The sequence below is a fragment of the Pseudoalteromonas sp. NZS127_1 genome (assembly GCF_015864295.1).
Taxonomy (GTDB): domain Bacteria; phylum Pseudomonadota; class Gammaproteobacteria; order Enterobacterales; family Alteromonadaceae; genus Pseudoalteromonas; species Pseudoalteromonas arctica.
In genome coordinates, this window is the sequence record NZ_JADYXO010000025.1 from 1 (window position 1) to 54,927 (window position 54,927).

Sequence of the window (54,927 nt, forward strand, 5' to 3'; positions counted from 1 at the left end):
TGGTGGGTGATACTGGACTTGAACCAGTGACCCTCGCCTTGTAAGGGCGATGCTCTCCCAACTGAGCTAATCACCCACATCTAAACAACATTGCATTGCTGCGTTGTTGTGGGGCGCTATTATAGATAGAGTTGGAAATGTGTCAACACTTGAATGATAAAAATGTACTGAATGAAGGTTTTATAAACAATAGGATATGGTTGAAGTCTATTTTATCATCAAATTTGATATTGCAGTTCAATTAAGCACCTAATAAGCTCCTAAAAGTGAGTAGGGAATTGTATTTTATTAATCTTAAATTTAGCTTCACGATACTTATTGTTTTTTTTACTGGAGTCGTTTTTATGATTATGAGCAAGATGGATTAATATTAGGGCGAGTTATTTAGTAAATAGAGCAGGCCTTTAAAAATGAATTTAATTTAAACTTCCCAACACAAATGATATTTCCAGCATTCTAAACTCTATTTTTGTACTTACTTTATTTTTATAAGCCAACCTAGCCAACTCGTAAAGACGCACTCTTTAGTCAGAGCTCTTTGGATTAAGACTTAAATAGATGACATATAGTTGTACATAGAATTACGAAGCTACAATGCTCTTTAAAAAATGTTCTTCAAACAACAATCGAGTTTTTTAGTACGAGTTATGCTGGTTATCAAGCGAGTGAAGGCTGCGGGCACTCTCAAACTCACATTTGAGCTTTGGTTATTATAAGTAATTGTAACTTTTAAAGGATTAAGACGATTGGCGAGGCCTAACTCGGTAGTTTTTTAAATAAGTTCAATTTGCATATAAATGTATACCTTTTCTTTGATACAACTTTGTTGCATCAATTATGGGGAGTAGGGCGTGATTGAGTATTCGCTGCAAAATAGTGATGTAATTATAAGCAGTAGGGCTAGAATCTTATTCAAATTGTATTTATTAGCACGCTTGATAGCCAGTTTGTTGAAAATTAAACCATTTAAATAAAGCTAGGTAAAAAACTGTTGACTTTATTTTGGGTGGTGCATAGAATGCGCCCCGCACTAAGCAATACACGATGTGTTTATCACGACGGGTATTGATTAAGTTGGGGCCATAGCTCAGCTGGGAGAGCGCTTCGCTGGCAGTGAAGAGGTCTGCGGTTCGATCCCGCATGGCTCCACCAAAAATTAGTGTTTTGTCCTAGGGTAGCAGTTTTCTGTGTCCCCATCGTCTAGAGGCCTAGGACACCGCCCTTTCACGGCGGTAACAGGGGTTCGAATCCCCTTGGGGACGCCACTTACTATTTTAAGTATTGTATAAAGCAGTGTGACACCGCACTCTCTATGCACGACGTTATCAAGAGTACTAATCTCTTGGGGACGCCACTTACTTATTTTTAATAGGGAAGTGAAGTGTTATTAAGAAAGCTCGTCTGAAACGAGTCTAAAAATTCAGTTGTCCTAGTGACACATTTATGTGTCCCCATCGTCTAGAGGCCTAGGACACCGCCCTTTCACGGCGGTAACAGGGGTTCGAATCCCCTTGGGGACGCCACTTACTATTTTAAGTATTGTATAAGCAGTGTTACATAACACTCTATATGCACGATGTTATTAAGAGTATCAATCTCTTAGCTATGACATTTACTACTTAGATAGGGAAGTGCAGTGTTATTAGAATAAAACCACAAATTAATACCCTCATTTTACACTTCATTTTTATATCAATCTATTTACACTTTATTACAAAACCAAACCCATAATCGCTCCATATTCCTTGTTGTACTTTTAATTAGTCTTTAAACTCATTGAGTTAATTTAAATATGGACTAAAAAATGAAACTCACAAAAATTGCACTTGCTGTTTTACTTGCATCAGGGTTGGCTGCATGTAATAGCTCAACTCAAGCTGTTGATAAAAATATTGTTACAGAAACATCAATTCCTGGCGTTACACTTATTGAATCAGTGAAATCTAATGCAGGTGAAATCAACATACCGTATAAAAAATATAAACTAGATAACGGTTTAACTGTAATTGTGCATGAGGATCATTCAGATCCCTTAGTACACGTTGATGTAACATACCACGTTGGTTCTGCTCGCGAAGAGCTGGGTAAGTCAGGCTTTGCTCACTTTTTTGAGCATATGATGTTTCAAGGTTCAGAGAATGTTGCTGATGAGGAACATTTTAAAATAATATCTGAAGCAGGCGGTACTTTAAATGGTACAACTAACTCAGATAGAACAAATTATTTTGAAACAGTACCTGTAAATCAATTAGAAAAAATGTTGTGGCTAGAAGCTGATCGAATGGGCTTTTTACTCGATGCTGTAACCCAAGAAAAATTTGAAGTACAACGCGAAACAGTAAAAAATGAGCGCGGCCAACGTGTTGATAATCGCCCTTATGGTCGTTTAGGTGAACGTGTTGCTCAAGCGATGTATCCAGATGGTCATCCATATTCATGGCCAGTAATTGGTTTTATGGACGATCTTAATCGCGTAAATGTAAATGATTTAAAAGCATTCTTTTTAAAGTGGTATGGTCCTAATAATGCAACGCTTACTATTGGTGGCGATATCAACGCTAATGAAATACTGCCATTAGTTACTAAATACTTTGCACCAATTCCAAAAGGCCCTGAAATCCCTACAGTAGAAAAAACAGCTGTAACACTCAATGCTGATAGATATATTTCAATGGAAGATAAGGTACATTTGCCTTTATTAAGTATGAGTTTCCCAACGACTTACGCTCGCTCTGAAGATGAAGCACCTCTTGATATACTTGCTGAAATATTGGGTGGTGGTAATAATTCACTACTATACAAAAACTTAGTTAAAACTCAACTTGCTGTTCAAGCAAGTGCAAATCATCCATGCCAAGAGTTAGCGTGTTCAATTAGTCTTTATGCTTTACCAAATCCTACAGCAGGGAAAACGTTAGCTGATATGGAAAAAATCATTCGTGATTCATTTGTTGAATTTGAAGAGCGTGGCGTTACACAAGATGATTTAGATAAAGTAAAAGCTAAAATAGAATCTGGTGCAATTTTTGGTCTGCAAAGCGTATCAGGAAAAGTCTCTCAACTAGCCGCGTCAGAAACGTTTACAGGTAACCCAAATTCAGCTAAAGATGAGATTGCACGTTATAACAAAGTTACAAAAGCTGATGTTATGCGTGTTTTTAATCAATATATCAAAGGTAAATCTGCCGTTATTATGAGTGTTGTACCAGAAGGGCAAACTCAACTTATAGCTGCTCCAGACAACTTTACGCCTAAATCGCATGATTTTGGAGGTCCATCTACAACTTCAGCTGATGATTTAGTGGCACGAAGAGCTGTTGATACATTTGATCGAAGTGCTCATCCAGAGGCCGGCGCAAATCCTGCTGTTGATGTTCCTACTCTTTGGCAAACTAAGACCGAAAACGGTATTAAAATATTAGGTACTCAAAGTACAGAAACGCCAACTACCGCTATTTTCATTAAAGTTCCGGGTGGCCTGTACAGTGAGCAAGCTAGTAAAGTGGGTTTATCATCAATAACTGCATCGTTAATGAGCGAGTCAACGCAAAACTACACTACAGAGCAGATGAGTAACGCGCTTGAAAAACTAGGTAGCCAGGTAAGTATCTACTCAGATAAAACACATACAAATGTGTATGTTTCTAGCTTAACCAAAAATGTAGATGCAACGCTAAAGCTTGTAGAAGAAAAGTTATTTAAACCAGCATTTAATGCAGATGACTTTGAGCGTAATAAAAAGCAAATCATTCAAAATATTCAACATTCAATGAAGGATGCTGGGTATTTAGCATCTAATACATATAGTAAATTACTATATGGCAACAATATAGCTGCACTTCCAAGTACTGGAACGCTTAATAGTATAGAGGCTATTACACTTGCTGACGTTAAAGCTTTTTATAACGCAAACTTTAAACCGCAGGGCGCTCAAGTAATTATTGTTTCTGATTTAAAAGAGTCAACAATTGAACCAAAAGTTAAAGCTACACTTACAAATTGGAAAGGTAAATCGAGCTTAGTAGCGGTTGATTTCAGTGAACCTAAAGTAGAAACTAATGTAATTTATTTGGTCGATAAACCAGACGCTCCTCAATCAGAAATTCGTATAGGTAAACGCGATATGGTTGAAGATATTACAGGTGAGTTTTTTAAAGCTAACTTGATGAACTTTGCACTTGGTGGCACGTTTAATAGCCGTATCAATCTAAATTTACGAGAAGATAAAGGCTACACTTACGGTGCTCGCTCTCGTTTCTGGGGTGATAAAACATCAGGTGGCTTTACCGCTTCTGCAGCGGTGAGAGCCGACTCTACTGCAGCGTCTATTACAGAGTTTACTAATGAGCTTAATAACTATGCTCAAAACGGTGTCACTGATGAAGAGCTTATGTTTATGCGTAAGGCTATCAATCAAAAAGATGCGCTTAAATACGAAACGCCTAATGCAAAACTTGGCTTTTTAGCACAAATATTAGAATTCGATTTAAAACCTAGCTTTGTAAAAGAAAGGAATGAGATTGTTAGCAATATCAGCAAAGAAGAAGTTAACGCCTTAGCTAAAAAACACTTAAATACTAAAGACATGATTTATTTAGTAGTGGGTGATGCTAAAACACTTCGTCCAGAGCTCGAAAAATTAGGTATGAAGGTTGTTGACTACAGTCTTTAATATTTAAATAAATCATTGGAATTATAAAGCAGCTTTTTTAGCTGCTTTTTTTTGCCTAATTGTAGAGTGTTGAATTTTTTGTGAAAAATAGATTACAAGGAGCAACTACAGCATCTTTCTTTAGATATAAAATATAGTTTTATAGCTTAAACCTTCAAAGAACATCACATTCCTAGCTTTTTTATTCAGTACTTATAAAGATTCGATTTGGTAGCATAAATTTAAACATCCAACTTTATTAGGAGGATTTATGGCAAGTGGATGGGCACGAGACGGTGCAATTCAAGATCAAATTGATGCGAGTGTTAATGACGCCGTACAGTATGCAAGAAGCAATTTAATATCTGGCGCAAGTGCAGAGTTATGTGATGAGTGCGATGAGGAAATCCCACAAGCACGAAGGCTCGCGTTACCAGGAGTGCGCTATTGTGTTGCATGCCAAGCTGCAATAGAAGGTAATGGTGCTAGCGCTAAATCGTTTAATAGACGTGGCAGTAAAGACAGTCAGTTGCGTTAAAAGGTGCTAAAAAGCACCTTTTTTAATTTAAACTAGCACCCATAACTTACATAACTTAAAAGTTACTCATGTCATCTTTTTTCTGAATAAGTTCTATTGAATAACCGTCAGGGTCTTTTACAAAAGCAATTTCAGTAGTACCGCCTTTTACAGGCCCAGGTTCACGACTAACATTACCACCGGCTGCCTTAATATCAGCACAGGCTTTGTAAATATTATCAAATTCGATGGCTATATGGCCATAAGCATTACCAAGGTCGTAGCTATCCTCATCCCAGTTATATGTCAATTCTAGGACTGTCGTGTCCTTCTCATCTCCATACCCAATAAAAGCCAATGTATATCGATACTCGTCATTGTCTGCGCGTCGTAACTCTTTCATACCTAATACTTCAGTATAAAAAGCAATTGATTTGTCTAAATCCGCTACACGCAGCATAGTATGTAATAAACGCATTATTCAGTTCCTTTAGTGATTTTTCAAAGTTCAGTATATTTTTAACTAAGCGCTATTATTAAGCGCATTTTGTGGTTTTTATATGTATTAGCCATATATGTAGGCGTTACGTACAAATCACAACCTCAATACCATTTAGAGTCGGAAGCTGTTCACGTATGGTCTTTATAATTTCACCAATAACATCAATTGTAAATTACCAATTAATGAACCATTTTATTGAATTTTGCATATTTAAATAAAGAACACTCAATTATTGGTCAACCTATTAGTATAAAAAAGTTACTGATTGTTCAACAAAATTTAACCTATGTCTGATTGGGTTTTTCATATCTAACTCTTTGTTTTTGATTGGTATTAAATTTATTTGTATGTAATTTGTAAAAATATGGGATTTACTTGGTTAACTTATTGGTTGACAAAAAAGGTGTATGGTAATACAGTTTTTGCATACCAATTGGTAAGTTGCTTGGTTTGAGTGAATACAATGTATTGGTAATTAATCAGAGTTACGTTTTGCACAGGTTAATTTATAAATAACTCAAGCTTAAAGTTACTCTACAAATTGAAACAAAGACACAGCGTATTTTAGAGTAGATTTTACTTGTTCTTATAAAAGTATGCGCCACATATTTAGGAGTTATTCATGTCAAAACCAGTCATCGGTTTCATCGGCTTAGGCTTAATGGGCGGCAACATGGCCGAAAATTTACAAAACAAAGGCTATGAGCTAATTGTTATGGACCTTAGCAAAGATGCGGTTGCAGCATGTGTTGCTAGAGGCGCAAAAACAGCAAGCACTGCTAAAGAGCTAGCTGAAGGTTCAGATATTGTTATGTTTTGTCTTACAACTTCTGCCGTTGTAGAAAAAATCATTTATGCAGAAGACGGTATCCTAGCGGGTATTAAAGAAGGTGCAGTATTAGTTGATTTTGGTACTTCTATCCCATCATCTACTAAAAAAATTGGTGCTGATTTAGCAGCTAAAGGCGCAGGCATGATTGATGCTCCTCTTGGTCGTACACCAGCACATGCTAAAGATGGCCTTTTAAACATCATGGCTGCAGGCGATATTGCTACATTCAATAAAGTTAAACCAGTACTGGAAGATCAAGGTGAAAACGTTTTCCATCTTGGCGAGCTAGGTGCAGGTCATACAACTAAGCTCATCAACAATTTCATGGGCATGACTACAGTATGTGCTATGTCACAAGCATTTGCAGTTGCAGAGCTTGCTGGTGTTGACCGTCAACAACTTTTTGACATCATGTCGACTGGTCCATCTAACTCACCGTTTATGCAATTTTGTAAAAACTATGCAGTTGATAATGTTAGTGACCTTGGTTTCTCGATTGCTAATGCAAACAAAGATTTAGGCTACTTCCTACAAATGGTAGAAGACCTAGGTACTGAATCAAAAATCGCTGAAGGTTCATCAGCTAACCTACAAGCAGCGTTTGACGCTGGTATGGGGCAAGGTAACGTTCCTGAAATTTTTGATTACTTCAAAAAGTTAGAAAAGTAATACTTCTCGACCTTATTGAGCGCTTTAGGCTTTTAGCTTAAGGCGCTTTAACACACATGACACCAATTGACTAAAGTCTTTGTGCAATGTCAGCTTTTTAAAATTCTGATGAAGCACTACTTTCAGTCACAACGAAAAAGAGTTAACTATGCGTTTGATTAACACAATAAAGCTTAGTCTAGTTCTCATCGGTTGCATATCCACACAAATAGCGGCCAAAGATTATTTTGTAGAAAGTAAACAAGCTTTTAATGATATCGCAGCTAATCTAGTTGCTGGCGACAAAGTAGTACTTAAAAATGGTACTTGGTCTGACTTCGAAATCCTACTTGAAGGCCAAGGTACAAAAAACTCTCCTATTTTATTGACCGCTGAAACTAACGGCAAAGTAATTTTATCGGGTCAATCTAACCTAAGACTTGCAGGTAAATACCTTGAGGCTTCTGGCTTAGTATTTAAAGACGGCTACACACCGAGCTCAGCTGTAATAGAATTTCGTAAAAACAAAAATGAATTAGCCTACAACTCACGAGTAACAGAAATTGTAATTGATAATTACAGTAATCCAGACAAACGAGAGTCTGATTATTGGGTTGCATTATATGGACAACATAACCGCTTTGATCATAGTCATTTAGTTGGCAAACGAAATAAAGGCGTGACAGTTGCTGTTCGTTTAAACACTCAAGCAAGCCAAGAAAACTATCACCGTATAGATAATAACTATTTTGGCTACCGTCCAACTTTTGGTTCAAACGGTGGTGAAACACTTCGTATTGGTACTAGTCATTACTCATTAACTGATTCACATACATTGGTAGAAAATAACTACTTTGAACGCACCAATGGTGAAGTAGAAATTGTGTCGGTTAAGTCAGGTAAAAACATCCTTCGTAATAACGTATTTTATGAAGCGCGCGGTACATTAACGCTGCGCCATGGTAACGGTAACCTAATAGAAGAAAATATATTTATTGGTAATGGTGTTGACCACACCGGTGGTATCCGCGTTATCAATAAAGACCAAATTGTAAGAAATAACTACCTACAAGGTCTAACAGGGTATCGTTTTGGCAGTGGTTTTACTGTGATGAACGGCGTACCAAATTCATCTATAAATCGTTATCACCAAGTTGAAAATGCGACAATTGAAAACAACACATTTATAAATGTGCGTCATATTCAACTTGCCGCAGGTAGCGATGCTGAGCGTAGCGCTGCACCTAAAGATAGCGTAATGAAAAATAACTTAATCATAAATCAAGATGGTGAACAGCCATTTACAACATTTGATGATGTAAGCGGGCTGGTACTAAGTAACAACATTGCTGATACAAAAGTACTTTCTGAGCTAACGTACGGTGTAAAAAAAGAAAAAATCACGCTTAAAAAAGCAAGTAATGGTCTACTTTACCCAACATCTAAAAGTTTAAATGTAGGTGCAAAGCGCGATTTAAAAGTACTTAAAAAAGAAGATACCGGTGTTAGCTGGTATGCAAAAGTACCTGCTTTAGTTGATTTTGATTCTGGTAAGACACATTCTGTTAAAGCTGATGTAAGTGCATTACTAGATGCTATTGATAATGCACAGTCGGGCGATGTTCTAGAACTAGCGCCTGGCCAGTATGATGTTTCTAAACTGGTTAAAATTGATAAAACGTTGACAATTAAAGCGAAGCAGAACACAAAGTCTAAACTTACTTTTCAACGTTCTACCTTGTTTGAAATACATGATGGCGGCAGCTTAAAACTAGATGGTTTATCTATTTCAGGTGAAAACGCGCCAGATGCAATAGGTAACAGCATTGTTCGTACGCAAAAGTGGGGTATGGTTGATAATTACCGCTTTGTAATGACCAACTCAGAGTTAAATGCTTTAGATATTAATCATTCATTCCATTTCTTTATCACTGGTAAAGGTGCAATGGCTGATGAAATTATTCTTACAGGTAATACCTTTAATACAGTAACCGGTGACATTTTACGTCTAAATACTGAAATTGAAGACTTAGGTGTTTATAACGCGGAATACGTTATTGTAAATAATAATACATTTAATGATGTGCAAGGTGGTGTACTTAAGCTTTACCGTGGTGGTACTGATGAAAGTACATTTGGCCCTCATTTTGAAATGACAAATAACACGCTTAATAACGTTGGCCTTGGTAAGCGTAACAAAGAGCAAGCGAGCATTTATGTTCACGGTGTTCAGGTTACTAATATCAAAGATAATAAATTTGTTAAATCTGCTCCTATTGTTGTAGAGCACACAGTAGGCGAGCCTAAAACTGAAATCTCAGACAATACATTTGATGCAACTAAAGCACCAAGTGTTAAAGAACTAAGAGTTAAAGGCCCACATACAGCAGTATTAAAAAATAACAACATTTTAAATAAGGCAGGGTAAATACTATGTACTTATTAAAATGCCAAACAGGTTTTAAAATAGCGGCTGTAGCAGCACTTACATTACTTACATCATTGGGTGCGCATGCAGCGCACCCAAACTTAGTAATTACTACTGATGACGTAAGTCATATGCGTCAAGCAATAGGCAGCGAAGGTAAATTTTCTACTGCGTTTGAGCTATTAAAAGCGCAAGTAGACGAACAAATAGCTCAACCAATTGCGGTACCTGTACCAAAAGATGGTGGTGGTGGTTATACACATGAACGCCACAAGAAAAATTACCAACTTATGTACAACGCGGGCATTATTTATCAATTAAGCCAAGATGATAAATACGCAAACTATGTACGTGATATGTTGCTTGAGTATGCAAAATTATATCCAACACTTGGTCTGCATCCAAAACGTAAAATGGACTCGCAAAATCCAGGTAAGTTTTTTTGGCAAAGCCTAAATGAAGCAATGTGGCTTGTGTACACAATACAAGCTTATGATCTAATTCATGACTCGTTAAATGCCGATAACATTAAAACAATCGAGGATGACTTACTACGTCCTGTTTCGTTGTTCACATCAGTAGGCCAACCCTCTACATTTAATAAAGTACATAACCATGGAACATGGGCAACAGCGGGTGTTGGCATGGCAGGGTATGTATTAGGTGAACCTGAGTGGGTAGAAAAATCATTATACGATTTAGAAAAGTCGGGTAAAGGTGGCTTTATTAAGCAGCTAGAAATGCTGTTTTCACCACAAGGTTACTATAACGAAGGTCCTTACTATCAACGCTTTGCACTATTACCCTTTGTAACGTTTGCTAAAGCGATTGAAAACAACGAACCACAACGAAAAATCTTTGAATATCGCGATGGCATATTATTAAAAGCGATTGATACGACGATTCAACTTAGCTACAACGGTTTGTTTTTCCCAATTAACGATGCAATAAAAAGTAAAGGTATCGATACTATTGAGTTAGTTAATGGTGTAACGGCAGCATATGGCTTAACCAACGATGCGGGTTATTTAGATATTGCTAAGCAACAAGACCAAATAATTCTCTCTGGTGATGGACTAAAAGTAGCTCAAGCACTTGATAACAACATGGCAAAACCTTATTCGTTTAAATCTGTTGCCTTCGGCGATGGTAATGACGGTAAACAAGGTGCTCTAGTTGTAATGAGAACGCAGGTAGGTTGCGATCAAGCTCTACTATTTAAACCTGCTGCACAAGGCTTAGGTCACGGTCATTTTGATAAACTAACATGGCAATTTTACGACCACGGTAATGAAATTGTATCTGATTATGGCGCAGCACGTTTTTTAAATGTAGAAGCTAAATACGGCGGTCGTTATTTACCTGAAAACGAAACTTACGCTAAACACACTGTTGCGCACAATACGGTAGTGGTTGACGAAACAACGCATTTTAATGCAAATGTTGAAGTAGGAAATAGTAATTACCCTACACTTAACTTTTTCGAAACGAATGAATACGGCACGGTTTCAAGCGGCGAAATAAGCACAGCTTATAAAGGCGTTGATCTTGAGCGTACGCTTGCACTTATTAACTTACCTGAACTACAAAGCACAGTTGCACTTGATATATTTGATGTTGCAGCAAATAAAGCGCATCAGCTTGATTTGCCTTTGCATTATAAAGGTCAGCTTATAGATACCAGCTTTGAGCTAAAAGCGAATGCAACACAACTGTCTGCATTAGGTACTAAAAATGGCTACCAGCATCTATGGCTTAAAGCTCAAGCGCAACCTCAAAGTGGTTTAGCTAAAGTAACGTGGTTAAACGAAAATGGTCGCTTTTATACGCAAACGAGTTTGGTTAAAGGTGATGAGTCTTTCTTGTTTACTCAAATAGGCGCAAACGACCCTGATTTTAACTTACGCAACGAAAACGGTTTTATTCGTCGTGTTGAGGGGCAAAAGCATCATAAATTTATATCTGTATTAGAGCCTCACGGTGAATACAATCCAAGTAAAGAATATACGTTAGAAGCTGTTAGTAGAGTTACAAAGCTTGAATATAGTCAGCAGGGCGATTTAACACTTGTTGAACTTGATATTAAAGGCAAGTCATATTTAGTGGCTATTAATAAAGCACCAACCTCAGCTAAAAATACATTCAATTATCAAAATAAAGAGTTCACTTTAAATGGCCGATTAGGCGTTTATATGATGAACAATAATCAGGAGTAAATAGGATGCAAAAGCAAAGCGCAAACTTTTCATTTGGCAACGAGACCGAAATTGAAGATTTAGGAAATGGTCTAAAACGTCAAATGCTAGGTTATAACGAAGAGCTAATGGCTGTTAAAATTTGGTTTGAGAAAGGGGCTATTGGTTATAACCATGCTCACAGACATTCTCAAGTAACGTATGTTGTTGAAGGTGAGTTCCACTTTAACATTGATGGCGTAACTAAAATCTTAAAACCGGGTGATAGCTGCTTAATCCCACCATTTGCTGATCATGGAGCTACCTGCCCAACAGGCGGAATCCTGATTGATACTTTTAGCCCAGCGCGTGAAGACTTTCTTGAGGATTAATTATGCAACTTAAAGGCTTACGTTGGTGGGTTATAGCGCTAATTGCGCTAGCTACCATTATTAACTATATCGACCGTCAAGCACTTAGTGTGCTTTGGCCGGACATCGTTGAAGATTTATTTCCTGATGAATCAGCGCTAGAACGCAAACAAATATACGCTAATATTTCAATTGTGTTTGTATTTGCTTATGCATTTGGTCAAGCCATATTTGGTAAAATATTTGACTGGGTAGGCACACGCTTCGGTTTTGTTTTATCGATAGGTGTTTGGTCTATTGCAACCGTTGCACATGCATTTGCACAAGGTGTGCTTAGCCTTAGTATTTTTCGCGCAATCTTAGGTGTAGCAGAAGCTGGTAACTGGCCGGGCGCAGCTAAAGGTAATGCTGAATGGTTTCCTACTAAAGAGCGTGCCTTAGCACAGGGTATTTTTAACTCTGGCGCTGCTATTGGCGGTATTATTGCTATTCCTTTAATTGCTTATTTAACTATCTACTTTAGCTGGCAAATGGTGTTTGTTTTTGTGGGCGTATTAGGTTTTCTTTGGTTAGTGCCTTGGTTAATTTTGGTTAAAGCGCCGCCTAGCTCTCATCCTTGGCTTACTGCCGAAGAGCGTGAATATATCTTAACAGGTCAAAGACGTGTTGATGATAATGGCGATGTAACAGGTGAAGACGAAGAAGAATATAACCCTTCAACTGCTGAGTTACTTTCTCGTAAGCAAAGCTGGGGTGTAATTATTGCCTCTGCTGCGATTGACCCTATTTGGTGGTTATTTGTTTTTTGGATACCTATTTACCTAAACGAAGTATACGGCATGGATGTTAAGTCTATTGGTATATATGGTTGGGTACCTTATGTTGGCGCTATGTTTGGTGCTTGGTTTGGTGGCTTATTAGCTCAAAACCGACTCAAAGCCGGTTGGAATACAGATAAAACACGTAAGCTAACTATAACGCTGGGCTGTTTAATTATGTTACCTGCGTTACTTGCAATGGCAAATCCAGGCGGACCAACGACAGCGGTACTAATTATGGCTGTTATATTATTTGGTTTTCAAACTGCAATTGGTAACGTGCAAACACTACCAAGTGATTTGTTAGGCAAAAAAGCTGTAGGTACATTATCAGGTTTCTCTGGTATGGCGGCAAAACTTGGTGCTGTAGGCCTTACATCGCTTGTGCCTATTCTTACTGCTGATGGTAATTATACGCCAGCATTTGTTATTGGTGCTTCTTTAGCCATTATAGCAATGGCAGCTGTTTGGATTTTAATTCCAAAAATAGAACCTCTTAAAAAGCCTCAATAATCTAGATAATAACTGCTATGCCAACATGTTTTGTATAAGCGCATAGCAGTTAACTACATAGGGTAACTTCCAAGATGAAAAATATTTACTTTATCGGTGAATGCATGGTCGAGCTTAGAGCTATGAGCGCAGCCACACTACACCAATCATTTGCAGGCGATGTTTATAATTCTGCAGTGTATTTAAAACGTTGCTTCCCGCAGGTTACTACTTCGGTTGTTACGGCTTTAGGTCAAGATAATTTAAGTAAAAAAATGCTAGAACGCTTTGAAAGTGAACAAATAAATACACAACTCGTATTTGCTCACGATACCAAAGTACCTGGCATGTATTACATAGAAACCGATGAGCATGGTGAGCGTAGCTTTATTTATTGGCGTAATGATTCTGCAGCTAAAAAGGTTGTTGATTTTTTAGATGCTGATGCACTCGAGCAGCTTAGCCAAGGTGATATGTTTTTCTTTTCAGGAATTTCATTAGCAATAATTGAAAAAAGTGCACGTGAGCATTTTTGGAAAGTTGTAAAGCAGCTCAAAGATGCTGGGGTTAAAATAGTTTTTGATCCTAACTACAGAGCGCGTTTGTGGAATAGTGTAGAGGAAACTAAAGAGCAATATCATTTAGCTTTTACGCTTGCAGATATTACCCTACCTGGCGTTGAAGATTTAACAACACTTTATGACGTTCATAGCGTAGAAGCGGTTGTTGAATATTTAAAACCTTACCAAATTGAAGAAATTGTTGTTAAAAATGGCCCTGAATCGGTAGTGACAAAAGAGGGCAATACTCTTCAAAGCCACACTATAATACCGGTAACAAATGTTGTAGATACGACATCCGCAGGCGATGCTTTTAACGGTGTTTACTTAGGTGCTCGTTTATCTGATAAACCAATTTCGAGTGCTGTACAACTTGCTGCAAAAGCCGCCGGTGCGGTTATACAACAGCCAGGCGCTATTGCTCCAAAAGATATATTTCAGCTAGCAATGGTTGAAGCTGGTATCTGATACCAATTTTATTAAAAACATGATCACCTTAGCGTATTAAATAACTCACTAACTACGTTAAAAATTATTTATATAGAACAACTATGTATCATAATTTTAGCCTTGTTATTGAGCTATTTTCTTGTCGCTATAATAGCTCATTAATTTAATGCAATTGGTATAACAAAATAATTAACCTGAACTCTGGTTAAGAGATTTACTAACATATTGAATCATGGTGATATTTAAAATTATTTTCTCTAGCTAGAGATTTTCAGTGAAAACAAGGCGAATTTACGCGTCAATAGCGGGCCTATTGCAAGTAAATTCAACGCAGTTAGCGCTGAAAATAGCTGCTTGAGATAGATTTATTATCTAGAGTTCAGGTTAATCAAACATTAAAGGCCGCCATACCTCGGCCGCATTACTTTTTATAAAGGAACAACGTTATGACTCGCTTTTCTGAACTTATGTCAGGACAAACACTGCTACCTATAATTCAAGCTGATACGCCAGAGCAAGGTGTTCAAATAGCGAAAGCTATGGCTAACGCTGGCCTTACTTTAGTTGAAGTAGTACTAAGAACAGAGGCTTCTTTAGAAGCATTAAAAGCTATTAAGGCACAAGTGCCAGAGCTAAAAGTCGGTGCGGGTACAGTCATAAATACTGACATTTTAGAGCAAGCACTTGAAGCGGGTTCTGACTTTATTGTAACGCCAGCGGTTTCTCCTGCATTACTTACAGCACTTGCTAAATGTAATGTGCCGGTACTTCCTGGTGTATCAAACACCGGTGATATTTTAATGGCACTTGAATATGGCTTTGAAGAGCAAAAATTATTCCCGGCTTCGCTTGCCGGAGGAGCACCTTTTGTATCAGCTGTGTCGTCAGTATTTAGAGCAGTCAGCTTTTGCCCTACAGGCGGCGTTAGCGAAAGTAACAAAATGGACTATCTTTCTTTAAATAATGTATTCGCCGTTGGCGGTACTTGGATAGCGAAAAAAGAGTGGGTTGAACAAGAAAATTGGCAAGCAATTACTGATTCTTGTATCCAGGCTTTAAAATAGAAAGGATTTCATAAATGAATTATTTAGCCCCAACAATACTGCCAGGCGTAATCGTTGGCGATGAAGTAAGTGCTGTGTATGAACATGCGCGTACTAATCAATATGCGTTGCCAGCGGTAAATGTTGTTAGTACAACATCTATAAATGCAACGCTAGAAGCTGCTAAAAAGAAAAACTCGCCCGTTATTATTCAGCTTTCTAATGGTGGAGCTCAATTTTTTTGTGGTAAAAGCTTATCTTTACCAGAGCAACAATCAGCAGTGCTTGGGGCGGTAAGTGCTGCAAGATATGTACATTCAGTGGCAGCACATTATGAAGTAGCAGTGATGCTTCATACTGATCACGCAGCTAAAAAGCTACTACCTTGGATTGATGGTTTGCTTGATGAAGGTGAAAGACACTTTGAACTGACTGGCAAACCACTGTTTAGCTCGCATATGATTGATTTGTCAGAAGAGCCTTTAGAAGAAAATATCGAAATTTGTGAACGTTACTTAACGCGTATGGCAAAAATAGGTATGACGCTTGAAATTGAGCTTGGCTGCACGGGCGGCGAAGAAGACGGTGTTGATAACTCACACCTAGACAGCTCTTCTTTATACACTCAGCCTGAAGATGTTGCATTTGCTTACGAACGTTTAAGTCGTATTAGCCCTAATTTTATAATTGCAGCGTCTTTTGGCAATGTTCACGGTGTATATAAGCCGGGTAACGTTGTTCTTACACCAACTATTTTAAAAGATTCACAAGCTTACGTATCAGAAAAATTTAATCTACCAAGCAACTCAATTAACTTTGTATTTCATGGTGGTAGTGGTTCTGAGTACGATAAAATTGCAGAGTCTTTAACCTATGGTGTAGTTAAAATGAATATTGATACCGATACGCAATGGGCGTGTTGGACAGGTATTTTAGACTACTACAAAGATAACCAAGCATACCTACAAGAGCAAATTGGTAACCCTGATGGGGATGATAAGCCAAACAAAAAATACTATGACCCTCGCGTATGGTTGCGTCATTCAGAGCAAAGTATGGTTGCAAGACTAGAGCAATGCTTTGACGATCTAAATTGTGTAAATAGGTATAGCGCATGAAAAGACTAAATACAGTATTAAAAGAAGACGGTGTAGATACCGATCTTATTTTACTTATTCGCACAATTTTAGCGACCAGTAAAGAAATTGCTTTTCGAGTAAGCCAAGGTGAATTAGCCGGTGTTTTAGGTTCAACATTGAATGAAAACATCCAAGGTGAAGTTCAAAAAAAGCTAGATGTAATTGCAAACCAACTACTTAAAGACATACTACTTGACGACAGCAGCGTTCGATCAGTTGCATCAGAGGAAGAAGATCATGCGGTAGGTGGCCATCCTGAAGGTAAGTTTATTGTTGCTTTTGACCCACTAGATGGCTCTTCTAATATTGATGTTAATGGGCAAATAGGCACTATATTTACTATTTACTTAGCCCGTGATGATGTTGCCTTCGACAGCGACGAGCAATTTAGTCAGCCTGGTGTAAATCAAGTATGTGCAGGCTATGTGTTATACGGCCCTTCATCATTACTTGTAATGAGCACTGGCGGTCCAACGCGTTGTTATACATTAGATTCAACGCATGGCGGTTATCTACTGACAAATAAGCAGTTAAGTGTGCCAGAGCAGAGTCGTGAATTTGCCGTTAATATGGCTAACTACCGTTATTGGGACGAACCGACACAAGTGTATTTTGATAAATTGCTTTACACCTGTGAAAGCTTTGAAAAAAGCTCAATGCGTTGGAATGCAGCGATGGTAGGCGACGTTCATCGTATTTTATGCCGAGGCGGGTTATTTTTGTATCCGCAAGATAAACGCAGTGGTAACGATAACGGAAAAATAAGACTGCTTTATGAAGCAAACCCGTTAGCGCTTTTAGTTGAAAACGCAGGTGGTAAAGCAACCTCTAGAGGAACGCGTATTTTAGATATTGCGCCAACTAGCTTGCATCAACGTGTGCCTGTTGCTTTGGGCTCAAATGAGCCTGTAGAGTTTTATAATAACGCTATTTTATAAACCAGTACTTAATAAAAAAGGGGCAAGAAAATAGCCCCTTTTTTACCCTTATTTTTCATTCTCTCTGTAAATAATCCTTTTTATACAAACTCACTTCATTTCTTAATTTTCTTATAGTCTTCAAATAAGAATACTTCATATATATTAAATAAATCTGATTTACTTAACCCCATGTAAAACCAATTTTTTACTCTAAGGTTATGTATTTTCGCAGTAATTGTGCATGATTGAATTCAATTTTTGACCTGCGATAACAGTGCAGGGTTAACTTTATGTTTATTTGTTGTTATTTAATTGGGTGGATGTAGTGGAAAAAGTTATTTTATTATGGTTATATTACCAAGTTGGTTAACAATTTATTTGCAATTTAAATGAATTTGGTAATAAACGCATGATTTATTTGGTAACACACACAATAGATAACTAAATATTAAAACCATAAATTTGGAGAATAGAGCCACCATGAAATTAAAACATTTTGCGCTATGCGCTATTGCAGCTGCAATAGTTGGTTGTGACACAAACTCAAACAACAATGACAACAACTTGGGCTCTATTGCTCTTAGTGGAACGGTTACAAGCGGACAAACATTAACAGCTGAAGTTAGTGACCCTGATGGTATCTCAGGTGACGTGACTTACTATTGGTATGCAGATGGTGAGGCAATTACAGGTGCAAATAGCGCTTCGTTTACACTGACTGACGATCAGATAGGGTTACCAATTACAGTTCAAGGGCTTTATACCGATGATGGCGGTATTAATGAATCGCATATTACAGATCCAACCGCAGATGTTGCCGCAATCGCATTCCCTGCAAGTTTAACTATTACGGGCGACGCTCTAGTTGGTTCGCAACTAACAGCCAATGTAGCTGACGAAAATGGCTTTGATGGCGATACAGTAACTTATAAATGGTTTGCTGATGACATAGAGATTGCAGATGAAGCACTTTCAACGCTCACGTTAACAGACGCACAGTTTGGTACAGTTATAACAGTTAGTGCATCTTTTGAAGATAGCCGTGGGTTTAACGAGTCTGTGACTTCAACGGGTACAGAGGTTGTAGCACGAACAAACTCAGAAGGCGAAGTTACAATTAGTGGCACGCCAACCGTTGGTAATATATTAACAGCAGAAGTTGCTGATACCGACGGGGCAACAGGAGATATTACTTACCAATGGCTTGCTGACGCACAAGAGATAGATGGCGCAACACAAAGCACCTTTACAGTTGATGCATCACTTTTAGGTCAAAAGATAAGTGTTCAAGTTGCTTACACAGATGATAATGGATTTATCGAGGATAATACATCAGAGGAAACAATTGCTGTTTCTGCTGTTGCGGTTGACGAAGCCGGTAGCGTCGCCATTATGGGCGTAGCGCCTTATTTGACAAGTGGCGAGTTAACCGCTGAGATAACTGATAACAACGGTGTTGAAGAGGCAAACGTTACTTATACTTGGTCTGCTGATGGCGTTGAAGTAGCCGACAGTAATAGTAAAACATTTACACCTTCTGCTTACGCTGGCTCAATAATGTCGGTAAAAGCTACGTATACAGATAACGATGGTTTTGCGAGTGAGGTTACAAACTCACTTGATACATTAGTTTACACACAATTAGTTAGTAACCCTGAAGCACTCCTTGGTGCTATAAGTGGTGGTTTAGCTGATGGTGATGTTATTGGCTTAAACACCGGTGTTTATGCTGATATGGACGCAGTTTTATTAACCAGTGCAGTAACGCTTCGCGCTGTAGAAGGTCAAACTCCTGTACTTAGCGGTGAAGTATGTGTGCATGTAGCTGCTGGAGTAGATGGCGCTGGATTAACAGGGCTTACCTTTAAGAATATAGATACTAAAGCGGGTGCATTTTGTGAAACCGAAGAAGGTGCTGTTATTTACTCAGAAGGGGATAACTTTACTTTTTCGCAAAACACGATGGATGGAGAAGAAGCTACACTCAATAACTCTGAATACCATTGGCTGATGATAAAAGGTCAAAGCGCGTTGGTTGAGCGAAATACATTCTCTAATCGAAATGTAGCAGAAAAAGGGTCTGTGATAAAAATATCATCATCAAGCTCTGATCACGTTATTCAATATAATTTATTTAGTGACAGTGATAATCCAAACTTTGGTCAATCAAGTTTATATTTAATCAATGCAGGTAGCACAACGGGTAGCGGTGCAGCTGATAACGCAAACTTTACTATTCAGTATAACCGCGTAGAAAACTTTGTAACAGGTCGTCGTTTAATGCGTGTACAAACTTCTGGTGCAACCATCAAAGGCAATACAATCGTAAATCCTAATGGGGGTATTTCACTAGAAGATGGTGGCTTCAACAGTGTTACAGATAACGTTATTATTCGAACTACCGATATTGCAAGCTCTGATGATCGCCCAGCGGGTATATTAATTACACCACTTGGTCACACCGTAAGTAACAACTACATTGCAGGTATTCGTTCTGGTAATAAAGAAGCGGGCGGTATTGTATTTACAGCTAACCCATTTTCGCAAGATGATGGTGGTGTACCAAATTCAGGTAATCAGGCAGTGCTTGATAGTGCCGGAGACTTTACACTAAATGTAACAAACAATACGGTTTTGAACTCGCAGCAACCTATTGTATTTAGTACAGAAATAGGCTCTAAAGCACCAACAAGTGATTGTGATGAGTTAACCGCAGCGAATGCGCCGGTGCTATACGGCCTAACCAAAAATGCGTTTGTTATCAACTTTAATGGAAATTTAATTGCAAACGGTTTAGGCGATCAAACAGACGAAGATACAATAAACAGCAGTGCTACAACTCAAGGCCTATTTTATCCAAATACACTTGATAGTGACCATGCTTTTGAATATGACTGTGACTTAATTAATCATGATAGCTCGCTGCTAAGTAACAACTTTGGTTATATGGATAGTCGAGTATCAGGCGATGCAAGCGGTGACTGGGTTGAAATTAGAAAACTAAATGGTAATGGCGCATTCGATACTGATGGTGCAATTGACCAAGACCCAGCAACTAATGGCAAAGAAGTACTTGAGTACGTTACAGCAACAAGTACGTTATTAGAAACTGACCCTGCAGGCCTTCAGGCAGAGGCGGGTGCTAAAGGTCTTCATTATATTCAATCATCTGAAGTCGGTGTTGGATCTATATGGAAAATACAAAACGATTAAATAACCAATTAATCAGTTAACTTTTAAAAGCCCCAAATTTGGGGCTTTTTTATTATTTATTAATAATCACCACACTTTTCTCAACCTACATTACCCATTTATAAACTAGTTTAGAGCGGTTTATATTCTAGTAAAAAACCTGCCTGACCTACTGGTAATGCCGCTAAGTTAAAATTGGTATACCTTATGGTAATATTAAAGCGTCAAATTGGTTGATCATCGTGCTGCGTTTAAGTATATTAACGTCAAAGGTCACATAAAATATACATAAGCATAACAAGCTAACACACTAAAATCACACAACAACAACCAGCGGAGAATTCAAATGTCGTTGAAGTCACGAGATAACAATAATTCTACAACAGGGCAGTTTGCAATGCGCCCAGTTGCAAAATGGGTAAGAACAGCGGTCATCGCAGGTATGGCAAGTTCTTGCGTATTTACAGCAAGCGCACAGGAAGATCAGGGAAAAGCGACAGAAGTTGAAGAAGACGTTGAAATAATTAGTGTTACAGGTACACGTAGAACGATTCAAGACCAAATAGCAATTAAACGTGAAGCAACAACGGTAGTTGATGGCCTGTCATCTGAAGATATTGGTGATTTACCAGCACTGTCTATCGGTGAAGCACTGGAATCAATTACAGGTGCTGCATCTCACCGTGAAAACGGTGGTGCAACAGAAATCACTATTCGTGGTCTTGGTCCATTTTTAAGTGCAACGCATATCAATGGTCGTGAAGCGACTAATGGTAGTGGTGACCGCTCAGTTAACTTTTCGCAGTTTCCGTCTGAACTTGTAAAAAAAGTAGCAATTTATAAAACGCAAGATGCGTCAATGATTGAAGGTGGTGTTGCAGGTGTTATTGCACTTGAAACTATAACTCCACTTGATTTTGGCAAGCAACGTGTATCAGCTGAAGTTAAATTAAACTACAACCCTGATGAAGGTAATGTAGATAACTCACTTCAAAGTGACGCGGGTTACCGTGGCACGTTTAGTTATGTAGACCAGTTTGAATTTGATAACGGCCAAGCCGTTGGTGTGTCTTTTGGTGTACAGCGCCAAGATATCAGCCAACCAGAAGCTGAATACAGAAGCTCTAGCCCATCAGGTTCTTCATTGTGGGCGTGTTTAAACGATCCTAATAATACCAACGAAGGTTTTTATCGCAGCAGCGCAGGTGACTGTGAAGATCAAGTAAGCGGCAGTAAAAATCAAGGTTACGATACAAAAATTGATCCTGATACAGGTAAAGCAGTAAGTGATGGGACTCCTTATGCTTGGACTGGCAGTAGCCGTAGTTACCGCCAAAACGAGACATCAGATGAACGTGATGCAATGTTTTTTGCACTGCAATATCAACCTTCAGCTGATTGGGATGTTAACTTTGATGCACAAATTTCAGATAGAACACAAAAAGAAGCACGCCACGATTTAATCTTTTTACAAAAACGTGCAACACCAGGCGTAACCGGTCCAACACTTGTTACTAATGATGTTGGCGGTATCCTTCATTGGGAAGGCGAAGAGCGAATTGAATCTGCAGGTGAGCAATTTTCTCGTGAAGAAAACTACCAAGGTTACGGCATAAATATAGAACATACAGTTACCGATAGATTAACTGTTGACTTAGATTTAGCGTATTCAAAAACAGAACGCGAAGAACTTCAAATATCTAACCGTGGTAGAACATCAGGTCGTAATTTCTTTTCTTGGGATATGGGCGATGAGATCCCTCATTTCACACTGACAGACTTTGACGTAACAGATATTTCAAACTTTACAGATAGCCTAAGAACACGACTTGACCGTGAAAATGTTCGTGAAAACGAAGTTATCTCAGCGCGACTAGATTTTGACTATACCTTAGATGGCAATGTTTTCACCAGTATTCAAGGTGGTATTAGAACATCTGAAATGACCTTCCTACAGTATGGTGGTAGCCAAGGTAACGGTTCACGAAATGAATACACACTAGACTCTGGTACTGAAGCGCTTGACGTATTACAAGGTTGTCAAATCGATTTCCCTGAATCAGGCTTTTTATCAAGTGTATCTGATGGCGATATCGTAACAAATGTTGATAGTGACGGTAACGTTGTAGATAGCGGTACAGGTTCATCATGGGCTACATACGACAACGTATGTTTCTCACAAGCTGTAGCTGGTTCTAACGCTGATGGTGTGTTTGCTTACCCAGAAGTTGAATATGAAAATGCAGGTACAATCGATGTAACAGAAAAAACAACATCAGTGTACTTAATGGCTAACTACGATACTGAAATGTTTGGTAAATTCATTCGCGGTAACTTTGGTCTTCGTATTGTAGACACAGAAGTAACTTCGATTGGCTTTAGAAATAGCTTTGACGTAGTAACAAGCGACACCGGTGTACTTTCTCTGGTTGAATCTGATAATGGTTCATTGGATAAAATAAAAAGCGGTGGTGACTACACGAAGTATTTACCAAGTTTTAACCTAGTTATTGACTACAGTGAAGATATTTTATTCCGTGCAGGTATATACCGTGGTATGTCACGCGCAGATCCATCTGATTTAGGTTACAGCCGTACATTCCAAGAAGATACAGAAGGTACAGCAACATCAATCAGCGATTTATTAGTGGGTGTAAATGGTTCTGGTAACCCGGACACTCAACCGCTTATGTCGTGGAACTACGATGCTGCGTTTGAATGGTACCCTAACGAAGATTCAATCTTAGCGTTAAGCTTATACTACAAACAGTTCAACGGTGGTTTTCAACAACAAACAGTAATTGAAGATTTTACTGTTGCCGGTGAAACTGTTTCATTACCAATTACTAACTCTGTTACATCAGATGAAGACAGTGAAATATTAGGTCTTGAAGCTTCATTTTCTTACCGCTGGGATAATGGCATCGGTATGAAATTTGGTTACAACTATGCAGACACTGATTTTGAGTTCCAAGATAGCTTATACGGCGATACGTTTGAGACTGACGTAGATGGTAATACTACACAGTTAACTGACGGTATTATTGAGTCGGCTTCAGTACCTGGTTTCTCAAAGCATGTATTTAGCAGTCAGCTATACTACCAAATTGGTGGATTTGATACTGCTGTTATTTACAAATATCGTAGTGAGTATTTCCAACCATATACTACAAATGGTACTCGACTTCGTTATGTTGATGGCGTAGGCGTATGGGAAATGCGCGCATCATACAAAATTGATGAGCACTTTAGAGTTAAAGCAGAAGCAATTAACTTGTTCAGTGCACCTAAATCACAAGACTTCTTTGTTGAAGGTAACCTAGGTGAAGTGAATGACTACGGCCCACGTTTATTCTTAGGCTTAAGCTACAAGCTGTAATAATAGTTAAACATTAGATCACATCAAAAAGGCGGTTTTACCGCCTTTTTTGATCCTCAAATTCTTCAATTTTATATTTTCGATAACATCAACAAACAGTACTTAAAAAACTCACTCCTAAATTACGCTACTTGACTAAAAACAATTAAATTGGTTAACCAATAATGCTGTTTATTCAGCACGCCCAACATCATCGGTTTCTCCTGCCTAAATTATTTCATTTTTAAAACGATAACTATTCTAACCTTTGTTATTGACAGCCCTATTTCTAATAGAATTTAAAAACTATAAATAACATCAACTTAAAATGTAAGTTTTGCTTTTAACTTGAAATTTAGTTAGGTTTTTCTATTTTGGTAATAACATATTGCATAATATTTGATCTAAATTCATTACCAAAAGGTTGACCTTTGTAGGTGTGGGTGTAAATATAAAGTTAAGACTTTGTAATAAGAAAGGGCTTTTAATAAAAACAATAAAGTAGCTGGTTAAACATAGCATTTCACACACACAGGAAAAAAACTATGAGTCACAAGTTATCTAAAATTACACTGGCAGTTATATCGGCAACCGCACTTGGTATGTCTTTGTCTACACAGGCGCAAGAAGCTCCAAAAAAAGCTGCGGACGATCTTGAGGTTATCGAGGTTTCAGGTATTCGACAATCGCTTACAAATGCGCTTGCACAAAAGCGTTCAGCAGATAGCCTTGTTGAAATTATCGAGGCTGTAGATATTGGTAAGCTACCAGATCAAAACCTCGCAGAAGTACTTGAAAACGTAACAGGGATTCAAATTACCCGTGAAGCAGGGGTAGGTACGGGCGTTCAAATTCGTGGTACCAATGCCAATCGTACAGAAGTGAACGGCGTATCAACAGTTGGCTCAGGGTCTGGGCGAAGTGGCATTAGTTTTGAAGATGTATCAGCTGCAATTATCTCTGGTGTAGAAGTAATTAAGTCACCAGAAGCAAAAACAATCGAAGGCTCTGTGGGCGCAACAATAAACCTTAAAACAATTCGCCCGTTACAGTTAAATGAAACTCTAGGCTCAATTAGAGTCCAAGGTGAAGATAGTAGCTTATCAACAGATGGCGTGACCCCTAGGGTATCAGGTGCTTGGGGTGATAACTGGGAGCTTGATTCGGGCGGTAAGTTTGGTGTTGTATTTAGTGGTAGTTACAGTGAGCAAGACGTAACCGCATTTCGTCCTCGCGCAGATAGAGATAATTCGGTAGCCGCTGATAGTGGTGCTGCAAGTGCACAATCGTTTGATTTTCTACCAGTACAATTTTTAATTCAAGATTACGATAATTACGAATACGAGACAAAAAACTTCGCAGGTACATTTGAATATGCACCAAACGATAATATGAAATTCTTTTTTGATGCAGTTGTTAATGATCAAGAGCGCCGCCAAGAAAGCTCAAGAGTACAAGCATCTGGTCTAAGTGATCTTAGAAATGTATCAATACCGAGTGAATTTGAAACAGTTAATTTTGGTTCACTGGACGAACAAAACCTAGGCAGTATACAAGCGGCCGTAAGAGGCGTAATTCCGGTTGAAGACGGTGGTGGCGATCCTAACTTGCGTTTTTCTAGCGATACTAATTCACGCATCACAAAGAGCAAAATATTTAGAATAGGGGGCGAATGGCAAGGCGATAGATTATTTGCAAGTGTTGAAGCCTCAACCTCTCGTTCTGATTCAACTACACCAAGCTTTAATACAACGCTTAATTTTATAAATCCAAATGTTGCTACTAATTCGTCAAATGAAAACGGGACTCCTTTTGAGTATGATCTTACAGGTGATGCACTTACGTTTGGGATTGCAACGGGAGAGGCAAACGCGCCAACAATGGCTCAATTGCTCGCCCCTGCAAATGTTGTTCTACGTGACGTAAACCAAGGGCAAGATGAGTCAGAAAATACAGAAGATGCGTTTCGTACAGATTTTACATATTACTTAGATGATGTAATAACGTCAGTCGATTTTGGTTACCGCTACAGTAAAACGAGTAGTGTGTCGGATCAAGTTCGCTCTAACGTTGGTTTAAGAAATATGGCTGATAGCCCAACGGGTGATTTATTTGCACAATTATTAACAGCGGGCCCAGATAACTTTAACGATGGTGATGGGCGAGCACTTTATATTCGTGATTTCTTACTTATTAACCCAGAGCTTGCATCCTCTGATCCACAAGCCGTATTAGCAGCGCTAAACCAAGCGATTGAAGCTAATAATGCAATAACGGGTTCTGATCGTGGTCCAATAAGTTCACCAACGTCTCAAGTAAATGCGTTTTTTGATATTGAAGAAGAAACACATGCCTTATATGCACAAGCAAATTTTGAGTACGGCATGTTTCGCGGTAACTTTGGCCTACGTTATTTAGAGACTGAAGTTACATCGCTAGGTAACTCTGTTACTCAAGATGGAAGTGGCAACGAACTGGTTACTCAGCTAACGTCTAAAGGTGATTACGATTTCTTTTTACCTCGATTCAATTTAGCCGCGAATGTAAGTGAAGATGTGATTGTTCGTTTAGGTTGGTCAAAAGATATTAGACGCCCAGATTTTGATGACCTATCTACATCTGTTACGTTTGGCACCAGCCCTAATAGTGCCGTTTCAATTGGTAATTCAGGCTTAGCACCAGAAGAAGTAACCTCTTTCGATATATCCACAGATTGGTATTTTGCACCCGCTGCTTTGTTAAGTGTGGGGTACTTTCATAAAACACGTAGCGATTTGCACGTTACACAGCAAGTTGACCCATTTGAAGACCCAAGCACAGGCTTTCGCGATACAAATGGTCCAGAGTGTGAAGGAGGCGGCATATTTAATCCAATTGCAGACATAAACGTGTTTGGCCCAGATGCTGGCGTAGGGTTATGTGTACCAACACAAACTACTATTAATGATTCTGGTGAAACAACACAGCAAGGTATTGAGCTTGCAGCTCAATACGACTTATCAAGTTTTGAAAAAGAGCTAGGTTGGGCATCAGGTTTTGGTGTGGTTGCTAACTATACCTATCAAGAATTTTCTGGTGGTGAATCATTTGACACTGCAACGAGTCGTGCAAATGCTGTTTTTGCATTAACAACCGGTAACCCGGATGCAGACATAAGTGCTAAGCAATCACTCATTGATCTGTCAGAAAACGCATATAATATTACATTTTACTATGAGAAATACGGTCTATCTGCTCGAGCGCGTTACACGTGGCGCGAAGGGTACCGTTCAACTGACTTTGGTAGCACCTCAAGCTTCCCATGGGGTTTCCCTGTTGTTCAAGAAGACAGAGGGCAGCTTAATGCCAGCATAAGTTATGATGTGAACGATCAGCTAAATATCGGTATTGAAGCTGTAAACTTAACTGAATCAGAAGTTAGCCAGTCTTGTGTTAACGAAGGTGCTTTACTTTGTTTCCAAGGTATTACAGACCGCCGTATTACATTTGGCGCAAGCTATAGATTTTAAACGTTATAGTTAAATCGAGTCTATAAGTGTGTGTATTTAAAGACGCTAAAAGCAAGCCACCTGGCTTGCTTTTTTTTAACTAAAATTAGTTAATATTTATAAGGATGATTTATCCCACTTTGTATTTACTTTTAAATACTGTTACTGCGGCAATGTCTTGCGACACTGCCACCAGCAATTATTATTGAGATAGTATTTAACCAATACCTTTATTTTTTAACCTTACCCTTAAGAACATAAATTTCACCATCGAAACTGCCTTGTATCGTCAGTCCTTGGCTTGCCAACTCTTGTAAATATTCGATATGGTCATTAGTGATATGCTGGCCTGGGACTAAAAGCGGAATGCCCGGTGGATATGGAGTAACTAAACCTGCACAAATGCGGTTGTTACTTTTGCTAATAGGCACAGATTCGCGGTCGCCATAAAAAGCATCGCTTGGAATACACGCCAAGTCGATGGCAGGTAAGTTTTCGGGTAAGCGAGCTCTGCGCGTCGATTTCGATAGTTTTACCTTACCGCTGTCTAGCTTTTTCAACGCATTGTACAAACGAATTATTTTTGAGCGCGTGCCGCCAAGCGTGAGTAAAACCAAGATGGTGCTGTGTGTGTATTTTTCTATCTCTAGCCCAATTTCATCCAGTAGATATTTATGAATATCTTTTAATGAATAAGGTAGTTCACTAATATCAATAAGGATTTTTAGCGGATCGTGACCCATGTTATCGCCACTAAAGTGCGGGAATATTTTCATAAAATCTTCCTTACCGAGCACTTTAATTTGCTTGAGCGACGCCATTTGTTGTTTAAACTCTTCAACATGATTTAGCAGCGCATTGAGTAATTTATAACCTTCCATCTCTAATTGCTTTTGGCATACGTCGAGAGACGCAATAAGCTGATATTTAGGCGATGTGCTCGCGTAGATACTGTAAATATCGCGGAAGAAATCTGCATCAAAATCGGGGTCGTTAATATGAATATAAGACGCCTGAGAAAATGCCGATACCACTTTATGGGCAGAATGGGTAATGTAGTCAGCCCCAGCATGTATGGCTGAATAATGACGAAAGCTAGGATGAAACAAAGAATATGCAAACCAGGCTTCATCTATAAACACTTTAATACCATGTTGATGAGCGTAATCTACCACTTGTTTCAGATCGCTAAGTAGGCCATCGTAAGTACAACCAGTAAGCACCAATAATTTAGCATCTGTATTGTTTTCAATTGCCAACTTAATATCGGCCAACGACGGTGGCGCGAAAATACCGTATTTTGGATTTAGTATACTCGCCAAATAAATGGGGTAACTAGCTGATTGCAAAATGCCATAGTGCACAGATTTATGGCAATTACGGTCGACAATTACTTTATCTCCCTTGCGAAGTAGTGTCTGCAAGATGATTTTGTTTGAGGTAGACGAACCGTTTGTAACAAAGTAGGTGTGCTTAACTTCAAACGTTGCTGCTGCTGACTCTTGAGCACGGCCAATGGTATTAGTGCTGTCTGACAATGAGCCTAGTGAGTCTACCGAAACTGACAGATCGCCAACAAATACATTGCGACCGTAAAACTGATAAAAATCGTTTATATAAGGAGAGTTTCTAAAGCTAGAACCGCCGCTATGACCAGGTGTATGCCAAGAGTCATTCGCTTCGCCAACATAACGACGATACGCCGTCCAAAATGGCGTTTCTGAGCGATCATCGAAGTCGTTGATCATATAACCTAAAATGGCTTCAGGGTCAGAAATCACCTCATCTTTAAAAAAGAAGGATTCGATTTCTTCCGATTCGTTGATGATTTCCAGTCCTTTAGTATCGTCGCCTATAACATAAACTGGTAACTCGAGACGAATTGCCTTTAAGTCTTCGATAAAGCGACTATAAATTTGTTCACCCACTTTATTGTGTACATCCCAACTGAGAACCACGGCTTGAATATCGCCATCTTCCTTTACACATTCCAGTGCTTGCTTCAGATCGAGACGTTCAATAATATCGATATCAATATCAACTCGCTCAAAATTAGGAATCGTTTTTGACAGGTTAGCGCAAAGCTCTTGCAGGATGATTGGGTCTTGCTCAATTATCAAGATACGAAGTAAAGGTAGCATAGGGATTTCGCAATAAAATTTTATAATGCTCAATAGCATAACTAAAGGAGTGAGACTTGTGAAATTAATACTTTGAAAAATTTTACCTGTTAGTTTTACATGCCCAGTGAGTTGGGGAAAGATGATAATAGAGAAATATTTTGGTGTTATGTTTGTAGACGCGGCTTTATGCCGCGTTTTGGGCTAAGGCTATTCAGTTTTATCTTTAAACTCACACAAGTCTTCAATAATACAGCTGCCGCACTTTGGCTTACGGGCTACGCAGGTATAGCGCCCGTGTAATATCAACATTTATTTTAAATTCTTTTGGGATTACTTTTTCAAGTTTTATTCAACTTATATTTAGAAGTTGTAGACTAGTAAAAATGTAATTAGTACAGTTTTCATCAGTGTAGAGAATACATATTAAATCAACTTTTCATTGGTTTCTTAAATCGTGCAACTTTATTTCCTCTGTAACGTAATGATGTATAATTAATTTAATAAAAATAAAGCAATGGAAATGTGATGACCGATAGTTTTAAAAATTCAGAGGAATGGGAAGTACTTCTTAAAATGTTAGAGCAAGGTCAAGAAGATCATGCTTTTCAGCCTATACTTTGGATTGGTGCTGGCCTATCAGTTCCAGCTGGCTATCCAACAACTCCTCAACTGATAGATAAATTAAAAGACAAAAGTCTTAAAAAGCTCACCGACTTTGTACCGGATGATCCTACGTACTCTTTAGACTCGGCAAATAGATCTTTTACTTTGTGGGTACAACATTTTGCAGAAGTTAATGGTTACGGAAGACTCAATAAAGTACTTTCTAATATTTTTACCAGTTTATCCAATGAGCCCACAACCACTCATTTAGAGCTAATCCAAAGTCCATGGAAAAGTATTTTTACAACTAATTATGACCAATTGCTGGAGTCTGCTTTACAAAGGAAAGACAAAAAATTTAATGTTGTTACCCATGAAAGTAATTTTGGAATTGAACAAAGTAATGTTATCTCTTTATATAAAATTCATGGTGGGGTTTCCAACATAGAAGCTTGGACATTGGATGAAGACAGTTATTTAAATTTTGCAGATAAATATCCGTTTCTTGATGCAAAACTTAAGATTACTTTGTTGGATCGCCCGATTGTATATGTAGGGTGTTCGATGTTAGACCCAAGAGTAATCGAGTGGTATCAATATTGTGAAGAGAATAAAAAATCAAGCCGGTTAGAGTATTCAATTGTTGTTATCAGAAAATGCGAATGGCAAAACCTACCTGAAAAAATAAAAGCGCTCTATTTAAAATCGAATGTACACCCATTATTTTTTGAACGTTACGAAGAGCTCCCAAATATATTTACTGAAGTTAATGTTGAACTTAATAGCAAACTTCATAAAGAAGAAATTAATTTAGAAGTAACAAATTTGGATGTTGAACATAGAAAAGACAGAGAGAACCGGTTAATAGATGAACTATTATACGAGACCCTCTCGCCGTGTATTGTCTCTGTAATAGCATGTATTTGGTTAGAAACTCCTAAAAATGTTTCATATGAGGAACACTTAAAGACCTCTTTTGGTGCAAGAGCAAGAAATCAAGGAGAGATCGCTTTTAAAAGCTTGCTAGATGATTTTGTTGAGCTGAGCAAAAAATTAATTGATACTAATCTTGAATTTAAATCAAAAGAAAAAGTTTTTTCTTCACTAAATTTGATTTTCAATAAATATTTTCCAACACATATATCGCTAGATAAAATCGATTATAACCCTCATTCGCTTTATGGATCTTTACAGATGCATACTATTGAAGATGATGTTTTTGATATTGATGAAAATATTAAAGATGCCTTCTATAGCATACTGAAAGACTATTGTGAGCTTATTATAGATTGCAGCCAAGCGCTTCCGGCATGGTCTGAAGAAAATTTAAATACTCAATTAGGTAATCAAGATGTTCTTTTTGAAAAGCTTAGGGAAGAGCTAGGACGTTGGAAAGAAAAAAACTCAAATCAATATGATGAGATAGCTCTGGTTGAAGATGAATTCAGAAGAGCAATAGCGAGGCGATTTGATGAATTGAAAATATTTGGGCTTAACTTCGGGAAGAGAACAAGGAAATATCAATTAAGTGTTGCATATATATCTTTAACAACGGAAACAGATTTTAATAATTCTGACGATAACAAGGTAATGTCAACTAATGAAGCGCTTACTAGTTATAAACGACTAGTTATACTTGGAGAAGCAGGGCAGGGGAAAACAACCTTGTTACAGTGGTTAACCGTACAATGTGGCCGTAGAGCATTTAAAAATGAGCAGGCTGATTTCAATAAAAAAGTTCCAGTGTTAATTCAATTGAGATCACTTTTGAATGAATCTAGTTTACCCAGTGAACTGGATTTGTACTCTTTTATGACCGAAGGAATTGAAATAGAAAATTCACATAGAGAGTGGATTAGCCAGATTTTAGAAAATAAGCTAGCTATAATAATGATAGATGGCTTTGATGAGGTGCCTAAAGAAAGACGCCAAGAGGTACTTGAGTGGATTAATAACCTTTGTGAAAGATACGATGGTAATCAGTTTATATTAACTTCGCGACCATCTGCATACGAGAACACGTCTTTGGATCACTTAGACTTTAATGTGATTCAATTACAAACTATGGATAGAAAAGCCCAGTCCGATTTTGTTGAACATTGGCACCATGCTATTGCATTAGAATATGATAAGACTAAACCAACAGCCTTAAACCAACAGGCAAGTAGCCTTTTAGAAAAGTTACGACAACAGAAAGTGTTAAGAAATTTAGCACAAAATCCGCTTTTATGTGGTGTTTTATGCATGCTTCATCATGACCGTAATGGTTATTTACCAAAAGACAGAACTGACTTGTATGAGTCAACTTGTAGATTGTTTCTCGATAGCAGGGATAGAGAAAAGAAGATCATCGAAGCTGACACATTTGCCTTACTAGATCTTAGAAATAAGGAGTCGTTCCTTTCAGATATCGCTTTTTGGATGACTAATAACGGTCAAACTTCAATATCCCCAAATGATCTGAAGCGAAGATTAAGATCAAAAAGTACTGATATGCCGGAACTGCGGGGAAAAATATCTTCTGATGAATTACTTTTGTTTTTTCTTGAGCGGAGTGGGCTATTAGTTCAGGTAGGTTTGAATGAAATTCAATTTACACATCGCACATTTCAAGAGTTTTACACTGCAAAGTACATAATTGCAGAGAACGATACTGATTGCTTATCTAAAAATGCGGGAAATGATTACTGGAATGGAGTAATACAATTAGCGATAGGTCTACGAACATCAAAATCAGAGAATGAAAAGTATTTAACAGAACTACTTTCTAAAGCCAATGAATTCGAGTCAATTAAAAACCTAAATGCTGCAACATCACTCTATTTATTGGTGTTAACTTGCAAAGAAAATATGAGAGAGATTACTCCTCGATTTTCTACTAAATTGCAAGAAGTGATCAAAAAAGTTGTTCCTCCACCGACAGCAAAAGTCAGAGATGCCCTAGTATCTGCTGGAAGTATTGCAATTCCATATCTTGCTCGTCCGAATGGTGGAAGGTCGATAGTTAAAGACCATTATTGTGCTCTAGCCTTAATTAAAATGGCAACTCCTGATGCTTATATTCACTTGAAGGAGTACTTTAAGGATGATAGAGCTTCTTATATTCAGAAGTTGAGTGCAGATATTAAAAAAATGGATAGTGAAGTAGCGATAGAGTCTAATTTAGCTGAAGCTATTATTGCTGATGGTATACATAAATATGATCAAAATATTAGGGGAATGTTATCTTTTTTAGTTCAAAAAGAAGATTTAATTGAGAAAGGGATTAATCAAGATGATTTATTAGGTAATGAACGCCAATGGAAGCTATCTCAAGGACTAGCACCATTAAACCAGCTTAACGAAAATGAAGTAACTGAGTTAGATTTAACTGGTAGTAACTATATAAACTTTACACAGGTAGGTAAATTCCAAAGACTTGAAAGTATAAACTTGATAAACGTAATTAATTTCGATATGCCAAGTTTGTCGGAATTAGTTGGTTTAAAAAAATTAAATATTTCATATACCGATGTAGAAGGCTTTTCTAATATAGCAAACTTAACTAACCTAGAAACCCTTAGATTAGAAGGTATTGATATAAATGAGATGCAGGTATTATCTCATTTAACCAATTTAAAGGAGTTATGTCTCACTTCTTTATTTATTGAAAGTCTTGATGTGTTTTCTAGCTTAAATAAGTTAACTACCTTAACGTTTTACAACTGTGAATTACCTGATTTTGATACAACTCCGATTGCAAAGTTAGTTAATCTAATTGAGCTTAATTTATATAAAACAGGGATATCTAAAATTCTATTTTTAGAAAAAATGCATTCATTAAAAAAATTAAATTTATCTAATAATGCAATAGCCGATATTTCAGTTTTAAATAATAACACTGCAATCACTGAGTTAAATTTATCCAATAATGCAATAACAGATATTTCAGTTTTAAGTAATAACACTGCAATCACTGAGTTAAATTTATCCAATAATGCAATAACAGATATTTCAGTTTTAAGTAATCACACAGCAATAACAAAACTGTATTTATCTTGTAATACAATAATTGATATTTCAGTTTTAAAAAATCACATAGCAATAACGAATCTAGATTTATCCAATAATGCAATAATTGATATTTCAGTTTTAAAAAATCACACTGCAATAATGAATCTAAATTTATCCAATAATGCAATAATTGATATTTCAGTTTTAAAAAATCACACTGCAATAACGAATCTAGATTTATCTAATAATAATGTAATTAGCGTCACATCACTATCTTCACTCAAAAGTTTGAAAATTCTAAGCTTGGGTGGCACAAATATAGAGTCATTAAGTGGATTGGAAAGGTTAGATAATTTAATTTTTTTGGACGTTTGTAATATAGAAAGTATAGACTTTGGACCTATAATGCAACTACCAAGTCTTAAGCATATATTTTTAAACTACAAACTGAGGGGGAGCTTTAATCAGAATGATTTTAAACCAAAGGTTTACTTTAGGTTTTCTCATTATTAAGGATTCACTAGCCAAACTATTTTCAGTAACAAACACTATTAGATACTTATAAATTGCAGGTATTTAGTAGTGTTTGTAATAAATGAGCCTTACTCGACTTTATCTTTAAACTCACACAAGTCTTCAATAATACAGCTGCCGCACTTTGGCTTACGGGCTACGCAGGTATAACGTCCGTGCAGTATTAGCCAATGGTGTACGTCTACTTTAAATTCAGTAGGCACTACTTTTTCAAGTTTTTGTTCAACGGCTACAACATCTTTACCCATGGCAAGCTTAGTACGGTTAGAAACACGAAATATATGTGTATCCACGGCTATTACAGGCCAGCCAAAGGCTGTATTGAGTACAACGTTAGCTGTTTTTCTGCCAACGCCTGGTAGAGCCTCTAACGCTTCACGATTTTCTGGCACGATGCTGTTGTGTTCATCCACCAAAATTTGGCACATTTTGTACACGTTGGCAGCTTTGGAATTAAATAAGCCAATGGTTTTTATATAATCACGCAGTGTATCGTGGCCTATATCTAAAATGGCTTGGGGTGTGTTAGCAACAGGGAACAACTTTCGAGTGGCTTTATTAACGCCTACATCGGTTGCTTGCGCTGAGAGCGTAACGGCAACCAGCAGTTCAAATGGGCTTGAATATTCAAGCTCTGTAACTGGGTGTGGATTATCGTCGCGCAGGCGCGATAGTATTTGGTGACGTTTTTCTTTATTCATGCAACTTAAAACGCATTAACTATTTACTAAGTTAGTGCGCTTTCCCCTTAAGTTAAGCTAGTAACGCGTGCGCGAGGGCCTTTTTCTGCCTCTGGCGGTGCAATTTGTTTTGATTTTATTTGTGCGTCAATTACGTTTTTAGCGGCAATAAGTAACCCAAGGCCTAAAAAGGCACCCGGTGGTAAAATTGCGAGTAAAAATTGGTTATCAAAGTTAAATACTTCTATGCGCAAGCTCTGTGCCCATGGGCCAAGTAATAAGTCGGCACCGTCAAACAGCGTACCTTGGCCGATTAGTTCGCGCATAGTACCTAATACTAACAGTACAGCCATAAAGCCTAAGCCCATCATTAAGCCGTCAAATGCTGATAAATGAACAGAGTTTTTAGAGGCGTATGCTTCGGCGCGGCCAATAATGGCGCAGTTAGTTACAATCAACGGGATAAAAATCCCTAATGATTGATATAAACCAAAGGTATAAGCGTTCATGAGTAATTGAACTATTGTTACAAAGCCTGCGATGATCATGACAAATACAGGTATACGAATATCTTTTGGCACCCAGTTACGCACAATTGATACGGTCACATTTGAGCCTATTAGTACGAGTAAAGTTGCTAAGCCTAAACCTAAGGCATTTGTTACAGTTGAGGTAACGGCAAGCAGTGGACATAAACCTAAAAGCTGCACAAGGGCAGGGTTATTTACCCATACACCTTCTTTGTATAATGTTTTTAACTCACTCATTTAGCTACCTCCATACATTCGGCATTAGGTGCTGCAAAAATATCATCAAAATTAGTTTGTGCGAACAATACGGCATTTTTAACAGAGCCCACAACAGCACGTGGCGTTATGGTCGCGCCTGTAAATTGATCAAACTGGCCGCCATCTTTTTTTACAGCCCAGCGAGCGTCTTCTTCGCCTTCAACCGTTAAGCTTTTAAATGTTGTGATCCAAAGTGATTTTTTAACTTCTACTTTGTCGCCTAAACCAGGGGTTTCTTCGTGTTTAGTCGTACGAACGCCAGCAATAGTGCCATCGCTCAATACAGCTGTTAATAAGTTAATATCGCCACTGTAGCCGTTTGGCGTAACATGCCTAATAACAACAGCGACTGGTTTATTGTTTTTACGAGCACGGTAAATTACTTGGTTTGCGTGTGGGCCTAGTTTTTCGTCAGTAATAATTACGCAATCTTGTGATAATTGATTGTCGTACGATTTTGGGTCGAGCACTTCTTGTAGCTGCGCAGTAAGTTGCAGTTGTTCTTGCTCTGCAATTTTATCGGCAGTAAGCGCGTTGATAGAGGCAACTAAGCCCGTTGTTGCTAACGCAAACGCAGTTAAAATAGCACCATTTTTAGCCATTGACGAAATGATCATTTTACTGCTCCATGGCCATAAGTACGTGGCTGTGTGTAGTAGTCTATTAGCGGCACTGCAATATTAATCAATAATACGCTAAATGCGATGGCATCAGGAAAACCACCAAAGGTACGAATTAAATAAATTAGTAAGCCAATTAGCGCGCCATAAATTAAGCGCCCTTTGTTAGTTGTTGCTGCAGATACCGGATCGGTTGCTATAAAAAAGGCCCCCATCATAGTGGCACCACTTAATAAGTGAAATAGGGTGCCCGGCTCTGTACCAGGTGATGCGATATAACCAATAGCACTACATACAGCTAAACTTGCGATAAAACTTACAGGAATATGCCAGTTAATTATTTTTGCTTTTAATAAGTATAAACCACCCACCAAAAAGCCTAAGTTAACCCACACCCAGCCAAGGCCAGCCCATTCGTTAAATAATGGCTTTTGCATGCTTTCGGTAACGGTTAAACCGTGTGCTATGTCTGTTTTAACAGTATCCAGCGGTGTTGCCATTGTTAGGCCATCAACCCCTGCACGTACTTGATCAAGGCTAAACCCAGAGGCCGTAAAATCGGTGAATATTAGCCTTAGCTGATCAGCAAAGCCTATTGGCGTATTTATTAAATCGGTAACAGGCAACCATGCGGTCATTTGTACCGGAAACGAAACTAAAAGCAGTACATAAGCCGCCATTGCTGGATTGAATAAGTTAAACCCAAGGCCGCCATAAAGCTGTTTAACTATAACAATAGAAAATAAACAGCCAATAACGATTATCCACCAAGGGGCAAGTGGTGGAATACTCAGTGCCAATAACACGGCAGTAAGCCACGCACTGCCATCACTTAATGCAGGCCAAACAGGGCGCTTTCGTATTAGCATTATTGCAGCTTCAAATACGCTTACAGCAACAAGCGCGAGCACCAGTTGAATAAGTACACCGGTTCCAAAAAAGAAAACTTGAGCAATTAGCCCAGGAATACACGCAGCAATAACGCTAAGCATTAATCGCGTTAACGATTTATGGCTGTGATTATGCGGCGAACTGGCCATGGTTAATTTCATGACTGATTATTTCCTTCTTTTTGTAACTTTTTAGCTTTTGCTCTCGCAATTGCTGCGGCCACGGCGGCTTTTTTCTTATCGTCGGCTGATTTAGGTTTATCTGCTTCAGTAGAATTGGATGAGTCATCGGTATTATTGTTTGCACCCTTTAGTGCAGCACTATCAATTTGTGGCTCTTGAGTTTGTTCGGCTTCTTCTAATGCTTGTGCCGCTTTTTTAGCTTTTGCGCGCGCAATGGCCGCAGCTACCGCTGCTTTTTTATCATCAACGGGTGCCGCGCGTTGTGGTTCTTCACTCACGGTTTGCTCGGTTTCTTCTAATGCTTTAGCTGCTTTTTTAGCTTTTGCGCGAGCAATGGCCGCCGCTACGGCTGCTTTTTTATCATCAGCAGGCATATCGCTTTGTGGCTCTTCACTCACGGTTTGCTCAGCGCCATCTAATGCTTTAGCCGCTTTTTTAGCTTTTGCACGAGCAATGGCCGCCGCTACCGCTGCTTTTTTGTCATCAACAGGGGCATCAGTTTGTGGCTCTTCACTTACTGTTTGTTCAGCGTTATCTAATGCTTGTGCTGCCTTTTTGGCTTTAGCACGAGCAATGGCCGCCGCTACCGCTGACTTTTTATCATCAACAGGGGCATCGTTTTGTGGCTCTTCACTCACGGTTTGCTCGGTATCTTCAAGTGCTTTAGCTGCTTTTTTAGCTTTTGCACGCGCAATAGCTGCCGCTATCGCTGCTTTTTTGTCATCAACAGGGGCATCGTTTTGTGGCTCTTCACTTGCTGCTTGTTCAGCGTTATCTAATGCTTGTGCTGCTTTTTTAGCTTTAGCTCGAGCAATGGCCGCAGCTACCGCTGACTTTTTATCATCAACAGGGGCCACGTTTTGTGGCTCTTCACTTGCTGCTTGTTCAGCGTTATCTAATGCTTGTGCTGCTTTTTTAGCTTTAGCGCGAGCAATGGCTGCAGCGACTGCTGATTTTTTATCATCAACGGGCGCAGTATCGGCCGATTCATCTGTTTGAGATTTTTGCTCTTTATATTTACGCGCTTGTTCTTTACGTAGTGCGCGCTCTTTTGCTACTTCGCTGTTGTCAGGTTCTAATTCAGCAGATTGATCGCCTAGCTTTTTAGCTTTAGCGCGTGCAATAGCAGCTGCAACAGCTGATTTTTCATCGCCGTTATCTGATTTATTTTTAACGCGGGCTAGTGCCTCTGCTACTTTTTGCTTTTCGTCAGCAGATTTAGCGGCAGGTTTACGTTTGTGGCGGTTTTGACGTTCTTCTTGCTCGCGATCTAAACGCTCTTTTCGTGCATCAAAACGCTCTTTTGCTCTGTCGGCTTTAATTTTATCCGCTTGTTGTTCTTTAATTTCAACTTTGGCTATACGGTAGTACTGTACAAGAGGGATTTCGCTTGGGCACACATATGCACAAGCACCACACTCAATACAGTCAAATAAATTATGCTCTTGTAGTTTGTCGTACTCTTTTGATTTAGCAAACCACTGCAATTGCTGTGGTAATAAAGACGCAGGGCAGGCATCAGCACAAGCGCTACAACGTATACAGGCTTTTTCAGGGCCGGGCTCCGCTAGCTCTTTATGATCAGGCGCTAAAATACAGTTAGTTGTTTTAACTATGCCAATACGCACTGTGGGTAGCGTAAAGCCCATCATTGGGCCGCCCATTACAACACTTTGCTGCGGTACAGGTGAGAAACCTTGGCAATCAAGTAAATGCTTTATTTCAGTGCCAAGTAGTGCCCATACATTCCCAGGCTTATGAATAGTGTTACCTGTTACCGTAACTATACGTTCAATGAGTGGTTTACCTTCATAAACGGCTTGTTGTACGGCAAACAAAGTCCCGGTGTTATGCACTAAAATACCAATATCGGCAGGAATACCAATGCTAGGAACTTCACGGTTAGTAAGTAATTTAATTAATTGCTTTTCACCGCCAGATGGATAAATAGTTGGCACCGTTTGAATAATAATTTTTGAGTTATGCTCAGCTGCTTGCTTCATTGCTGCAATAGCTTCAGGCTTGTTATCTTCTACACCCACAATGCACAGTGTTGGGTTTAAAAGTTGCTGCATTATTTCAATGCCTTGGATAACTTCTTTAGCGTGTTCGCGCATTAAAACGTCATCGGCAGTAATATAAGGTTCGCACTCAACAGCATTTACAATCAAAAATTCGATAGGTTGCTTGGTATCTGCTTTTACATAAGTAGGAAAACCAGCACCACCCATACCGCTAATACCGGCTTGGTGAATAATATTTATCAGCTCATCATGACTAAGCTCAGCAGGATTTTTATTTTTATTTAGAGCTACCCATTCGTCTTTGCCGTCTGGTTCAATAATAACACTTAGTTCAGGTAGGGCCGATGGATGTGCTGATGGCATAGGTGCAATATCAGTAACCACACCAGAGCTTGGAGCATGCACAGGTACCGACCAGTTAGCAGCAGGCGCTGTAAGTGGTTGGCCTTTTAAGACGTGTTGGCCTTTTTCTACAAGTAACTTACCGTTTGCGCCTATGTGTTGCTTAAGCGCAACAATGAGTTTGTCGGGCAACGGTAGGCGAGTGATACTCGCACTATTAGAGAGTGATTTTTGTTGTGGTGGGTGTATGCCGCCAGGAAATGCCCACACGGTGCCTTTTTTTATTTGTTCAAGTAACTTGTCCACTCAAACCTCTAATCTATTTGTGTAACAGGAATAGCATCTAGCTGCCATTTCCAGTTTTGTTTAGTTTCGGCTACAGGTAGCATATCAATGCAATCTACAGGGCAAGGCTCAACACATAAATCACAGCCAGTACATTCATCAATTAATACAGTGTGCATTTGACGAGTTGCGCCCAAAATGGCGTCAACCGGGCAGGCTTGAATACATTTGGTACAGCCAATACATTCATCTTCGCGAATATAAGCCACTGTTTTTATAGGTTCTGCTTGCTCGCCACCGGCAAGTGGTTTTTCATCAACACCCATTAAGCCGGCAAGCTTTTTCATGGTTGATTCGCCGCCCGGTGGGCATTTATTTATTTCATCGCCATTGGCTATGGCTTCGGCGTAAGGGCGACAACCCGGGTAGCCACATTGTCCGCATTGAGTTTGCGGCAAAATAGTATCAATTTGCTCAACAATAGGGTTACCTTCAACGCGAAAGCGAATTGCTGCAAACCCTAAAATAAGTCCAAAAATGAGTGCTAGCGAACCAATCGCTATCAAGGCATAAAACAAGGTCATATTAAAACTTCACTAATCCAGTAAAACCCATAAACGCCATCGACATTAAGCCTGCAGTGATCATTGCAATAGAGGCGCCTTTAAAAGGCGTAGGAACGTCAGCAGCTGCTAAACGTTCTCGTAGTGCTGCAAATAATACAAGCACTAAAGAAAAACCAACCGCAGCACCAAAACCATACACTGCAGATTGTAAAAACGAATGATCTTCTTTGATATTTAATAAAGCCACACCTAATACCGCACAGTTAGTGGTGATCAGCGGTAAAAATATGCCTAATAAACGATATAGAGTAGGGCTTGTTTTACGCACAACCATTTCGGTAAATTGCACTACAACGGCAATCACTAAAATAAAGCTCATGGTGCGTAAAAAGGCGATATCCAGAGGGATTAAAATATATTGATTAACTAAATAGCTAGTTACAGAGGCAAGGGTAAGCACAAACGTGGTTGCCAAAGACATACCAATCGCCGTATCAAGCTTACCTGATACGCCCATAAACGGACATAAGCCTAAAAATTGTACTAATACAAAGTTATTAACCAGAACGGTTCCAATCAATAACAAGACATATTCTGTCATGTGTGCCTCACGCTATAATAAACGTGGGTATTATCCTTTTTTCTTTATCGATTAACAACACATGAGAAGCAAATAAACGACTCAATCAGTAATGATATTAAAGCGACTTAAGATTTCAGGTGTAATTAGAATAGGATCGATATTATATGGCTTTAAAATATCTTTAAATTGATCGTGTTCTTGGTATAAATCTAATAGTGCTTTATTAAATAGGGCAATTTGTTCAGGAGATAATTGAATTTTATTAAAACCAATAAAATAGGGGGATTCGCTTTGTAAAAAGGCCAAATTAACATGATGTAAGTTAAATTGTTTTAGCCTAGCGCGTGCTTGTAAAGTATTGGCAAAGTACCCATCTATACGATTGTTTTCTATCATTTTTACACCCGTGCCATTGGCATCGGTGAGTAAAACAATATCAAATTCCCTCAATCCGTCTTTAATCATTTGTTGCTGTATTTTAACTAGTTGAAAAGATGCATTTGAAGGGCCAAAAACAGCAATTTGCATTTTTTGTAGATCATTGAGGCTTTTGATGGTTTTTTTTGCACCCTCAGGTTGAAAAAAGGCATATTGCATCTTCATAAGCGGGATCGAAAAATAAAGCCATTCGTCACGGTCAAGATTCCAGCCCATAGGAAAGTTTCCTTGAGCTTGCAGGTTTTTTAACATGAGCTTAGAGCGACGATTTGGTACGCTGACAAACTCACATTTATAATTGAGGCGTTTACACGCTAAGGTAAGTATATCAACAAAGGGGCCAGCGGCATTATCGTGTTCATCAACAAATGAAAATGGAGGATAGTTATGAGTGCTAAAAACTAATACTTTTTGCGGGGCGTTTGCGTACAAACTCAAAGGCATAATAAAAAGTATAATAAAGGTAATTACTCTTTTCATGATGCCTCCAATAGACTATATGTCTTTAGGTTTTTCTATGTAATAACCTTGAACGCCATCTAAACACAACGTTTCTATAATGTGCTTTTCTTCTTGGCTCTCAACGCCCTCAGCAAATACACTAACACCAATGCGGTGGGCTAAATCGACCATTAAGCGCATAAAGTACTGATTGTTTTTATCGTCTTCAAGGCCGCGAGTATAACTTGCGTCCATTTTAATAAAGTCAGGTTTTAAATCTCGGAAAAACTTAAACGAAGTTAAGCCAACACCAAAACGTTCAACTGTAACGCGTGCGCCAACACGGTGAACCATGTCGATAAAGCGCTTACTAGCCTTGATGTTTTGCTGTAAACCAAACTCGCTTACTTCAAATACTAGTTTAGATGCAATATGCGTATCTTTCAATAATCGGCGCTCTAGCCAAATTACAAACTGATCGTTGTGTGCACTAGAAGCTGTCACGTTTAAACCAAAAAACTTTTCAGATAAATTACGGCTTTTAACCTTTTCAAGAGAAGAGTCTATGATCAGGCGATCAATTTCTATTGCCATATCAAGCTTTTCGGCCATCGCTAAAAAAGAAGCGGTAGGCAGTACTTGATTGTCTTCTGTTTTAAATCGAACTTGTACTTCAGCGTAGGCTTTTATGCTTTTACCAAGCGGCATAATGTTTTGCATTACCAAATGCACACGCTTAGATTCAATAACTTCTTTAATAACCTTACGCCAGTTTTGATTACCAAAACCCGCACTTACGTTATTAACTAAATCGGTTTCGCGTTGTACGTGCCATGCGTTTACTTGTTTTGATTGCGCCATACTCATTGCGTTATCAACAACAGAAAGCAATTCGCCTAACGGCTTACCTTTTTCGTATCCTACAATACCCGTATTAGCTACCGAGCTTAACTCTTGGTTTTGTTGGTACTGCGTGAAGCGCGATTGCAGGTTTTCACCAAAGCGCTCAGCTTCTTTTAAAGGAATGTGGGGTAGTACGACAGCAAAGTCAGAGCTGTTTAATCTAAATATTTGGCTGCCAGTGTAAGTGCCGCTTATGTGCTTAATAATATCGGCAACGCCTTTTACGTACTCATCACCTTTTTGATAACCACGGCTTTGGTTTATAGCTTGTAGTTCGCTACAACGAACCATAGCTAAAGAGCCAAATGTACTTTGCTCAGTGTTTTCAATATTTTTTTCGTAGTACTCAACAAACATATTACGATTACCAAGCGAGGTAATTACATCTTTGTACGCTTCATGCTTAATAGTCATAGCAGCGCTTTGTATGTCTTCGTTTTTGTTTTTTAAGAAATGTGATAATCGATTAAAGCTAGGTACTAAATCTTTTCCCATTTTTTTCAATCGAGTGCCATCTAGTGCTGTTTCTAAATCATTATCAACTTGGTTTTGATTGATATAAATATCGATAATGTCAGCAACTGTTGTACTTATGTTTTTATTTAAGTGGTAAAAAATAGATTTCATTAGAATTATTGGAATAATAACTAAAATGGCAGAAATCAAAATAACAATAAAAAGGGACGTTTGTAGCTGCGACGCTAAATGCTCAATGTTAAGTACAAATTCAACTTTTATATCTGAGGCGTCATTTACAGCAAATTGAGGACGCACTGAGTTAAAGTTAGAGAGTACAAAATCAGCAAACATTGGTAATTGAGTAGGGGGGTTAATACTAAATATTTCAGCCCCTTGGTAATCTCTTAGAGTGAAGCTTGAAAACGTTTTACCATCTGCAATTGATTGTTTTAAATTTTGAGCAGAAATATCGTCTAAAGAAAGGTCATTAATATACTTAGTAACAGTAGTTTGCGCACTTTTTTGTGCATCACTTACCGCAGTATCAAAGCTTATAGATATGAAGTAGCTTCCTGCTGCAACACACAATAACCAAGAGATAATTTGTATAAAAATAAGTTTTTTAAATCCAGCCATGTTTTCAGTCTTTTAATAATTCAAAAGGGAAGGAATCAAGTCCTTGATTAATAAACTAAGTACAGCGCATTAAGGAATAAACTAATGCTTTAGTTATATAAGGAAGAGTAGTGGAATTAGCTTGAGATGTCTATGAAATTCTTAGAATTGGCTCCCCCTCCCCGACTCGAACGGGGGACCTGCGGATTAACAGTCCGTCGCTCTAACCAACTGAGCTAAGGGGGAACTAAATGATAATTATGAATTTGGCTCCCCCTCCCCGACTCGAACGGGGGACCTGCGGATTAACAGTCCGTCGCTCTAACCAACTGAGCTAAGGGGGAACTACATCATAAACATAAACTTGGCTCCCCCTCCCCGACTCGAACGGGGGACCTGCGGATTAACAGTCCGTCGCTCTAACCAACTGAGCTAAGGGGGAACTACATCGTAAACATAAACTTGGCTCCCCCTCCCCGACTCGAACGGGGGACCTGCGGATTAACAGTCCGTCGCTCTAACCAACTGAGCTAAGGGGGAAGCGTCTTGCCTTTCAACGGGGCGAAATATTAATGACCGCGCCGCAAAGTGTCAACATATAAAAGTCATAAATTGAAAAAAGAGGTTTATTCGTTGTTTTTGTGTTCGATCTGCGTGTTTTATAGCTCTATTAAAGTTACTTTTTTAAAAATTTAAGAATAACAATGTGACTTTTATTATTGCTGAGCCTTCAAATTGGTTAAATTAAACACGGTATTAAAGTGGCTTGTTATTAAAAAACAACTCAAAAACATAAAAACTCATTTTTTACTTAGCGATATTTCTCGTATTTAATTCGTTTTTGTTTTAATTTTCTAAAAATATATCTATGCGTATATTCACAGAAATATTTTTTGATCTAAATTGTGATCTAATCACTATGTATAAAATGAGTATTTTTTTTATCCGTTCAAAAATAGAGCAATCAATAACTTAACTTTGTATTAAACGTTTTTTTATACCTAACGTACAACTATGTTAAGAAGAAAAATTGGTGAGCTACAGTTTTTAGCGTGAGTTTATAAAAATGCCACAATTAACAAATGGTCAATTGGTTGGATATCACTGAAAATGGAGGCTCTCTCAAAGCCTTTATAAATGCGGGTTTGAATGAGTTATCCACGGTTTCTGTGGATAACTCTGTTTATGAAACTTTAAGAACATCATCGGCACCAATGGTTTAGGGTGCTACAACGATTTCAAGCTTTTAAATCACTATTTTTAATTCAATATAAAACAATGGGTTATGATTTGATGCTGAATGTATGCAACTCGATGAGGGAATTTTTTCGTAACGATAAACCAAGCAGTACCTTTGTGTGAAAAAGCATCATATATCACTGGGTGTTTGTAATAAAAGTTATAAAAATGTGTTTTAATTGGTTTTTGGTGTGTTTAGGCTCTATTTTAACAAAAAGATGCAAAAACTAAGTTTTACTATTTTTTCGAATCTTTACTTCTTTAATTACTTCAATTGTAGTGATAAATCCGTGGCTTGAACTGCCTTGATGCTTTAAAATGATTCGTTCAGTAAAAGAGGCCTATTTATTTCATGCGCGCAATTTCAAAATCCCAGACTCGCCCAGATTTACTAAACGATCCCATCTTGCCCACATTAAAGACGATGACCATCCCGATGATATTCGGCATGATCACGCTAATGATGTTCAATATTGTCGATACATTCTTTATAAGTTTACTAGGCACTGAGCCGCTTGCAGCGGTGAGCTTTACATTTCCGGTTACCTTTACCGTTATTAGCTTAGCAATAGGGTTGGGGATCGGTACATCGGCGGTAATAGCAAAAGCGCTCGGTAGTAATAAAATAGATGAAGCGCGTTTTGACGCCAGTATTTCTTTAATGGTTGGTGTGGTTCTGGTTATTGTGTTGTCATCTGTTGGGTATTTACTGATTGACCCCATATTTACTTTGCTAGGAGCGGGCGCACAAGTATTGCCGTTAATACACGAATACATGAATATATGGTTTATCGGTAGTGTATTTTTAATAACCCCAATGATTGGTAACTCGGTACTGCGCGCCAGTGGCGATACAAAAACGCCAAGTATAGTAATGGGTGGAGCAGGGCTGATAAACGCCGTACTCGACCCTATACTGATATTTGGTTTTGGGCCAATACCTGCCTTAGGTATTCAAGGCGCTGCCATAGCAAGTGTTATTGCATGGTCGGTTGCTGTGGTTATTATTTTATATATATTAGCGGTTAAAAAACGCTTGTTGAGCCTAAAAGCAGGCAAGCAAACAGTGACTGGCGCTATTCGTAAAATATTAAAAATTGGTTTGCCTGCTGCCGGCGCAAACATGCTTACACCGGTTGCAATGGCCGTAATGACCGCTATGGTTGCGCACCACGGGCCAGAAGCCGTAGCCGCATTTGGAGTGGGAAGCCGAATAGAATCTATTGCAAGTATATTAGTGCTTGCGCTATCTATGACTTTGCCGCCGTTTGTTAGCCAAAATTTTGGGGCTGGCAAATTGTGCCGCGTTAAAGAAGCGTATACCGGTACACTAAAATTTGTGATGGTATGGCAATTTGCTATTTACGTATTACTCATTGCATTTTCAGGTGTTATAAGCCAATTGTTTGGTAAAGAACAAGCCGTAATAGATGTAATTAAGCTCTTTATTTATACCATCCCGTTAAGCTATGGCTTACAAGGGGTGATCATATTATCAAACTCATCGTTTAATGCTTTACACAAACCAATGTACGCACTGGTATTAAGTGTCATTCGGTTATTCATATTTTATGTACCATTTGCTTATGTAGGCAACGAAATAGCCGGATTATTAGGGCTGTTTATTGGCGCTGCTTTAGGTAACTTATTTACAGCAATAGTGGCGTATAAATGGTTTATGAAAAAACTAGAAACGCTGAGCGGCGAATCGTTACAGGAGTGCAATAATTGAGCGACCATTTTCAGTTGAAATCACATTTTAAACCAGCAGGCGATCAGCCAACAGCGATTAAACAGCTGTGCGAAGGCCTAGAAGCAGGGCTTGCACATCAAACATTATTAGGCGCCACTGGTACAGGTAAAACCTTTACCATGGCTAATATTATTAACGATTTAAACCGTCCAACAATAATAATGGCGCACAATAAAACACTTGCCGCGCAGCTATACGGAGAAATGAAAGAGTTTTTCCCTAAAAATGCGGTTGAGTATTTCGTATCGTATTACGATTACTACCAGCCAGAAGCCTATGTTGTATCAAGCGACACCTTTATTGAAAAAGATGCCTCGATAAACGAGCACATAGAGCAAATGCGTTTAAGTGCAACCAAAGCACTGCTTGAACGCCGCGACACCATTATTGTGGCGTCGGTATCGGCTATTTATGGTTTGGGCGACCCTAAGTCATATATGAAAATGATGCTGCTTTTAAAAGTGGGCGAAAAAGTAGATCAACGCGACATGCTACGTCGCCTTGCCGAAATACAATATACGCGTAACGACATAGATTTTAGCCGTGGTACGTATCGTGTACGCGGTGAAGTGGTTGATATATTTCCTGCAGAATCTAGCACCTTCGCAATTCGCGTAGAAATGTTTGATGACGAAATAGAGCGCTTGAGTATTTTTGATCCGCTTACTGGCGCCGTCGAAAAGCATATAATACGCACCACTATCTATCCAAAAACACACTATGTTACCCCGCGTGAAAAAATACTCGGTGCTATCGATAAAATACAAGAAGAACTAAAAGATCGAAGAGCCCAGTTACTCAGTGCTAATAAATTAGTAGAAGAACAACGTGTAACACAGCGTACGCAATACGATATAGAAATGATGCGAGAGCTAGGTTATTGCTCTGGTATAGAAAACTACAGCCGCTATTTGTCGGGTCGTACGCCAGGCGATCCGCCGCCTACGTTACTTGATTATCTCCCAGACGACGCATTGATGATTATTGATGAATCGCACGTAACCGTATCGCAAATTGGCGCGATGTATAAAGGCGACAGAAGCCGTAAAGAAAACTTAGTTGAGTATGGCTTCAGAATGCCCTCTGCAATGGATAACAGGCCGCTGCGCTTTGAAGAATTTGAAGCTATTTCACCACAAACAATTTATGTATCGGCTACACCTGGTGATTTTGAATTAGAGCGTTGTGTGGGCGCAATTGCAGAGCAAGTAATTCGCCCAACAGGACTGCTTGACCCACTTATTGAAGTTCGCCCAGTAGGCGATCAGGTAGACGACCTCCTATCAGAAATTTACAAAAGTGTAGAGAAGGGCGAGCGTGTACTTGTAACCACTTTGACCAAACGTATGTCGGAGGATTTAACCGATTACTTAAGTGAGCACGACGTAAAAGTGCGTTACTTACATTCAGACATAGACACAGTTGAACGCGTTGAAATTATTCGTGATTTACGTGCTGGCGTGTTTGATGTGTTAGTGGGTATTAACTTACTTCGAGAGGGCCTGGATATGCCAGAAGTGGCGCTAGTAGCCATACTTGATGCCGATAAAGAAGGTTTTTTACGCTCGGCGCGTTCAATTATTCAAACCATTGGTCGTGCTGCACGTCACTTAGATGGTCGCGCTATTTTATATGGCGACAGAATCACAAAATCGATGGCTAAGGCCATGGACGAAACAGCGCGCAGACGCGAAATTCAGCATGCTTATAATATTGAACACGGTATTGAACCGCATTCACTAGCCAAAAAGATTCTTGATGCGATGGATATAGGCGAAGAAGCCGGCCCTAAAGATAACCTTAGACTTGTTCGTAAAGACTCTAAAAAGGTACTTAGCGCCAAAGAAATTACCGTACAAATTAAGCAGCTTGAAACCAAAATGCATGCATACGCAAGCGACTTAGAATTTGAAAAAGCGGGCTCTGTTCGCGATGAAATACATGAACTACAACAACAGTTGATTAATTAAAAATGACAGCAAACTTTACTCCTCTTATTACTGCGCTTAAAGATGCGCCAATTTTAAAAAATGAACTGTGCCGTGTTTTTCATGGTCGAGGCCACAGTGTTGAGGCGTTAAGTCATATTAATTTAGACTTTTATCCGCCAAGTTTGTTTTTGGTTTCGTACGACGAAATTGACGAACAAACACTAAGCGAGCTTACCGATGTTGTGTGGCAGTGGGCACAAAAAAACCAGCCAGAACTTATTACGTCACTTGTTTATCAGCAGCGCGCTGGCGTACAAAGCCAAAACACCGTGGTTTATGGGCAATTACCTAACCCGCATGTTGTAACCGAAAACGGCATTCGTTTTTTGGTTGATTTACAGAGCCGCCAAAATACCGGAATATTTCCCGATATGCGCAGCGGCCGTGAGTTTGTAATGGCTAATAGTAAGCATGGCAAAGTGCTTAATTTATTTTCGTACACGTGTGGGTTTTCGCTTGCAGCCATGCAAGGCGGAGCGGATCATGTAATGAACATGGATATGAGCAAAGGCGTACTTAAAGTCGGTAAGCAAAACCATCAATTAAATGGTTTTGAGCGCGGCGTGAGTTTTTTACCTCATGATATTTTAAAGTCGTTTGGAAAACTAAAAAAAGCAGCCCCGTTTGACTTAATAATAGTTGATCCGCCAAGCTTTCAAAAAGGCAGCTTTATTTTAACTAAAGACTATCAAAAAGTGCTGCGCAGGTTGCCAGAGCTACTTTGCGATACCACACAATTGTTATTGTGCGCTAATAGCCCAGAGCTTAGCGAAGAGGCGTTTAAGGCGTTAATAAACGAGCACACCCAAGGCGCAATTGAATTTGTTGAGCGCCTAGCCCCTACCGAGCGTTTTATTGAAGTAGACAGCGACAGAAGCTTAAAAGCACTTATCTACAAAACGTCACAAATACCTGATTAAATGAAGCTCAGCAAACGCCTAACTGCCATTGATACATTAATTTCGCAGCATCACGATATTATTTGGGATTGCTGCTGCGACCATGGTTATTTAGGCATGGCGCTATTAAAACGCGCAGCTGCAAACCAGGTTATTTTTGTAGATATAGTCGCCACTTTAATGAACGACCTAGAAGCGCAATTATCATCTATAAATAAATTACAAAAAACCTGTAATAAAAATCCGCAGTGGCAGGTCTTATGTCAGGATGTAGGCAAAATTGAAATTGCTCAAAGTAAAAGCCAAGTAGTTGTAATAGCAGGTGTTGGCGGTGAGCTGTTGTTAAGTTTAATACAACAAATTATTGCTAATAACGTAAGTGAGCATTTAAATAATGTTCGTTTTATTTTGTGCCCAGTGCATCACACTTATAAGTTGCGAGTCGGTTTAAAACAATTAGGTTTAGGGCTTGTAAGTGAGCAAATAGTTTACGACAACAAACGTTTTTATGAAGTGATTGAAGTGAGCTTTAGTAGCAATAATGAGATTAGTCACACCGGTAATAAAATGTGGGACTTTGCGAGTAGAGAACACGCTATGTATCAGCGCCAACTCATAAATCATTATAATAAAATGATCAATAAAGATAAGCCATACTATCAAAAAGTTATAACAGACTATCAAGAACTCACCGATAGTTAAAAAAGCCCGAAAGTAGGGCGTACATGTGATCTAATTACGACATTGACGACGTAATGTGTTCATAGTTTATATCGCACAACGCGAGTTTATTTGGTTTATTTATGTCAGATAACAAGAGTCACATTAATCATTTGCTTAGTAATGAGCAAAAATGGCAACACAGTTACGAGCAACCTATTTCTTATGCACCCCTTGTGCAATTGGCTAATAGTAGCTGGGTGGTGCCACAACATTTTTTACGTTACAAGCACACGCTTGAAAGCGTAAACGAAGTGCTTGAGAGTATAGAATTTTCGGCTCATTTTAGAGTGCTTGCTGCACAAAAAGGTGAAGAAATTTACCTGCAAGTAGCAGTGCTCAGCCCAGATAACTATCAAAAAAGCGCATCTGCAAATGAAGGCAAAGCTAAAAAGCTATTATTTGGCAGACGCTGGATAGTAGAGGAAAACTTACCTACTTCAGAGCTTATTCAAACTGCATTTTTAGCGTTAAAAGTAGCGCGTGAACATGAAGTAAGAGAGCTTTTTCAGTTAATGCAAAGCGGCGCAATAAGTACGCCATTTAATAACCATCACGACTTACCGGTAATGGCGCAAAACCCTGAGCTTGTTAAAAGCGCAAGTGCAAAAAGCCGTGTTGATGAAGTGCTTAAACGTATTGTATTTGCAGGGAAAAGTATTGAGCTTAAGAGCCAGCAGCAAATAGCCGAGCAACATTTATATACTGTTGAGCTTTTATGTAAAGATTGCCAACTTAGCGAGTTTAATAACAAAACTATTTCGTTTTTAACAGCAGACTCATCTGCTAATAGTTTTTTACATGGCTTAATTACGGCATTAGTAGCTACAAGTAATGACTACGTAAACGAGCAATTTAAGTACAAAGGTTTTGCGCGCTTTAGTAAGCACGTTGTGGTTGAACAAATAGGTAACTTAAGTATCGCTATGCGCTCGCCAAGTACCGTAGGGCTTTGCTCTATGGGTAAGCAACATGCTAACCAGTTAAACTTTGAGATAGACAGCGGGCGAGCACCACAGGGCTGCGGGCAAGCTATTGGTGGCTTTTTAGCTGCACATGGTATTGAGCAGCCAGAAAACGCGCATTTATATCCAAATTATTTATAACAATTTAAAGCTTATTAATTTCATCTTTAACGCTAAAGCTTGAATCAGTAACAATAGCCTCAAGTGTTTGTACACGCTCTTTTAGTGCAAGCACTTGTGCGTTTGTATCAGCTAATTGTTTGTGAGCATCGCTGTTGTTGTTTTGCATTTTATGCTTAAACTCAAGATGCTTTTTATACATATCGTAAACCACTCCTGAGCCAACCGAAATTAGTACAATAAGTACAATCATCGTAGTTCCAGACATAATCTCATTCCTTATCATTTTATTATTCGTTTATGGTTAAAGTATAACCTTTAAGCGCTTTTGATAAAGCTGACAATTGTAACTTAATTTGTATAGTTCACTTAAGCTCAGCTTTGAGTGTGTTCATCATTTATACACTTTAGATATTGTTTAATAACGTCAGTGTCACCATATAATAAACATATTTTAGCCAATACAGTGAGTTGCCATGTTAAATAATAAAATACCTCCCGTTATTGTTGTGCTGTTTTTTGCAGGCATAATGGCGCTTATTGCGCATTACAGTGTTATTGATTTCACCGTATTTATTACCTACCTAGCAGCAAGTTTGGTCATTATAGGGTGTTTTTTTTGTATTGCAGGGGTGGTGAGTTTTAAACTAGCAAACACCACTGTAAACCCTAATAAACCAGAGCAAGCATCAAAACTTATTACCAGTGGCATTTATAAAATCTCACGTAATCCTATGTATGTGGGTTTTGCATTTATTTTAGCAGGGTGGGGTATTTGGTTAAGTTCCTTGTGGGCACTTTTATGTATTATCGGTTTTATTGCGTATTTAACGTTTTTTCAAATAATACCCGAGGAGCGTGCGCTCACTAAATTATTTGGTGAAGAGTTTACGGCTTACAAAGCGCGCGTAAAGCGCTGGTTGTAATTTATACCCATTCGTTAAAATTAAACAAACAAAAAAGGCTATCGATGATAGCCTTTTTTGTTTGTAGCAACTGTATTACTAATTAATTGCTGCTTATTCGTATTCTAACGGGTCTGTAATGTTATTTAGTGCAAATGCTTCAAGGCGTTCTTGGCACGCGCCACATTTACCACAGGCCTTTTCACGGCCGTTATAACAAGTCCACGTTTGGCTGTAATCTAATCCCATTTCAATACCGTCGGTTAAAATACCAATTTTAGTATTGTTTAAGTATGGGCTAAAAATTTCTACAGCGTCGTAGTTAGCAATACGACACACATCATCCATTTTTTGCACAAATTCAGGACGGCAGTCAGGGTAAATAGCATGATCCCCAGAGTGAGCGCCGTAATAAACTTGGCCAGCTTTAAGCGATACCGCGTAACCAACAGCAAGCGAGAGCAAAATCATATTACGATTAGGTACAATCGTACTTTTCATGCTTTCTTCTTCGTAATGGCCTTCAGGTACATCAATATCATCAGTAAGTGATGAGCCACCAATAAGTTGGTTAATCGCCGAAATATCAACAATTTTGTGCGGAACGTTTAATTTTTCGCACACACTTGCCGCCACTTTAAGCTCTTTTACATGACGCTGACCATAGTCAAATGATAGGGCATATACATCATGGCCTTGTTGCAGGGCTTTATTTAATACGGTAAATGAGTCCATACCGCCGGAATAAATAACAACTACTTTTTGCGTCATATCTGTTTTGCTCTTAGTTTTAATAGAGGTTTATATCAGGGCGCGATATACTACACGGCCGCAGCTTAAATAACAATTTTTGCACAGCGCTTTTTGGTTTTTTAATAGTAGCAATTTGGCTGCTAGGTAGTAAGTGAGATCTCTTTTGTACAAAATTAATGAAGTGTTTGAAACCATTCAAGGTGAAGCTAGTTTTACTGGCACACCCTCAATATTTTTACGTCTGCAAGGTTGCCCTGTAGGCTGCTCTTGGTGCGACACTAAGCAAACCTGGGATGTTGATAACGTATATAAAGTATCGCTGGACGAAACCGTAGAAAAAAAGGCCGACTCAGATCATTGGGCTAACGCCAGTGCAGAGCAAATTTTAGCGTTGTTTCAATCGCGTGGGTATACCGCAAAGCATGTAGTAATTACCGGCGGCGAGCCATGCATGTTTGATTTAAACCCAGTATGTAACTTATTACACGAACACGGCTTTAGTACACAAATAGAAACCAGCGGTACGTTTGAAATACTCGCCCCAGAGCAAACATGGGTAACGGTATCGCCAAAAATTAATATGCGCGGTGGTTATGAAGTACTTACCAGCACAATGAAGCGTGCAAACGAGATTAAACACCCCGTTGCTATGCAAAAGCACGTAGAAGAGTTAGAAGAACTATTTGTTAAAACAGGTGTTAACCCAAAGCTTGTTTACTTGCAGCCAATTAGCCAAAAAGTATCGGCAACCAAATTAGCAATCGACACCTGCATTGCCAAAAACTGGCGCCTATCTATACAAGTACATAAGTATTTAGGAATTAGTTAAAGCGCAGTTTAAAGTGATAGTAGGTAGATACCATCTCTTCTAACCAGCCTCAAGCTTTCTTTAAATAGCTTGGGGCTGATATTCAGTTTGATTCTTCACA

General features: G+C 38.7%; 35 protein-coding genes, 8 tRNA genes and 1 pseudogene. 25 read left to right on the forward strand and 19 right to left on the reverse strand.

The features are described from left to right. Nucleotides 1-76 (reverse strand) — tRNA-Val (locus I6F50_RS17515). Between the two features lie 1,000 nt (nucleotides 77-1,076). Here I6F50_RS17515 and I6F50_RS17520 point away from each other — a divergent pair. The 5 genes from I6F50_RS17520 to I6F50_RS17540 all read left to right on the forward strand — a co-directional run bounded on the left by I6F50_RS17520 (nucleotide 1,077) and on the right by I6F50_RS17540 (nucleotide 5,189). After that, nucleotides 1,077-1,152: transfer RNA gene (locus tag I6F50_RS17520), tRNA-Ala, on the forward strand. A gap of 37 nt (nucleotides 1,153-1,189) precedes the next feature. Beyond that, a tRNA-Glu gene (locus I6F50_RS17525) sits at nucleotides 1,190-1,265 on the forward strand. Nucleotides 1,266-1,447: 182 nt separating this feature from the next. Continuing rightward, nucleotides 1,448-1,523 (forward strand) — tRNA-Glu (locus I6F50_RS17530). A gap of 281 nt (nucleotides 1,524-1,804) precedes the next feature. After that, nucleotides 1,805-4,672, forward strand: a complete 2,868-nt coding sequence (locus I6F50_RS17535) for a pitrilysin family protein (protein ID WP_101216866.1) — start codon at nucleotides 1,805-1,807, stop codon at nucleotides 4,670-4,672. 250 nt (nucleotides 4,673-4,922) lie between these two features. Further along, nucleotides 4,923-5,189, forward strand: coding sequence for a DksA/TraR family C4-type zinc finger protein (locus I6F50_RS17540; protein ID WP_165729482.1), 267 nt, complete (start codon nucleotides 4,923-4,925; stop codon nucleotides 5,187-5,189). Between the two features lie 55 nt (nucleotides 5,190-5,244). Here I6F50_RS17540 and gloA read toward each other — a convergent pair whose 3' ends face one another. After that, a complete protein-coding gene (gloA, locus tag I6F50_RS17545) occupies nucleotides 5,245-5,646 on the reverse strand; it encodes a lactoylglutathione lyase (protein WP_165729483.1) in 402 nt (133 codons plus the stop codon). A 646-nt stretch (nucleotides 5,647-6,292) separates the two neighbouring features. On the opposite strand from gloA, the gene I6F50_RS17550 reads away from it, so the two are divergent. From I6F50_RS17550 to I6F50_RS17605, 12 genes are all read left to right on the forward strand, one after another. Beyond that, nucleotides 6,293-7,171, forward strand: a complete 879-nt coding sequence (locus tag I6F50_RS17550) for an NAD(P)-dependent oxidoreductase (protein ID WP_008170302.1) — start codon at nucleotides 6,293-6,295, stop codon at nucleotides 7,169-7,171. Nucleotides 7,172-7,319: 148 nt separating this feature from the next. Next, nucleotides 7,320-9,578, forward strand: coding sequence for a polysaccharide lyase 6 family protein (locus I6F50_RS17555; protein WP_197176883.1), 2,259 nt, complete (start codon nucleotides 7,320-7,322; stop codon nucleotides 9,576-9,578). 5 nt (nucleotides 9,579-9,583) lie between these two features. Next, nucleotides 9,584-11,794, forward strand: a complete 2,211-nt coding sequence (locus I6F50_RS17560) for a heparinase II/III family protein (RefSeq protein ID WP_165740802.1) — start codon at nucleotides 9,584-9,586, stop codon at nucleotides 11,792-11,794. A gap of 5 nt (nucleotides 11,795-11,799) precedes the next feature. Further along, a complete protein-coding gene (locus I6F50_RS17565; RefSeq protein WP_002962963.1) occupies nucleotides 11,800-12,144 on the forward strand; it encodes a cupin domain-containing protein in 345 nt (114 codons plus the stop codon). Nucleotides 12,145-12,146: 2 nt separating this feature from the next. Continuing rightward, nucleotides 12,147-13,454, forward strand: coding sequence for an MFS transporter (locus I6F50_RS17570; protein WP_007585328.1), 1,308 nt, complete (start codon nucleotides 12,147-12,149; stop codon nucleotides 13,452-13,454). 74 nt (nucleotides 13,455-13,528) lie between these two features. Then, on the forward strand, nucleotides 13,529-14,461 hold the full coding sequence (locus I6F50_RS17575; RefSeq protein WP_165740803.1) for a sugar kinase: 933 nt from the start codon (nucleotides 13,529-13,531) through the stop codon (nucleotides 14,459-14,461). Between the two features lie 428 nt (nucleotides 14,462-14,889). Further along, on the forward strand, nucleotides 14,890-15,507 hold the full coding sequence (gene eda, locus I6F50_RS17580) for a bifunctional 4-hydroxy-2-oxoglutarate aldolase/2-dehydro-3-deoxy-phosphogluconate aldolase (protein ID WP_007585331.1): 618 nt from the start codon (nucleotides 14,890-14,892) through the stop codon (nucleotides 15,505-15,507). Nucleotides 15,508-15,521: 14 nt separating this feature from the next. Then, complete coding sequence (gene fbaA / locus I6F50_RS17585; RefSeq protein WP_007585332.1) at nucleotides 15,522-16,604, forward strand: class II fructose-bisphosphate aldolase; 1,083 nt, start codon at nucleotides 15,522-15,524, stop codon at nucleotides 16,602-16,604. Beyond that, the gene (locus I6F50_RS17590) at nucleotides 16,601-17,563 is read left to right on the forward strand and encodes a class 1 fructose-bisphosphatase (RefSeq protein WP_010555334.1); all 963 of its coding nucleotides are present in this window, start codon (nucleotides 16,601-16,603) and stop codon (nucleotides 17,561-17,563) included. The genes fbaA and I6F50_RS17590 overlap by 4 nt, the downstream gene beginning before the upstream one ends. 462 nt (nucleotides 17,564-18,025) lie before the next feature. Then, nucleotides 18,026-20,758 (forward strand): poly(beta-D-mannuronate) lyase, encoded by a 2,733-nt coding sequence (locus I6F50_RS17595; protein ID WP_165741881.1) that lies wholly within the window; start codon nucleotides 18,026-18,028, stop codon nucleotides 20,756-20,758. Nucleotides 20,759-21,083: 325 nt separating this feature from the next. After that, nucleotides 21,084-24,116 carry a TonB-dependent receptor gene (locus I6F50_RS17600; protein WP_197120000.1) on the forward strand — a complete coding sequence of 1,011 codons (3,033 nt, stop codon included), beginning with the start codon at nucleotides 21,084-21,086 and terminating at the stop codon, nucleotides 24,114-24,116. 524 nt (nucleotides 24,117-24,640) lie between these two features. Beyond that, the gene (locus I6F50_RS17605) at nucleotides 24,641-27,604 is read left to right on the forward strand and encodes a TonB-dependent receptor (protein ID WP_197176885.1); all 2,964 of its coding nucleotides are present in this window, start codon (nucleotides 24,641-24,643) and stop codon (nucleotides 27,602-27,604) included. Between the two features lie 209 nt (nucleotides 27,605-27,813). On the opposite strand, the gene I6F50_RS17610 is transcribed toward I6F50_RS17605, so the two are convergent. Continuing rightward, the gene (locus I6F50_RS17610) at nucleotides 27,814-29,724 is read right to left on the reverse strand and encodes an aminotransferase class I/II-fold pyridoxal phosphate-dependent enzyme (RefSeq protein ID WP_197176887.1); all 1,911 of its coding nucleotides are present in this window, start codon (nucleotides 29,722-29,724) and stop codon (nucleotides 27,814-27,816) included. Nucleotides 29,725-29,913: 189 nt separating this feature from the next. Then, nucleotides 29,914-30,052: pseudogene (locus I6F50_RS17615) on the reverse strand (endonuclease III); the annotation flags it as partial. Between the two features lie 179 nt (nucleotides 30,053-30,231). On the opposite strand from I6F50_RS17615, the gene I6F50_RS17620 reads away from it, so the two are divergent. Further along, the gene (locus tag I6F50_RS17620; protein WP_197176889.1) at nucleotides 30,232-34,815 is read left to right on the forward strand and encodes a leucine-rich repeat domain-containing protein; all 4,584 of its coding nucleotides are present in this window, start codon (nucleotides 30,232-30,234) and stop codon (nucleotides 34,813-34,815) included. Between the two features lie 89 nt (nucleotides 34,816-34,904). Here the strand turns inward: I6F50_RS17620 and nth are convergent, their stop codons facing one another. The 13 genes from nth to I6F50_RS17685 all read right to left on the reverse strand — a co-directional run bounded on the left by nth (nucleotide 34,905) and on the right by I6F50_RS17685 (nucleotide 45,193). Continuing rightward, on the reverse strand, nucleotides 34,905-35,537 hold the full coding sequence (nth, locus tag I6F50_RS17625) for an endonuclease III (RefSeq protein WP_197176890.1): 633 nt from the start codon (nucleotides 35,535-35,537) through the stop codon (nucleotides 34,905-34,907). A 47-nt stretch (nucleotides 35,538-35,584) separates the two neighbouring features. After that, nucleotides 35,585-36,283 (reverse strand): electron transport complex subunit E, encoded by a 699-nt coding sequence (locus I6F50_RS17630; protein ID WP_197176891.1) that lies wholly within the window; start codon nucleotides 36,281-36,283, stop codon nucleotides 35,585-35,587. Further along, on the reverse strand, nucleotides 36,280-36,921 hold the full coding sequence (gene rsxG, locus I6F50_RS17635; RefSeq protein ID WP_002962266.1) for an electron transport complex subunit RsxG: 642 nt from the start codon (nucleotides 36,919-36,921) through the stop codon (nucleotides 36,280-36,282). Before rsxG ends, I6F50_RS17630 begins: the two co-directional genes overlap by 4 nt. Beyond that, complete coding sequence (gene rsxD, locus I6F50_RS17640) at nucleotides 36,918-37,976, reverse strand: electron transport complex subunit RsxD (RefSeq protein ID WP_002962268.1); 1,059 nt, start codon at nucleotides 37,974-37,976, stop codon at nucleotides 36,918-36,920. The genes rsxG and rsxD overlap by 4 nt, the downstream gene beginning before the upstream one ends. Beyond that, nucleotides 37,973-40,669, reverse strand: a complete 2,697-nt coding sequence (gene rsxC, locus I6F50_RS17645) for an electron transport complex subunit RsxC (protein ID WP_197176892.1) — start codon at nucleotides 40,667-40,669, stop codon at nucleotides 37,973-37,975. The genes rsxD and rsxC overlap by 4 nt, the downstream gene beginning before the upstream one ends. An 8-nt stretch (nucleotides 40,670-40,677) precedes the next feature. After that, nucleotides 40,678-41,232 (reverse strand): electron transport complex subunit RsxB, encoded by a 555-nt coding sequence (rsxB, locus tag I6F50_RS17650; RefSeq protein WP_007585357.1) that lies wholly within the window; start codon nucleotides 41,230-41,232, stop codon nucleotides 40,678-40,680. A gap of 1 nt (nucleotide 41,233) precedes the next feature. Continuing rightward, nucleotides 41,234-41,815: an electron transport complex subunit RsxA gene (gene rsxA / locus I6F50_RS17655; RefSeq protein WP_008172491.1), complete on the reverse strand. Its 582-nt coding sequence runs from the start codon at nucleotides 41,813-41,815 to the stop codon at nucleotides 41,234-41,236. A gap of 81 nt (nucleotides 41,816-41,896) precedes the next feature. Further along, the gene (locus tag I6F50_RS17660) at nucleotides 41,897-42,715 is read right to left on the reverse strand and encodes an ABC transporter substrate-binding protein (protein WP_197176893.1); all 819 of its coding nucleotides are present in this window, start codon (nucleotides 42,713-42,715) and stop codon (nucleotides 41,897-41,899) included. A gap of 15 nt (nucleotides 42,716-42,730) precedes the next feature. Next, nucleotides 42,731-44,674, reverse strand: a complete 1,944-nt coding sequence (locus I6F50_RS17665; RefSeq protein ID WP_024592352.1) for an EAL domain-containing protein — start codon at nucleotides 44,672-44,674, stop codon at nucleotides 42,731-42,733. Between the two features lie 148 nt (nucleotides 44,675-44,822). After that, a tRNA-Asn gene (locus I6F50_RS17670) sits at nucleotides 44,823-44,899 on the reverse strand. A 21-nt stretch (nucleotides 44,900-44,920) separates the two neighbouring features. Beyond that, nucleotides 44,921-44,997, reverse strand: a tRNA-Asn gene (locus I6F50_RS17675). Nucleotides 44,998-45,018: 21 nt separating this feature from the next. After that, nucleotides 45,019-45,095, reverse strand: a tRNA-Asn gene (locus I6F50_RS17680). A 21-nt stretch (nucleotides 45,096-45,116) separates the two neighbouring features. Beyond that, a tRNA-Asn gene (locus I6F50_RS17685) sits at nucleotides 45,117-45,193 on the reverse strand. Nucleotides 45,194-46,244: 1,051 nt separating this feature from the next. Here I6F50_RS17685 and I6F50_RS17690 point away from each other — a divergent pair. From I6F50_RS17690 to I6F50_RS17710, 5 genes are all read left to right on the forward strand, one after another. Further along, nucleotides 46,245-47,624, forward strand: coding sequence for an MATE family efflux transporter (locus tag I6F50_RS17690; RefSeq protein ID WP_197176900.1), 1,380 nt, complete (start codon nucleotides 46,245-46,247; stop codon nucleotides 47,622-47,624). Then, nucleotides 47,621-49,615 carry an excinuclease ABC subunit UvrB gene (gene uvrB, locus I6F50_RS17695; RefSeq protein ID WP_197160679.1) on the forward strand — a complete coding sequence of 665 codons (1,995 nt, stop codon included), beginning with the start codon at nucleotides 47,621-47,623 and terminating at the stop codon, nucleotides 49,613-49,615. The genes I6F50_RS17690 and uvrB overlap by 4 nt, the downstream gene beginning before the upstream one ends. Before the next feature lie 2 nt (nucleotides 49,616-49,617). Then, nucleotides 49,618-50,556, forward strand: coding sequence for a class I SAM-dependent methyltransferase (locus I6F50_RS17700; protein WP_197160677.1), 939 nt, complete (start codon nucleotides 49,618-49,620; stop codon nucleotides 50,554-50,556). Further along, nucleotides 50,557-51,237 carry a tRNA (adenine(22)-N(1))-methyltransferase TrmK gene (locus tag I6F50_RS17705; RefSeq protein WP_197176901.1) on the forward strand — a complete coding sequence of 227 codons (681 nt, stop codon included), beginning with the start codon at nucleotides 50,557-50,559 and terminating at the stop codon, nucleotides 51,235-51,237. Between the two features lie 101 nt (nucleotides 51,238-51,338). Then, nucleotides 51,339-52,361: a hypothetical protein gene (locus I6F50_RS17710; RefSeq protein WP_197176902.1), complete on the forward strand. Its 1,023-nt coding sequence runs from the start codon at nucleotides 51,339-51,341 to the stop codon at nucleotides 52,359-52,361. A 4-nt stretch (nucleotides 52,362-52,365) separates the two neighbouring features. On the opposite strand, the gene I6F50_RS17715 is transcribed toward I6F50_RS17710, so the two are convergent. Then, nucleotides 52,366-52,608, reverse strand: coding sequence for a hypothetical protein (locus I6F50_RS17715; RefSeq protein WP_197176903.1), 243 nt, complete (start codon nucleotides 52,606-52,608; stop codon nucleotides 52,366-52,368). 208 nt (nucleotides 52,609-52,816) lie between these two features. Here I6F50_RS17715 and I6F50_RS17720 point away from each other — a divergent pair, with 208 nt between their 5' ends. Next, entirely contained in the window at nucleotides 52,817-53,266 is a 450-nt protein-coding gene (locus tag I6F50_RS17720) for an isoprenylcysteine carboxylmethyltransferase family protein (protein WP_165728188.1), read from the forward strand. A gap of 93 nt (nucleotides 53,267-53,359) precedes the next feature. Here the strand turns inward: I6F50_RS17720 and queC are convergent, their stop codons facing one another. Continuing rightward, on the reverse strand, nucleotides 53,360-54,016 hold the full coding sequence (gene queC / locus I6F50_RS17725) for a 7-cyano-7-deazaguanine synthase QueC (RefSeq protein ID WP_007583902.1): 657 nt from the start codon (nucleotides 54,014-54,016) through the stop codon (nucleotides 53,360-53,362). Between the two features lie 145 nt (nucleotides 54,017-54,161). Here queC and queE point away from each other — a divergent pair, with 145 nt between their 5' ends. Beyond that, complete coding sequence (gene queE, locus I6F50_RS17730) at nucleotides 54,162-54,827, forward strand: 7-carboxy-7-deazaguanine synthase QueE (RefSeq protein WP_197120016.1); 666 nt, start codon at nucleotides 54,162-54,164, stop codon at nucleotides 54,825-54,827. The last annotated feature ends 100 nt before the right edge of the window (nucleotides 54,828-54,927 follow it).

Excerpts from the sequence above, each read along its gene's own strand:
- I6F50_RS17700 (WP_197160677.1), top strand. The coding sequence starts at position 49,618 with ATGACAGCAAACTTTACTCCTCTTATTACTGCGCTTAAAGATGCGCCA.
- nth (WP_197176890.1), bottom strand. The coding sequence starts at position 35,537 with ATGAATAAAGAAAAACGTCACCAAATACTATCGCGCCTGCGCGACGAT.
- I6F50_RS17595 (WP_165741881.1), top strand. The coding sequence starts at position 18,026 with ATGAAATTAAAACATTTTGCGCTATGCGCTATTGCAGCTGCAATAGTT.
- I6F50_RS17605 (WP_197176885.1), top strand. The coding sequence starts at position 24,641 with ATGAGTCACAAGTTATCTAAAATTACACTGGCAGTTATATCGGCAACC.
- I6F50_RS17535 (WP_101216866.1), top strand. The coding sequence starts at position 1,805 with ATGAAACTCACAAAAATTGCACTTGCTGTTTTACTTGCATCAGGGTTG.
- rsxA (WP_008172491.1), bottom strand. The coding sequence starts at position 41,815 with ATGACAGAATATGTCTTGTTATTGATTGGAACCGTTCTGGTTAATAAC.
- eda (WP_007585331.1), top strand. The coding sequence starts at position 14,890 with ATGACTCGCTTTTCTGAACTTATGTCAGGACAAACACTGCTACCTATA.
- I6F50_RS17660 (WP_197176893.1), bottom strand. The coding sequence starts at position 42,715 with ATGAAAAGAGTAATTACCTTTATTATACTTTTTATTATGCCTTTGAGT.
- gloA (WP_165729483.1), bottom strand. The coding sequence starts at position 5,646 with ATGCGTTTATTACATACTATGCTGCGTGTAGCGGATTTAGACAAATCA.
- I6F50_RS17575 (WP_165740803.1), top strand. The coding sequence starts at position 13,529 with ATGAAAAATATTTACTTTATCGGTGAATGCATGGTCGAGCTTAGAGCT.
- I6F50_RS17630 (WP_197176891.1), bottom strand. The coding sequence starts at position 36,283 with ATGAGTGAGTTAAAAACATTATACAAAGAAGGTGTATGGGTAAATAAC.
- I6F50_RS17620 (WP_197176889.1), top strand. The coding sequence starts at position 30,232 with ATGACCGATAGTTTTAAAAATTCAGAGGAATGGGAAGTACTTCTTAAA.
- I6F50_RS17715 (WP_197176903.1), bottom strand. The coding sequence starts at position 52,608 with ATGTCTGGAACTACGATGATTGTACTTATTGTACTAATTTCGGTTGGC.
- I6F50_RS17590 (WP_010555334.1), top strand. The coding sequence starts at position 16,601 with ATGAAAAGACTAAATACAGTATTAAAAGAAGACGGTGTAGATACCGAT.
- rsxB (WP_007585357.1), bottom strand. The coding sequence starts at position 41,232 with ATGACCTTGTTTTATGCCTTGATAGCGATTGGTTCGCTAGCACTCATT.
- I6F50_RS17710 (WP_197176902.1), top strand. The coding sequence starts at position 51,339 with ATGTCAGATAACAAGAGTCACATTAATCATTTGCTTAGTAATGAGCAA.
- queC (WP_007583902.1), bottom strand. The coding sequence starts at position 54,016 with ATGACGCAAAAAGTAGTTGTTATTTATTCCGGCGGTATGGACTCATTT.
- I6F50_RS17560 (WP_165740802.1), top strand. The coding sequence starts at position 9,584 with ATGTACTTATTAAAATGCCAAACAGGTTTTAAAATAGCGGCTGTAGCA.
- I6F50_RS17610 (WP_197176887.1), bottom strand. The coding sequence starts at position 29,724 with ATGCTACCTTTACTTCGTATCTTGATAATTGAGCAAGACCCAATCATC.
- rsxD (WP_002962268.1), bottom strand. The coding sequence starts at position 37,976 with ATGAAATTAACCATGGCCAGTTCGCCGCATAATCACAGCCATAAATCG.
- I6F50_RS17600 (WP_197120000.1), top strand. The coding sequence starts at position 21,084 with ATGTCGTTGAAGTCACGAGATAACAATAATTCTACAACAGGGCAGTTT.
- I6F50_RS17570 (WP_007585328.1), top strand. The coding sequence starts at position 12,147 with ATGCAACTTAAAGGCTTACGTTGGTGGGTTATAGCGCTAATTGCGCTA.
- I6F50_RS17565 (WP_002962963.1), top strand. The coding sequence starts at position 11,800 with ATGCAAAAGCAAAGCGCAAACTTTTCATTTGGCAACGAGACCGAAATT.
- I6F50_RS17540 (WP_165729482.1), top strand. The coding sequence starts at position 4,923 with ATGGCAAGTGGATGGGCACGAGACGGTGCAATTCAAGATCAAATTGAT.
- I6F50_RS17555 (WP_197176883.1), top strand. The coding sequence starts at position 7,320 with ATGCGTTTGATTAACACAATAAAGCTTAGTCTAGTTCTCATCGGTTGC.
- I6F50_RS17720 (WP_165728188.1), top strand. The coding sequence starts at position 52,817 with ATGTTAAATAATAAAATACCTCCCGTTATTGTTGTGCTGTTTTTTGCA.
- fbaA (WP_007585332.1), top strand. The coding sequence starts at position 15,522 with ATGAATTATTTAGCCCCAACAATACTGCCAGGCGTAATCGTTGGCGAT.
- rsxG (WP_002962266.1), bottom strand. The coding sequence starts at position 36,921 with ATGATCATTTCGTCAATGGCTAAAAATGGTGCTATTTTAACTGCGTTT.
- I6F50_RS17705 (WP_197176901.1), top strand. The coding sequence starts at position 50,557 with ATGAAGCTCAGCAAACGCCTAACTGCCATTGATACATTAATTTCGCAG.
- I6F50_RS17665 (WP_024592352.1), bottom strand. The coding sequence starts at position 44,674 with ATGGCTGGATTTAAAAAACTTATTTTTATACAAATTATCTCTTGGTTA.
- I6F50_RS17550 (WP_008170302.1), top strand. The coding sequence starts at position 6,293 with ATGTCAAAACCAGTCATCGGTTTCATCGGCTTAGGCTTAATGGGCGGC.
- I6F50_RS17690 (WP_197176900.1), top strand. The coding sequence starts at position 46,245 with ATGCGCGCAATTTCAAAATCCCAGACTCGCCCAGATTTACTAAACGAT.